Here is a 57,671-nt window from a genome sequence, read left to right as displayed (position 1 = left end):
ATTGACACGGAAGTCGCGCGAAGCCTTATCCCAACTGTCAGCAGCAGTCAATGCCGGATTGAAGAAGTTCGGGCCTTTGAGCACGTCGTTGTTGTCAGATGACAAGGTCACATTATTATTGACTTCATATTCTGGACTGAGAGACGATATGGCATTATACGACATGCTTCCAGTAGCGGTCAGACCTGTCCATTCTGCAGTTTTCTCATATCCATTATTGCACCAAAGCACAGAGTTGTGCATCTCCGATTTGCCTTGCTTATCTGAAAATTTTATCTCACCGCCATTGAGGGCAAAAGTGCAGTTTACCACCTTGGTATCTGTGGCGATGAGCGGACTACCCGTATTGCTATGGAATACGGAGTTATATATCAGAGCCTCACCTCCACCCTCGCCTATCGTTACTGCCGGCACTTCTGATGTAGAGCCATTGACACGGAAGTCGCAGCGGTTCATCGTCAGCTTATAGAGAGGATTGTCAGTTTTTGTGCCGCTGATTGGATATTGAGTATATTCAATACCTTTATTGCCGACTTTCTCTCCATCATTCGTAACGTATGATTTGCCAACAAGCGTGGTATTATCCTCTTTCTTCTGATCCTTATAGAACACAGCGGCTCCGCCTGGGCAACTTTTTCCGGCAATATCTTTATGCGGTGCCGACTTAATATTACAGAAGGTCAATCCGTCGAGATATACAGGCACGACATAATCCTTCACTTCTGTAGTAACATTTTTGCCAGTTTCACTCATGGCTGAACCCGATGATTCCCTCTGTCTTACATCACCTATCACGAACACATGTCCGAGCAGATTGCCATCCACACCTGAGCGTTCTGAAGCAAAAAGATATACTGGATAGTCGTGGATGTTCTCCAATCCCTGCACATCCTTACTATAGCCTCCACGTATAGTAAGGGAGTTCACACCCTTGGATGTCGAGCCATTCCAATCGGGCGGCACTACCCCCGTGGAGATGTCGGTAGTGATAGTGAAACCGAGATTGCCGTTGATGGTATATACGGGTTGGTATCGTCCTTCGAGCATACGGATTTCCTTGTCGTGTCCGTTGCGCGATGCGAGCAAGGTCTCAATAGCTCGCTGCACGTCGCTCGTCGCCGTCTCCCATGTCTTACCGTCAGCCACCGAGGCGCTGGTTCTCTCCTGTTGCGTCACCCATAACACGTCGATATGTCCGTCCTCCACCGACGGGTCGAGCTTCACGTGCTGGTATTCATACACGCCGAGATCAATGTAAGTCTGGTGGTGAGTAGGGTTGGGGTCAGTGGAAATACGCAGCATCGCCTTGCCCGTACCATCGGCGTATGTCATATACTTGTCACTGCCTATAGGCACAGCCGTCTCACCCGTGTTGACATTGTCATAGTCGTAAGCAGTGCGGCGGTAGATACCGGCACCCGCCGCCTTTGCCCCTGAGGTGCTCTGACTAACGGTATTTCCCTCATCGTCAATATAGACAAACTTAGGGTCATCACCCTTCAGGTCTTGCTGAAGGAAAGTCCATCCATTATCCACGAGGTTGTTGATACGTCCTATCATCCAGTCGGCAGATGTGTAATATCCAGCCTTTCCTGCCTTTGATGACGGGTTGATGAAGTTCGGTCCGTTGATGGCGTCGTTGTCAGAGTCGATGATGATGTTGCAGGTAACGGGGTTAAGACCTGTCCCTGAATCCTTGTCGGGATTATCTTCTGTTGACTCTTTGATAGTTGTGTTGTCCGCATCGAGATAGTTATATTTGCCAGTCCACAGCGAAGGTATGAAAGTTCCGAATCCCGTATAATCCTGAAGTCGGTAATCTATGTTTTTATTGGAGTTTACAGGGGCGTTGCCCTTACCTGCCTCGTAAGCGCAGAACCACAGCATCTCGGCGTTCTTGGTACTACTATTTAAGTCCTGGGCAAAGTTGGCAACCTTGTCCATCCCGCTGTCACCCGTCACCTCATTGCCCCAGAATATGGTGTTGACAATCTTATGCGGATTGTTTTTCACGAGGTCGGGGTTCGTAGAGTCTCCGCCCTTGTTTGCTGAATAACAATAAACGGCAGGATAACCGTAAGCAAGGTTGCGAACCACGTCACAGTTTATCATGTGTAGCGAGGCATACTCTCCGAGCAGCACAGCACCTCCCAAACCTGTCAGGTCGCCTCCGTCATTTGGATAGTTTGTGTCAGCCTCGTTGTTTGCAAACAGCGAGTTTACTATCACGGTGTTGTAGCTGGCGTTGATGGCTCCGCCACGTCCTGCGTATGTCACGTTGGTGCCGTTGACTTTGTCAGTTTCCACCTTGGCATAGTTCTGAACGAAGTTGCAGGCAAACACCTTCAGTTCGCTGTCGGTGAAGATGGCACCTCCAAGGCATCCGCCATTATTGCGGAAGTTGCAGTTGCGCACCTCAAGAGGTATGCTTCTATATCCTACAGGCCTCTCGATAGCATTGCCGCTGCCATCCGTATATGTTCTTAAGACATCACCTGTAGTCCAGTTGCCTTCGACACAGATGGCACCCCCCTTATAGTATGTTGATTTACTGTTCACGGCTTTCTCGTCATATCCCATAGCCATGCCGTCCTCGATCTCCACACCATCAATGATTACAGGCACACCAAGCTCGTATGGAACAGTGCCTTTGCCGGCATTTGAGTCAGTTATAACCTTAGGTTCTGGCAGTCCTCCCACATGATTCTCGTCGGCAATACAAGCAATAACGTGATATACGTTTTCGTTGGAATTACCATTCACCACCTGTCCTGACAGAATGGTCTGCACTGCCATCTCCCACGGTTCAGCAATGTTGTTGTGGTTGATGTCGGAGAGCTTGCGTCCTTTTATGATACTCTTTATATCTGGATGGGAGATAACGACAGTTGAATTGCCATGAGTAAATGTTGTCGATGCAACATTGCTTTCTGGAAGATTTCCAACAGAAGCGATATTTCCATAATACGACTCTCCATCGCTTGTGCTTGTCTGCTTCACTTCCACACCTCCCACGATGGTCACGCCTTCAGGCACGAGATATGTACGTCCGCGGCTGTTTACATATTCTCCCTTGATGTTTCGCATAGGATAATATGTACCGCCGCTGAGGATAATCTGAAACTCCTTGTCTGTGTTTGTATATTTGCCATTCGCATCTTTTATCTTGCGTGCCTCCCTCACATATTGCAGGGCATCATCGAGATAGCGCATAGGATAGGCGAACGACGAGCCTTCCTGCTTATAGTATGTGCTTTTGTCCTGGTTCTGCATCACCTCTACGGATGTTGTGGCTACGTCTTCCTCGTTCTTCACCACGAAGATTCGGGTCATGAGGTTATCTTCAGTTGCCTTGGGCAGCACCAGTTCGCCGATGGCTCTCGCTCCGATGTCAATGAAGTCGTTGCCCTCGAATGTGCGCGTTGTCTTTGCGAGGTCTTCGGTGGTAAGGGCGTATTTTGGGATAAGGTCATTGTAGTCCTTATACTCCATACCTCCACGCGCCAACAGACTGTATTTCTTTATCTTATAGAACTCATAACTATTATGCATTCTCTTGAAAGCCGTTCCCTTGCTGTCGGTATAGTCATGGTTGTACGTTTCTGTGGCGAAGCGCACACCCTTATCCAAATCGGTATGCACTGCGATGTTGTTGATACCCGGTTCACGAGTAGTCTCTGTGGCGCAGAAGGAGATGGGATAGTCATCGATGGTAAGGTTGGTGTTCCCTGCATCCGAGGGTGTCACCATTCCGTTGACGTTCGACTGCTCGCTACCCGTGTTCTGCCAGAACAGCACACTGTTTGCCCTGACATTCGGCGTGCCGTCGGTGGTGAACGAGATACCTCCTCCCGCTCCGCTTGCCGTGTTATATATGATGTCGGACGTGAAGATGCGGGCAGGGTTGGTTGCGGCGTTGACATTCTCAGAGGATGCCGATGCCGGTTCTTCCACGTATAGTCCTCCTCCGTCACCCTTGGTTACCTCGTTATATTGCACGATACTTCCGCTCACCAATGCGCCCTCTTCGAGATACAGTCCACCCCCGGCATCCGTAGCCTTGTTGTTCTGCACCACGCAGTTGCGTATATGTGCATATCCCGTGACGATGGCAGCCCCACCCACACGAGTGTCTGTTCTTTGTCCCGTAGATTGCTTCTCGCCGTCGGCATTACCGTCTTCTATGAATAGTCCGTCGAGCACGGCACGGGGTGATATGTTTGTAAGAGCATCTGTTGTCTTGAGTGTTCCCTCTTCGGTATATGTATCATTGGTGAACGTCACCACATTATATACGTTTACATCCTGGTCGTCAGCCTGATATACACCGCTGAGAGTGGTGCGGTTTTTCAGTACATCACGATTGTCGGTATAGTTGCCCTCAGAGACCTTGGTATAGAATCCGTTTTTGTCAGCACTTTCGTAGTCGTCGCTATATCCTCCCCATACCTCCACTCCATGAGGCACGATGATAGTATAGTCGCGAGTGTTCACCTCCTGTCCCGAAGCCGTCACCTTGTTGGAGCGGCGAGGGCGATATACAAAGCCAGAATACTGATTAGAAACTTTATCCGGTGCATCTCCCGCCAATTTCACAATCACCTTTCTCGTTGTCGAAGGATTATCCTCCAAATATCTTCCCGCAGCATCCAGTACCTTCTGCAACTTAGTCCAGCAAGCCGCATTTTCGGGATTGGCTGCCGAGCCTGTGCCTCGTCCGTTCTGCGTGACATAGAACACCGCCTTGTCCGCGCTTGTCGATACATCGGGAGTGATGCTGTAAGCACCATTAAACTCGTATGCTCCGATATCCACGGTACAGTCTTGGATACGGTCGGCATATTGGGCATCGTATGAAGGAAGCACAATGTCAGCGGTTTCCTCCATATTCTTTCCTAACTGGTCCGTTCCCATGTTAATGGCAATAGCCCCTTCTTTCAGACTATAGTCACCATTGACCGGATCGTTGAAGAGGTCTGAGACTGACATATTCTTGTCATCCATATAAACAAATGAAGAAGCATCAACATTAGTATAGGAATTGTCAAAAGTCTTATGAGCATTGCTATTCTTAAACAGACAGTTTTTCAGAGTTATATTACCTGCACCTGTAGTACAATCAAATTCTTTACTACCGTTTGTTGTATTATTATAAATAATGGAGTTATACACATCTATTCGACCATTTGAGAACCACTTACCAGAATAAAGTGTCAATGGTCCTTCATTAGCCGTAATTGTATTATTATAGAATCTACCATTCTCAAAGAACACGCCAGTACCTTGCGTTGTTCCGTTACCTGTAATCTTATTATGAATGACAGAAGTGTTGAATACAGTACCAGTTCTTTGATAAAGTCCTCCACCAAAGACATTATTGTCAGAACCGCCTTCACCATTTAATATATTACCATCAATCTCACAGTTTTCAATTATTCCACCATTTTGGAATATGCCACCTCCACGAGTATTTGATTTTGACGACAGAATATTATTTGTTATCACACAGTTAGCCAAACGTCCATTGATACGCAAAGCCACTCCAGCTCCACCGTCACGCTGATGTGTAATCTTGGTTCTTCCGTTGCGGATAACAAAACCATCCCAACTGGTAATGACACAGAATGGATTAATTGGGTCGTTATCAAACTCCAGGTTATTTCCTTGAGTGCTACCATTGATATTTCCTTTTCCTTTAAAATAAGGATAGGGCTGGGTCAACACGCGTTGTGTCTTGTATGCCATCTGATATGCATTGAGATCGTATGTATACCCACCGGAAACACCTTTATCAAATATTCCGTTGTTTCCAAACTGTATATCTTTGGGGTCAAAAAATTTTCCGTCACCATATACAGAATTTACTGTTAGTTTGATATATCTGGCACTAATTGTGGAACCAAAGTCTGTAAGGCTCTCTAATTCATTATCAACTGTTAATCCTGATATAGTATTCCAAGAAGAATAATCTGATGAATAATCAATCGTTATTGAATTTGGTTTATAGTTTCTACTTATTAATTTCATTTGACTTATGGAATACTCCTGTCTCATATCAATAGTGATGTATTGTGGTAAAATAGGCAAAGATGCATCCTTCCAAGCTGTATGCCAAAAAGTATTTTCATTACCGTCAATTGCATCTGCAGCCCTTCCTGTAGCACCCTCACCATTAGTTTCTTCAGTGGAAAACTCCTCTACAGTCCACTGAGTTCTATCTAAAGGGGAAAAATCAGAAGAAGATGTACCTGTTCCCAAATATATTTCCTTCAAATCGGTATAGCTGTTGGAATAAGTATTTATGATATTGATTCTGACATAACGAGCTGTAGCAGCCTCTCCCATAAAACAATAGCATGGATTCTCGTTTGACATAGTATAAGAGAATTGTTTTTTGTTATCCGTCCACAAGTCATAATCAGTGACTGGGGAATGATCACAATACTCTATCAAAATATTCTTAATCTTATAATTTCTCGCATATAATTTCACCGCATTAAAACTTTGCGATGACGACAAATCCAATGTTATGTGCTGTTGATTGGTTCCTTTTTTTATTGTATGCCAATAAGTAGATGTACTATTATCAATAGCCTGTTCTACCCTACCATTCGAGCCTTCTCCATTGACCTCTTCTGAAGAAAAACTCTTTATTCTCCAGTTTGTCCTATCAACAGGTTCAAAATTTGATATTTGATTCTTATAAAGACCTAAATTGTTTTTATAGTCATCCACCTGAGGCCCCCATGCTCCTGTACCAATAACACCTGTCTCAGTCACCTCGTCATCTGTCAATGTCTCAAGGATAGAGGTCTTGGGTACACGCTCTTTCATACCAGGGGATTGAGGGTCGCCTCCCTTGCCGGGAAAACCGCCATATACATCCACTGCATCACGCATGAAGAAGCCTTCGCGACGGATGTATTCACCCTCGCCTATCCAGACTTGAACGCGCTTGCTCTTGTCAACAGTTGAGACATCTATAGTTGTACGGTTAGGATTGACTGTGCTTTGACTTCCGGGATTGAAGTGCGTCACATCTGGAATCTCTGTGTATTTGATAATATTATCATCATTTCTCTCCAACGAGCGGGCAAAAGCCTCGTCCACTGCCCACTGGAGACCTGTGAGCTGATAACCTTCCTCATACAACTCGGCATCCACTCCGCCGAAGCTATGGTTGTTCTTGTATTTGTCTATTTCGAGATTTCCGTTGATGGCGTTCTGCCATGATGAGCCGTCACCGTCTCTTGTCGTGTCTATCGTTCCGTCGGGATTACGGTAGTCTCTCACAAAAATCACCTTGCCGTATGGGGGCATATAGCCTCCTTCCACGTCTTCGTTGGAAGTGTCGCCTTCTGCCACTTCATTATGGTTTTCCACTGCACCAATGTCGGCTGCACCGCCATAGTTGCGGTAGATATTTGTTGTTATGTCCTTGCCAAAGCCGGGGTCGGTGGCTGAGGAGCCTGTCTCGTTGGCGGCATTCACCATGGGATTGGTGTTCGTAGGCATCCAGTTCGGGTCGCCTCCGTACATCGTCACGTCGCCCTCCTTGTTCACTCCTATGTTGCTCGTGGGGTTGACGAACTTGGGATAGGTGGAGGTATAGGAAGAGTGATAGGAGAACTTGGAGGTGGCGACATCGCTAAAAGAAGTTACTCCCAGGTCCATCATATTGTTGGCATTGGTTGCTCCTTCTGCCAATCTTATACTTCCGTTTGATGTCGTATAGAAAGTGACAACCTTGGAATCGGGAGTAGAGGCATCAGCCTTCAAATCCGTTATCTTGGGATTGTTGCTTGAGGTATATGAGCCATAGCCGATATTGGCATGCAGGGCTGTGTTCTTCACCTTGATATTGGCATTGTATGTAGCCATCACTCCATATCCCACATTGCCACGTATGAGGCAGTGATTGAGGGTGAGCGTGGTGTTGCTGCCTGTAGCCTCAACGGTGGCTGCCTGCTCACGGGTGACGGCATTGTTATGGAAGATACAGTTCTCCACATCCACCTGCATCACTGCTCCTGGAGTGTTGCGCAGGAAAAGGGCAGAGCCTTGCGAGGCAGTGCAGTTGGCTACCACACAGTTGCGTATCTTGATGCCCGTCATCTGCTGGTCGGCATTACTGTTGATGACGGCGATGCCCGCTCCTCCCTCCAAAGCGAGGGTGGGCAGCACACTGCTCGTCTGGGCATTGGCGAAGTAGAGCTGCAATCCATCCACAATGACATCGGTCGCTCCATGGCGCACGGTGATGATATGACAACCATTTTCGGCATAGTCGCTGCCCGTTATATTGGCAGTGATGCGGGTGGGATAAGCCTTGGGATTTCGCTTGGAGACACCAGTGCCGGTGAGCGACGAGGCGAAACCGCCATACAGCCGCACATGGCTCGGCAGGTCGATATACGACGAGCGGATATGGGGCAGATAGGAATTTCCAGCCGTTGTGGCAGTGCCCTGCTTGACAAGAATCTGCACGGGGCCGTCTGCCGTTAGATTAAGAGTTTTCACATAATCCAGGGCATCGTTGATATTGCTGAAAGCATTCTCCCAAGAGCTTCCCAACGTCGCATCATTAGCAAGCGACACTACGGCATCTGTGGTGGGGTCGATAAATATTGTTTTTATCTGAGTGGTATTGTCCTCAATACTTGCCACCAGGGCACTTGCACCATTAAAGCTATTTGCCACAAAGGCGCCAAGCACGCAACGGGGGGCAAACTGACTGCCTAAGATGTCATCAGTGATATGTGCACCAATGATGTCATTGCCATTGGTGTCATAATCGCCAGATGTGGGATAGTCGTTGAGCTGCATACCCTGATGACGCAGATATGACGAGGCGCGGGGATTCCATCGCCCCGTGGCAGTAGTATTGTCAATCACACCAGCAGAGCCGGGAACGTCGGTGAAGTCAGGATAATATCCCGGAGTAGAGGTATTGCTGTTTTCCTCATTCAAGGAATACACTCCGTTGGTGCGCTTCACCGTACCGCTCCAATCGACGTAGTTGTATTTGGAGAGAGCCACGAAGTCGAGCTTCACCTTTGGTGTAGAGGCATGCTCACGGTATGTGGCATACTGCACATTGTTGTTGGCAGCCACCTCGTTGCCCCATATCACGGAATTGGTAACCATACCGCCTCCATCCACATAGAGTCCGCCACTGCGTCCGTAGCGCCGGTTGTTATACACCACTCCCGCTCCCACACATTTGTTGCATGTGATGGTGAGGTGGTTGAGCAGACCGCCATTCTTCATAAACACTCCTCCTGCCTCTGCCGATGATGTGTTGTTGTTCACCACGCATCCCGTTGCGAATGAAGCATATCGCGCATTGTCGTTGGCAGGCTGCGAGGAGAAAGCTATGGAGAGTCCGCCGCCACATCTTGCGGCATTGTTCTCGATAAGGCAATGGCGCACTATGCCGCCATCGTCGCAAGCCACTCCGCCTCCATAACCGTCGGTAACACCCACTCCACCCGACTGGTTCTGGGTGACATAGCATTGCTCCATCAGTCCTCCGCCGTCCATATACACACCGCCGCCACGCAGCGACGATGAGTTCTGGCGGATGATACAGTTGCGCAGCACGGTATTGCCCACCATATACACTCCGCCGCCATAACTGTTGTGATAAGCATGAGAGCCGTCAGTTTGCTCGGGCACGGTGCGGTTGGAGGCATTGCCGTCGCGTATGGTAAAGCCGTCGAGACCGGCGGTATGGGCAAGAGCCACGCCACGTTTTTTGGTGTCGAGACCGGAGGAATGGATTGAGGTGTTGGTGGCAAACCATACCACATGATATGAGTTGCCCGTAAACGACTCGTCGTATTCGTTCTTTGCCGAGTTCCACTTCATCGGGTCGGTGGAAGAAGAGCTATGATTGCCGCTAAGGATGGTGATGTTCTTCATTCGCCACTTCAATCCTTTGGCTTCAGAGATTGTCCTTTCTTTCGTTCCGTCGGCATCAAGGACGATACGTTTTTCGGGGTTTGCTTCGGGATTATCGGCACTAAATCCCCCATAAACCGTTATGCCATCATAGATAAGAAAAGAAGTGTATAGCACACCGTCGCCACCGGGGGTAGAAGTGGTGGGTCGGTAAGTTCCCTTCGCCACATACACTCGTCCCTCCGTGATGCCGTTTCGGGTCATATAGTCGTGAAGCGACTCTATGGCATCCTGCAGGTTGTTCTTAGCTGCCGTCCACGACGTTCCGTCGTTGGCATAGTTGCCCGACATTCTGACATATCGTACAGGACCGCTGAATGTTGTCTGCGCCATGGTTGTGGTGCAGAGGGTCAGCATAGCTGCTATAATGGTGTATATCCTTCTAATACTCAACATATTTTCTTGCATTTCAAATCAATTCATTGTCGGCTCTTCTGTGATTTTCATCACGTTCTGCGCCTTTTGCGATGTATCAACATTTATGAACACCCTTATCCATGGGGTGAATATCTTGTCGCCCGTAGGCTTTTCTATTCTGATGTATGTGTTATATCCCTTGGTGGCATGGTCCTCGTTGTATATGCTCGAACCGTCCGGGGTGGATGTGGTGTAGTTGTTGCACAGGAGGCGCATCTTGATGAAGTTGTCTGCAACCGGTTCGGTGCCTGCTGTCGTATTATATACCTTGGGCGTGACGTATGCCACTACCCTGCCATGGTATTTCATACCGTAGTCCTTCTCGTCAAGATGATAATAATAGGTGTTGTAGCCTCCTGATGCCACGTATGCACCCGTAGGACTTGAAGGCGTATTGTCATGAGCGGGAACTGAGCCGGATTTAACATTTCCGTTCTCATCTTTCACGGTATATTGCGGAGTGGTCTCCGACCCTATAAGACGGATTTTGTATGAACTGAGAGAACTGCTGTATCCCGTCTCCAACGGACGGAAGAGGAAACAACCGTATTTGGGCAGGTCGCGAAGCTCTACAAGCGAGAAGAAGAGCTTGTCCTTCTCGCTCTTGCTGTTCACCATTGTCTCACATTCGTATTTTGTCCAAAACTTATGGGCGGGGAGATAGGTGCCGCCTGAGGTGGCGGCATCCCATGAATCCAAAGGGGCGCCGGGGCTTTTACTCTTCTCCGTAGGCACAGCCCAGTCTGCCGTTCCCTGATAATCCTCGTCAATGCTCCATTGCACGTCCACTTTTGTCGCCACGTGATAGAGCACTATGTTGATGTTCGGCACATTGGAGGCATAGTCTGTTATTGTGCCGTAATAATCACCGTTGTCATCCGTCTTGTTATATGGTGTGGAATATACATCCTGCATATTGTTGCGCAGGGTGATATTGGAGAAGATAATGTTCTTCACGGCATCCTCCGTGCCGTAAGTGTCATCAGTATATGTCTTTGATTCGTTGATATACTCTCGCGGATTTGAGCCGCCGAATTTGCTTGGGCTGGCACAATTAAAGGAGAGATGATTGCTTTTCCCGTCTTCCGGCATAGAAGAAGAGGCATTAGTGGTATGCAGCGGTTTATATGAGGCGGCGGCATAAATTTTGCCCTTGCTCCTGTTGAGCGGCAGATTGATGCTGACATTGCCTTTATAGGTGTATATGCTGTCGGTGCCCGAGACGGTCTTTTCCCATGATGAGGTGAGTTCGTTGTCTGGGATTTCTATCTTCTGATATATGACGGACTTTGTGCCGTTGGTGCTCTCGTTGCATAGGAAGAGGTAGATATATTGGGGGAGATGGAATTGCTCGTATGTGCCGGGGTCGCCAAAGGCTCGTGTAGTGGCTGACGCCGGGGTCACAGCCTCATCGCCTATGCCCACATCAGTGGGATTGACGAAGCCTTCGGCTGGGATAGAGATGGATATAGGCATCTCCACGGTTTCGAGACCGCGGGAGGCAAGGCTGTCGTCATCCGAACAAGAGGTGACGAAGGCAGCCGCCATTATCATCATTATAGTCCATAATATGTTTTTCAAATCAGTAATCATCATAAATAAATATTTAACTCAGCCTTGAGACATATTATCTCCCCTCTCTCTTGGAGAGGGGCCGGGGGTGAGGCTTCCAACTTTAATTCTTTAATTTTTTAATTCTTTAATTTCTGACTTAGTCAGACTATATCTCTGGCTCATAAGTCCCCCCTTGCTTCCAGTCCAGCGTCACGCTTACTCCCACGTCGTGACTCTCGGGAGTGAGGGAGCCGTCCTGCTTCATCTTCATCTTTATTATCTTGAGATAACCGGCGAGGAGGGGTTGCTCCACAGAGATGATGTTCTCAGTGACAGAGCCGTCGGGGAGGGTTATGTATGCCTTTATGCGGAAGAGGGTCTCTGCCTGGGAATCTGCCCTTGCCGGGGCTTGACTGACGGCGGAAGCGGTGGCTACGGTGTTGTTCCTCGACGGGAAGCTCACGGCATAATGGCAGGTGCGGTGCTGACCGGGGAGAGGTATCTCAGTTGAGCGCACCACGGGATTGGCTGTGAAGGCGTAGGTGCTGTCAGCCACGGCGAAGGAGGTGGCTAAGTCCTGGGTGAACACCTTCATGCCGCGTATATCCACACCCGTGGTATCCACCACAAGGGCGGCGCAGCTGTTAGCCATATACAGATCAACGTAATATGTCTCGGTGCAGCCGCACACCTCTATCACCTGTCTTGCGGTGAAGAGACCGGTGGTGTGGCTGTTGAGGGTGTCGGTGAGGTTGTCATACTGCAACTTCATGTCATCGGGATGGGTGTCATCGAGGGGGCGGATATTTTCAGCGTCGGCTATATTTGCCACAACGAGATTACGGTAGTCACGTTCTGGCAGATACACCACGTATTCGGCTTGCGACGCATCCATCGTATGCTTTTCCGTTTTATACAGTTTGTCGTCGGTGTCATAGAATGAGAGAGAGATGTCGTGTGCCCAGTCAGTGAATATACCGCTGAGTGAGGAGCTGAGTGCTTGTGCCACGGGGCGTTCCTCCTCCGTGCCGAGCTGTGTTTCGAGTTCGGTTTGGATGTTTGTTCTGAGTTTCAGGCGATATACGATTTTGTTGTCCAATCCGCAGTCGGAGTTGTCCTCGTCGATGATAGAGCACGACGAGAGCAGCAGCATTGCGGCGAGCAATATTAGCAGACAAGACTTACTTCTCATTACCTTATTATATATATGATATTGTTGTTGTTAATACCGTTATAATGGCATCACGACAATAGATGTCGTGACGCCATTATAACAGAGTATTTATTGTATTACTCAATAGTAACATCGTATGTCAAACCTGTCTTCCACTCAAGGTCAACTGAAAGACCGAGCTGGAGCTTAGAGGCGCGGAGGTCAGGAATTGTGACGTATGCGTTCTTCAAGCTATTGATAGTGAATTTAGCTACTGTTGTATAATCCTGAATGAATACACGCAATGTATTTGCTTCTACAGGATAGCGATTCTCATAAGACTTATAAAGGTATCCTTCCGTATGATTATTCTCATCTGTATCATAGCTTACGGGCCAACCACTTAATGTCTTATTTTCTATTTCAAGTCTACCCACAAGATAAAATTTCTGACCATCAGCAACAATTCCATCTTGACCTTTGAAATCAACACCTGTATTGTTAACAAGCTCAATTGCAATGCTAACAGGTTCCTGATTAATAGCTGAAACATAGTTATCAAAAACTAATGTATAGTTTACAGTTGGTTGTGTAGAACCATCACTAATAATAGCAGCTTGCATGCCAGATACAACGTTCTTGTCATAGATGATGCCCTCATTTTGAGTTGCTGTAGTAACATAATTCCATTTAACTGATTCTGGCTGTCCACCGATAATAATACCAGTAACAGGAAAAACATTACTATTAGTTACATTGATAGCAACATCAGCATTGTCAAGCAATGTAGATTCCTTACAAATAACACTCGTCTGCAAAGATGCAACGCCATAGTTGATGTTATTACGCAAAGCTATCATACTTGTTGTTGACTTGACCACATTGTCTGAGAAACCAGACCAGTTATTGTTAGCATCCCATGTCGTTGTCATTACTGGCCAATTGAATGAACTGTTTGAGTCAGAGGATCTCAACGGAGTATTGGCATAATATGCAACAGGAGCGGGATAGCACAACTTTGAAACATTCATATTGTTCTGACTGGGTGTAGCTGACTGTGTCTCTGCAACATATGAAGGTACGGCAGGGGTAGCTGCTGACCAAGTCAATACCATAGAACCATCTGGGAAGTTCTGATAAGTCGGGAATTCCTTTACAGTATTAGAAACACCACTTTTCCATTCTAATTTTGAATGTGTCTCAGATCCCGTGGGCTCAGTATATGAAACTCCGCAATCTTCAGTTCCTTGAATAGCAGTAATAATAGCTTGCGCTAACTTTTGATAATCACCAGAACCTTTAAATATTGGATAACAAACATCATATAAACGATGAACTGTCTCAAGGATAGCAGCTGCTGAACCTGCTTTCAAAGAAGTAAAGTTTGAGTATGCTTGTTTAAGTGTTACTTCATCACCTGCGGTTGTTCCCTGCAAACTTGCCCAATTAGTTTCAACTGACTCTGAACCAACTACAGCCTTTGCAGCGGCAATACTTTTCAGCCAAGAACTAAGAGTTGTCTTTGGTGCATTCAAACCACTTCTTGATATTTTCTCAAGGTCAAAATGAATATTATCGACAGTTGTTGCTGAGGTGAGGTTGTTAGTAATAACACCTTGGTTAAATTTGGTATCAGGAGTTGTTCCCATTGGAGATGTACCATAGAACAAGAAATTGTCTGTACCTACGGGAACGTTTACATCACTATACACCGTCGAACTTTGAGATGAAGAAAGAGCGTCGCTATTTTCTATCGAACTTGTATTTGAAACACCATCCAATGGTATTGCCTTACTAATATAAGAACTTGTAGTAGGTACACCAGTAATAGGGAGCAGATAAATATTCTTCATACCAAGGAACTGACTACCTGAAGCCTGAGTATTCTCAGCACTCATTCTTGTCTTGCCATTAGAGGGCGTAGCGATATTAATCGCAAACTGGGTCTTCACGCTCTTGCCGTCATAGGTGGGATTGACGGGAGCATCGGTTACGTCGTCGGAGGACGAGCAGGCTACTAAGCCTGCGGTTGACAACAGTGCTATCGCACCGTTGAGAACATAATGATTAATTCTCTTCATAACTACTAAAAAATTTATTTATACTAATTTATTTACCTATTCTATTGGTGTTTTTGCGGAAGATACACCTGTCTCCAAAATAGCTACTCCAACTGCCCGATGTTGCGGCGGGCATCCTCGTTGCCTGAGGCTGCGGCACGGCGGAAACGGCGTAGGGCTTCTTGCTTGTTGCCCGTCATGTAAAGAGCCACACCAAGGGCATTCTGCGCACGCTCGTCTGACTCTACAGTGCGGAGCATCGTAAGTGCCTCTGTATAGCGCTGCTCACGCAATAGCTCGGAGGCACGGTTGATAACCGCGGCGGCTGAATCGGGCACATAGTCGTAATATATGCGGATGTATCCTGAATTGCGCTGGTCGCTCAGCACGTTGTCCTTAAGGTATTTATATGTCTTTCCGCCATTGAGTCGCTTCATCTTGCGCTCACGCTCGTCGGGGTTCTTCTCGGTGTCGATTATGTTGAGTAGTTGGTCGCGTCCCTCTATGTTGCTGTCGGCAATCTGGTCGCGCAGCTCTGTCCATGCCTCACCGCCGTTGCATAGCTCAAACATGGCATTGCCTGTCTTTACCCTCTGCTTGATATAGTCGCGCAGGGCGGCAGCACGGTTCTGACCCAAAAGATTGTTGCGCTTCACGCTACCCTCGGGCGAGGCAAGACCGATAATCTGTATGAGCTTTACGCTCGACGTGGAGTCAGCCATAATCTGGCGAGTGATGCTCACGATGGTGTCGAGAGTGGCGGCATTGTCGCGGAAGTCGTGCAGCAGTGTCCACTTGGCCAAGGGGAAGAAGACATACAAGGCTCCCTCCTCCTTGCGCAGTATGCGGCTGCTGTCGTAAGGACGATACTGGGATATATGCTGAAGCACGGGATTGTTGCGCTGTAGCTCGCCCGCCTTGCCGGTGTTGTCCTCAACCTGGGAGAACACGGGATGGAAGGGACGCTCGCAGAGGAAACTTTCGCAGCAAAGGACTACGGCAGGACTTACCTCGCAGCAACCCTCCCCCTCTACTGACGTGCAGAGCTGAAGTGTGGAGCCTACTACCCAGGGATAGCGGTCGGTGGGCAGATAGGCGGTGCGAGTGATGACTGAGTCGATACCCGAAGGCACATACGAGGGTACAGTGGCATTGCGGTCGCCAAGCACCACGCGGCGGCGCAGCTTCTTGGCATTGAGCTTGCCGCGCACAGTGACTGACTCCTCAAAGATGGTGTCGGTGCCGCAGGTGAAGAACGGAGTCACCAGATAGGAATAGTCGGAGCCGGCTGAGGCAGGGTGAAGGAATAGCGGACACAGTAGCCATTGCCCTCGCGCTCCACACCGTCAACACGCAGTGACATCTGCGGTGACGTCTGCGATATGGCATCTATACATGCCATAACCGTGAGAGTGATAATCAGAAAAAATCTTTTCATAAATATATCCTTTCCTTACCTTTATTTTATTATATACACTATGTTCAACGCCAACTTGGGCAGAACAAGAAACTTGTTGTCGGAACCACGGTAGGTGCCGCACTTAGGGTAGTCGTACCTGTCAGACCAGGTATAGCCGAGGTCGAGACCCGCCTCAGCCTCAAGACTCCAATGGGGAGAGATTATCCACGAGTAACCGTAGGATGCACCTATGGCGGCAAGGTCGCCCTGTCGGCGCTCACCGTCAACACCACCATAAAGTCCAAAGGGAAACTTGATGTCGCTTACGTTATAATGCACATAAGCTATGTTTGCTCCGAAGTAATGTCCTGAGAATGATTCGCACAACCAGTAGCGAAGTTGTGGGGCAACAAGCAGATGCTTGAGTTTCTTGTTGTCGGGAAAAGTCCAGGGATTAAGAGCGATATTCATCCCTGCTGTCCATTTGTTAGACAGCCTTAGCTCTATTCCCAAATTGGGAGTGGTGGTGGCATCGTAAAGGATATTGTTCTTAATGGCAATATTCTGCGCTTTGGAAGGAATAATGTCACCCGTCAACAATATCAATAATAGCATGAGGACTTTTCCACCTCTATTTTTTCCTTTCATTGTTATCCAAATTATATTAAAACCTTATCCCAACTATCGTTAAATTGATACCTATCATTTAAATCGGCATGCAAAAATACTAATTAAATTGGAACAGGCGAAATCTCCCCTCCCTCGATTAATATTTATTAAATTAGATTAACCGAATTTGCAAGTTCAACATAGAACTGCAATTTCTGGTAGATGAGAATAAATAATCTAATACCAGAAAACACCGAGGGGTGTAGTTTAACTATTTATGTTGACTACTTATCGTCTTATTCATAAAACATCATGCCGTCAAGACTAAGGTGCGGACGCTCGTTGTTGTAAAATACGACAGCAGCGTCCACGGCAGCCCTGACTTCTTCTATGATTCCAAAATCCCCAATTTTGAATATCTATAGTATTCCAAAATCCCCATTTTTTACCAATTATAGTGTAATATGTAACTTTGCATCACCAAAAAAATGGTAAATTCATAGGGGTGATGAGTAGTTACGGAGCAAGACGCAAGTTTTTCTCCCTTTTTCTTTGTCCTTTCAATTTTTATTTGTAATTTTGCGGCGAGATAATTTTTTAAGGAGTTACGATAATGAGAACATTGGTTATTGATCAGAATATTTATAATGGCGCCGAATCTTACGCTAAGACCCACAATATTAGCTTGAAAGATTTCGTTGAAAGCATTATTATGAAGACCCTGTCGTTAGAGAACACCTCTAAGAAAAGACAGAGTCATTCTTGGTATGATTACCCTTTGTCAGCCGAAGTAATGGAAATGACTTTTGATGAGCGTAAGGATTTGGGAGATAATTACAAAGAAGACTATGCCAAATACCAAATAAAAAAATCGCTATGAAAGTGTTTCTTGACACAAATGTAATCATCGATTTTTATGCACAAAGGGAGAGTTTCTTTAGGCCTGCAGCCATAATTGTCGATTTGGCCATGAGGGGAAACATTGAGTTATGTGTTTCTTCATTATCATTTGTAAATGCATTCTATGTTCTGCGCAAGACATATCAGGTTGAAGAATTATATGATAAATTGTCGAGATTTTCAGAATTGTGTACTATTACATCTATTGGAGATACAGACATTAGGTATAGTTTGAACAACAGAAGTTCGGATTTTGAGGATACGGTTCAGTACATATCCGCCAAGTCTATCCAACCAGATGTTATTGTAACACGAAACATTCGGCATTTTAAGGGTATAGACATGATGATCCAAACCCCAACAGAGTTTCTTGATGATTATTTTAACTAATAATATAGGGAGCAAGACTTAATTTTTTCTCCCTTTTTCTTTGTCCTTTCGATTTCTATTTGTAATTTTGCGACTGAATAATACTTTAAGGAGTTACGAGAGTGAACCAAGGTACCTGACCCTATGACCCTATTCTTTTCATTCTTCTAATGCATTTAACCAAAGGGCGCACTGTCACCTTACGACAGACGTCTGTCATAACTACGACAGTCGGCTGTCATAACTGTGACAGTCTTGGCTAAGACATTAGGCTTGCAGTTGCCATAAGACATCTCGTTTCGTGTTGTATAAGCCAGCTCCGCAAACACCCTACACCCTACATTATTTCGTAGCAGCATCCTGATAATCAGATGGTTAATGAATGTAGGGTGCCTCTCAACCCTACATTAACCCTACATCATCCGTACATTAATTTTTTCATGGTCTCGTTAATCGTCTCCGCGATGACCGATTTTTTCATTTCGATAGCCCGATCAATTCATTGGCGTTTCAATTTGTGTAAGGTGAATGTAGGGTGAATGTAGGGTTGAGAGGCACCCTACATTCTGTAAATATCTGAATGTCAGGCTTTTAGTATGAAATAATGTAGGGTGTAGGGGAAAAGATTTACGCTAACTCAAGGTCCATGATTTCCCGCAGTTTTTCCACTGCGGGATTTTCTTTGCTCATCTCCTCAAACTGCTCGCGCCTCGACAATATCCTCACAGCCTCCTCGTGCTTGGTAAGCACGAGTTCGAGTGTGATGGAGGTGTTGCTGAGATACAATTTCAGAGTGTTGAGAATGCTCTTCTGTATCTGCTGCATCTGTTCGAGTATCACCTGGTTGTCCACCATGACCTTCACATTCGGAAATTCACCTATTTTCGGGTTCATGTTCTTCATTCTGGTGGCTATGGCACTCAGTTTCTGCGGCATTCTGTTGCACATCGACATCCATTGCAGTTCAAGGTCCTCCTGCGAGAACTGGTTGTTTTCGGTGATGGGCTTTGAGTTAGGGTCGTTGGGAGCCAGCATGCCCGGCACGATTTGTATCTTGCTTCTCTTCGACATCTCGCGCACCTTGTTCCAAGAAAAGCCAACGTTGCTGCCGGCCTTGAGCACTGGGCGGTTCACGGTGCTGTAGTTTGCCCGTTGCTGTTTCCCATTCTGCTCTTGCACCACCATTGTTTCCTCCTTTGCATCTTGCTTTTTGTCAGCCACACCACCAGCCGCGGCCACCTGTACTGCCGCTTTTCCCTGCCGTTGCTGTCTGACAATATTCTGAAACAGGCATTTTAGTTGTCTGGGCCTACGCCCACTGCCCACAGAGTCGTCGGGTTGTGTTATCTGTGCTATTTCAATAAGCGTGAGTTCCACGAGCAGACGCTTGTTGGAGCTTTGACGATAATTCACGTCGCAGTCGTTCATCAGCCTAAGCGCCTGGTAGAGAAATCTTGTGTCGGCCTTCTGGGCCTGGAGCTTGTATTTCTCCTTCTGCTGTTCGCTTGCCTCAAGCAGCGACAATGTCTGGACGTCTTTAGCCATCAGCACGTTTCTCACGTGGCGAGCCAGTCCTGCTATGAGCTGTCCTCCGTCGAATCCTTTGTTTATCACGTCGTTCAGCAGCACCATCACCTCCGGCACCTTGTTTTCCAAACTAAGGTCGACGATGCGGAAATAGTTTTCGGCATCGAGCACGTTAAGGTCTTCTATCACCTTCTGATATGTGATGTTTCCCTGACAGAAGCTCGCAGCCTGGTCGAAGATGGACAATGCGTCGCGCATACCTCCGTCGGCCTTTTCGGCAATCACCTCCAGTGCCTCCTGCTCCGCCGTGATGCCTTCCTTCTCGGCCACCATTTTCAGGTGAGCCACGGTGTTTGCCACGGTCATTCGCTCGAAGTCGTATATTTGGCATCGCGACAGTATGGTGGGCAGTATCTTGTGTTTCTCGGTTGTAGCGAGTATGAATATCACGTGTGCCGGCGGTTCCTCAAGGGTTTTGAGGAAGGCGTTGAAGGCAGCCGTTGAGAGCATGTGGACCTCGTCGATGATGAACACCTTGTATCGTCCCACCTGCGGCGGAATCCTCGTCTGCTCCATGAGCGTCTTTATGTGCTCCACGGAGTTGTTGCTGGCAGCGTCTAGCTCGAAGATGTTGAACGACCGCTGCTCGTTGAAAGCCTTGCAGCTCTCACACTCATTGCATGCCTCGCCGTCTGAAGTGGGCGACATGCAGTTGATAGTCTTGGCGAAAATACGTGCACATGTGGTCTTGCCTACTCCACGTGGTCCGCAGAAGAGGTATGCATGAGCCAGTTTCCCGCTCTTCACCGCATTTTTCAGTGTAGTGGTCAAAGCGGCCTGCCCCACTACTGTGTCGAACGACAGCGGGCGGTATTTTCTTGCCGAAACGATATATTCACTCATATTATGTAACTTAAAAATTCGCTTTTCTCAACTATTGGTAACAGTTCAGCAAAGATTCTTTCACACCACCCCAATAATCTCCTGTACCGACTTGCATCCGTGCCTGTCTAACCAGTCGTTGATGCCATCGCGCACCTTTATGGTGACTGCAGGGTCGATAAAGTTTGCCGTGCCAATCTCTACGGCAGTGGCGCCCGCCATAAGGAATTCTATGGCATCCTCAGCTGTCATAATGCCTCCGAGTCCCACTACCGGAATGTTCACCGCCTTAGCCACCTGCCACACCATTCTCACGGCCACAGGCTTCACTGCCGGTCCGCTAAGTCCTCCAGTGCCGATGCTCAGTCTTGAACAGCGTTTCTCTATGTCTATTGACATTCCCATCAGTGTGTTGATGAGCGACACCGAGTCGGCTCCCTCTGCTTCTACTGCCCGGGCTATCTCGGCAATGTTTGTCACGTTTGGCGACAGCTTTACTATCAGCGTTTTTGAATATCGCTTTCTCACAGCTTTCACCACGCTTGCCGCTCCCTGACATGTGACTCCAAAGGCCATTCCGCCGTCTTTTACGTTTGGACACGAAATGTTGAGTTCTATGGCTGGTATCCGTTCCAGTGCATCCACTCGTGCCGCACACTCGGCATAGTCGTCGGGCGACGATCCGCTCACGTTCACAATCATGTTTGTGTCGATGTCTTTTATCTCTGGATAGATATGCTCGGCAAAGTAGTCAACGCCCTTGTTTTGAAGTCCCACACAGTTAAGCATGCCCTTTGCCGTTTCCACCATTCTCGGGTAGTCGTTTCCCTGTCGCGGATTAAGCGTTGTACCTTTTACTATTATGCCACCTATGCCTTCAAGCGGCACGAAGTCAGCAAACTCGACACCATATCCGAAAGTGCCCGATGCTGTCATCACCGGGTTTTTTAGAGATAAGTTATTTATTTTTACATTTAGAGATGCCATAATAATTTCTTAATATTTAACACTGGACCTTCCTTACACACGCATATATTGCCCTCTGTGGTCTTCTCTACACAGCAGAGGCACGCCCCGAGCCCACAAGCCATCATATTCTCTAACGAAGCCTCACATTCCACTCCGGCCTTGTAGGCATATCGTGCCACAGCCATCATCATCGGCTTCGGCCCGCATGTGGCTATCATGTCAAACGGTTCGCCCAGCACCGTATGGTTGGTCACAAAGCCACGCTCGCCACGGCTGCCGTCTTCGGTTGTTATACACACGCGTCCGTACCTTTCAAACAATTCTGTCTCCAGTAGGTCTCCTGCACTGCGTGCCCCGAGCAAAAACGTTGGCTCAATGCCTTTTTCTTTCATCTCCGCTCCCATGTAGAGAAGCGGAGCCACTCCTACACCGCCTCCCACAAGCAACACTCTCTGAGCCTTGTCCGTGGGCATGGTAAAGCCATTGCCTAACGGTAGCACGCAGTTGAGCGTGTCGCCTGGCTTCAATGCTGCTATGTGGCGTGTTCCGTCGCCTATGGCAGCCACCAGCAGCCATAGCTCGTTGTTCTCCCTGTCTACGAAATTGATAGAGATGGGTCTCCTGAGGAATGTGGATGGCGAATCGTCTACACGCACTTCCACAAACTGTCCCGGCAGCATCTCAGGCAGCTGATTGTCGTGGGTTAGCTTCAGCAGAGAATAGCGTCCTGCCATCTTCTCCACCGACTTGACTCTCAGGTCTAATATTTCTTTCTTCATTGCCGTAATATCCATTGATTATCTAATTCCCCGCAAAGGTAGCTATTTTTTTTCAGATATCATCATTTTTGGGGAAAAACTTCTTCTCTCTATCTCTTGTCGGGCACAAACGTCTCGAAAGTATAATCATCATAATACACTCTGATCTCTATCACCCGGCGTTTTACAATGTCAACACTTTTTACTTCATTTTCCTTATTTTCCAATCGTGTACGTTTTACACTATTGTTTGAGTTTACCGTCTGGTCTGCATTTTTCTCGCTTCTCGAGTGCTTCGCTTCGTCGTCGAAGTCAAACTCGAGCATCGGCTCGCTTGATGTTGGGGTAGGCGACTCCTGACTGGTGGCTGTTGCCTGATGGCTGGCATACATGTCACCAACTCCAAAGAGTAGCCATTCGACACTAATGTCGGGAATTTTTTTCTTTATCGCCTCAACAATGGTAAGGGTAGGTTTAGTCCTTCCGTTAAAGATGCTGCTGAGCGAGGCTGGCGACATCTCGATAAACTGAGCGAAGTCTTGCTGGCTCTTGTGGAGCGACTCCATAAGTTCTCTAATCCTTTCTTTCATACTTCAATCTTATGTATTATGAGGAAAATCCTCGGTTTTTCTTTCAGTTTACAAAGGTAAACATAAAATTTGGAATAACCAACAAAAGTGAGAATAATTTAGATTTTTAAACTTTTGATTTCTGATTTGATATTTAAAATATTAAAGTGGGATTTGTATAGTAGTATAGATTTACATTTACAAATCTAAAAATTCATCCCGAAATCATGTTAAAGTGTTTGTTTTAGCCATTGATTACAATTAATTGGCTTACATTCATATACTTATGTCAATATACAACTATTATGGGCCTCATTTGACACTATGAAATGAAACATATTGGAATTTCTTGCCTTTAAAATTTAATGAAAGCGTATAAATCGTTCATTTTAAATACTATATATCCAAAATCAAAACCTATGTATATTTATCGATTTAGAATTTTGTAGTTTTAATTTCTAAATTCAAACATGCTGATTTAGATATTTAAAACCTAATATTGATTTTCAATACCTAAATTACATTTATGAATTTTACGTATCTTGTATTTTGGTTTGTGTTTGTAAATTTACAAAAGAAAACGCAAATATAAGTTAACGCTAAATATCAGGCTTCTGAAAATGATGAAAAATCACGAATTTTGATTATTCCGAAGAAGGGCTCGAAAATTTCAGAATACGCGAGTTTTGAGAGGGCAAAAAATGAGTTAAGGCGCTGAAAAACATTGGTGTTAGCACAAAAAAAAGCACTCCTCTCAGAGTGCTCTTTTAGATAATTTTGGATGAAAAACGTGGCTTTTTTAATGCAAAATGAAGAAGAGAAGCTCTTTCATCAGCTCTCCTGGAGGCGTATTTGGGTTTCCTACACCCTTACTTTTGGCGTCAATCTCCCTTATCATATAAATTATCTGCATCACTTTTGTTGCAGAGAAATTTCTCATGCCTGTCATGTAGTCTTTTGCTGCCCACGGAGAACGCAGTTCCAGCCACTGCGCCAGCGACTCTGGACGGTCTTTTTGCGGACAATAATATGCCACCATCAGATTTTGGAAATAATTGAAGATCATTGGGAGAAAGCTGTAGATGCTGCCTGCCTTGGGATTGCTGTCAAAATAATTTATTATCTGATTTGCCTTGAAAACATTGCGGTTCACTATGGCGTCGCGCAGTTCGAAAGAGTTGAAGTCCTTACTCACGCCTATCTGTTTCTCCACCGTCTCTGGAGTCACTTGGCGGTTGTCGGCAGACAGACCAAGCTGCAGCTTATCCAGTTCGCCTGTCAGTCGGCTAAGGTCAGAACCTATGGAGTCGGCAATTATTTGCTGCGACTTATGGTCGATGCCTACTCCCCTCTCCCTAAGATATTTCTCGATAAACGAGGGCAGGTCGCGGTCTTTAAGTTTTTTGCTTTCAAACAACACCCCATGCTTCTCCACCATCGAGGCCAGCTTCTTCCTTCGGTCTATGGTGCCATTCTTGTGACACATCACGAGCACCGTGGTTTGGGCTGGCTTTGCAAGGTAGGCTGCTATATGGTCGGTGTTTTTCAGGTTCTGTACCTCTTTCACCACCACCACTTGTCTTTCTGCCATCATCGGGTATCGTCGTGCAGCATCTGCCACCTGACTTCCTGTCACGTCCGATCCGTACATCACCGTAAGATTGAAATCCTTGTCCTCCGGCTTAAGCGCGTTTTCGGTTATGAAGTCGGTCAACTTGTCGATGTAGTATGGCTCCTCACCCATAAGGTAATAGACAGGAGCATATTTACCGGCCCTCAAATCGCGCATTATTCCGTCGAAAGTAACATTTTTATTGTCTGCCATTTCGCTATTTGCGGTTATTTTATTAATTTTGCTGCAAATTTAGAAAAAAAAAACGAGAAAGCCATCCTGTGGCCGCATTTTGTTGACCGAAAGGGCGAAAAAACAGCCACAAAACGTGCTTACACCTTATTATATATATATAAGAAATGCAAGAATTGAATTTGCCAAGATACGAAATATCAGTAAAGCGCAACGGCGAACGCCTCACCATATTCGACTTTCTTCGCCGCCGACATGTTGCACTCACTCCCGAAGAATGGGTGAGACAACATTTTGTACACTTCCTCGTAGAACACAAGGGCTACCCGAAAGGACTTCTGGCCAACGAGGTGGAACTGTCTGTTGGCGAGAAAAACCTCAGGTGCGACAGCATTCTCTACGACCCAAGCCTTAAGCCACGCATGATTGTTGAATACAAGGCTCCTTCGGTGGTTGTCACACAGAAGGTGTTTCAGCAGATTGCCACATACAACCTCCTTCTCCACGTCGACTATCTCGTGGTGAGCAATGGTCTCACCCACTACTGCGTGAAGATGGATTATGACAATCAAAAATATTTATTTCTTGATGATATTCCGGATTATAAAAATCTCTAACAAAATATCGTCCTTAACACAAACCAAATCACAGGCACAGCCAAGGCTGGAAGAAGGTTCAGCGTCTTGCAGTCTTTTAGATTCAAAAGGGAAAGACCGCTTCCGGTTATCATCAGTCCGCCAACGATGAGCAGCTCAGCCATCAGCGCGTCGCTCACCGCCTGACTCGACAGCCTGGCCACAAGATAGAACATCCCTTGCCAGCAAAACAGGACCGGCGCGGCGAGCACCATGCCAAAGCCATAAGTGGAGGCAAACACTGCCGACGAAACAAAATCGAGCGTGGCGTTGGTGAAGAGAAAAGTGTTGTCACCCTTGAGTGCACTTATCACTGGGCCAAGCATCGACAACGGGCCGATGCAATATAGCAGCACTGCCGTCGACAACCCGTCGGCAAGGCTTCGCCCTCCCCTTTCGTCTCCATTGTTTCCCTCCCTCGTTTTCTTTCTGTCCACAAGCCTTCTGAAGCGCCCGTCGATGTCGAGTGCCGTTCCTATCACTCCGCCTATGGCTATGGCAACGATAAACAACACCGGATACTGGCTTTTGGGCAGGTTGGTGATCGTGGCGTTAAGTCCGATGGCAAGGCTGGCGAGTCCCAGTCCGTCATACAACACACGCTTGTATTTCTCCTTTATTCCCCTGTTGAGCAGTGTTCCAATCACCGTCCCTGCCACAATGGCACATGTATTTACTATTGTCCCAATCATACTTGTCACTATTTTGCAAATCTGCTGCAAAGGTAATATAAAAGATTGGATAACAGAAATACAAGACCCCAAAAAAACGCTTAATTCCAACCTATTAACCCGCTACGAGCAACTGAGTGGGCATCTTCAGTCCTCGGTCTATTGATGAAAAAGCGAAGTGACCGGGAGAAAAGAACGGAGATGAATACAAATAAATCTAAAAAAACATGGGGTTTCCTTTGAGGGAACACTATTTTCGATTACCTTTGCACGAAAAACCCAAAAGGTATATACCCAAAAGCATGATCGACAGAGCTACCATAGACAAGATAATGGACGCGACAAACATCGTGGATGTCGTGTCGGAATTTGTCACACTCAAGAAAACGGGCGTGAACTATAAGGGATTGTGCCCGTTTCACGACGACAAGACTCCGTCGTTCATCGTATCTCCGGCAAAAGGTATATGCCACTGCTTTGCATGCGGAAAGGGAGGAAATGCCGTGAACTTCCTGATGGAACACGAACAGATGGACTACCCGGGAGCTCTCAGATGGCTTGCCAACAAATATAACATCGAGATTAAAGAACGGGAACTGTCTGCCGAGGAACAACAAGCCATGAACGACCGCGAAAGCATGTTTGTCATCAATGCCTGGGCACGAGACTACTTCCAACATGTGCTTCACAACGATCCCGACGGACTGGCCGTGGGCATGCAATACTTCAGAAGCAGGGGATTCCGCGACGATATCATCAGCAAGTTCCAGTTAGGGTTCGCCTTGACAAGACGAGACTCCCTGGCTCAGAAAGCGAAGAAGGAAGGCTACAAAGAAGAATATCTCATAAAGACCGGACTGTGCTATAAAAAAGACAACGGCGAACTCGTAGACCGATTTGCCGGACGAGTCATCTTCCCGTGGATTAGCATCAGCGGCAAAGTGAACGCCTTTGGCGGACGACTGCTCGACTCGCGTACAAAGGGAGTACAGCAGAAGTATGTTAACTCGCCTGAGTCTGACATCTACCACAAAGACCATGAGCTCTACGGACTGTTCCAAGCCAAAAGGGCTATTGCTAAGGAAGACAAAGTGTATATGGTGGAAGGATATACCGACGTCATATCCATGCACCAAAACGGTATCGAAAACGTGGTGGCCAACTCCGGAACGGCTCTCAGCGTGCATCAGGTGAACCTCCTGCGACGCTTCACACAGAACATCACCCTACTCTACGACGGCGACGAGGCTGGAATACACGCCGCCTTGCGTGGCACCGACATGATGCTGCAAGGAGGCATGAACGTCAAGGTGCTGCTGCTGCCCGACGGCGACGACCCTGACAGCTTTTCAAGAAAGCACTCCACGGAGGACTTCATGAAATACGTGGAAGACCATCAGGTGGACTTCATCATCTTCAAGTCGAAACTGCTGCTCGAAGGCGTCACCGACCCGATAAAGCGTTCGGAGGCCATCAGCAGCATCATCAGAAGCGTGTCGGTGATACCCGACCCGATAAAGCGCGACACTTACATACGAGAATGCTCGCGCAACTTCCAGATGAACGAACAAACGCTCATCAACACCATGAACCGCTTCATTGGAGGCGACATTGAAAACCTGCAGAAGGAAGCCGAACGACAGCTGAGAAGGGAGGAAACGGCAAGACAGCAGACTCCACAACCCGCTGCCGGCAACACCCAAAGCGCCACAGCCCCAGCAAGAAGCTCCGAGGTGGAAAAGATGCTCATACAACTCATCATACAGCATGGAGAGGAAATAGTCTTCCGCGACGTGGAAACAGAAGACGGACAGCTGATAAACCTTACCGTAGCCCAATACATCGACTACGACTTCGCGCAAGACGACCTCCACTTCACCCTTCCTCTCTTCGACCGTATACTACACGAGGCTGCCGTACACAGCACCGATGAGTCGTTTAAGGCAGACACTTACTTCACACATCATCCCGACATAGAAGTAAACCAACTGGCATCCACACTTGCCATCGACCACTACCAGCTGAGCAAAAGCCTTCAAATGAGAGTCGACTCTACATCAATACTGCAAAAGGCAAACCATCTCATCGTCGACTTTAGAATAGACATAAAATCACGGCTCATTGCCGACATCCGAAGGAAACTCGCCGAAGCGGCAAAGGCTGCCGACAACGAAAGCGTGAAGGAACTCATGAAGGAACTCATTGACGCACAAAGACTGAGAGATACCATTGCAGCACAGGTGGGAAGGAGTTTCATAAGGTAAAAACGAGGCTTTCGGAGTTAAGGAGTTGAGCACATGAGAAACTTATACTAATTATTAAATCTTTATACTATGGACATCAACTCAAGATTCAGCCAGGCTGCCGTAATTGCAGCTGGCATCGCATTCCTCGGAATGTGCATCAAGTCGGGCATCGACGACTTCGTTAACAAAGACCGCGTAGTGACGGTAAAGGGACTGTCGGAAAAAGAAGTGGAAGCCGACAAGGTGACATGGCCTATTCCTACAAAGGAACTCGGCAACGACCTCACACAACTCTACCACAACATCAACGTGACTACCAATAAGGTGAAGACATTCCTGAAACAAAACGGAGTAAAGGACGACGAAATAAGCGTCAACGCACCTGTGGTGATTGACCTCAACGCCGACCAGTACAGCACCAACAAAGGCTATCGATACAACATCACCTCCACCATCACAGTGACATCACGCAACGTGAAACTCATAAGAAGCATCATGGCTCGACAGGGCGAACTGCTGAAACAGGGCGTGGCTGTGGTGGAAGGCAACTGGGACAACAGAACAACATACGAATATGTGTCGTTCCAGAAGATGAAACCGGAAATGATGCAGGAAGCTATCAAAAACGCAGAGACTACCGCCGAACAGTTTGCGAAAAACAGCAGCAGCAGACTCGACAAAATCACTCGTGCCGACCAAGGACAATTTTCTATCGAAGACCGCGACTCCAACACTCCTTATATAAAGAAAGTGAGAGTAGTCACCACCGTCACCTATTCGCTGAAAGATTGACGTTGGCGGTTAAAAAATCTAAAAAATACCGCACTTGTTGCACATAAACGATAAAAAATACCTATCTTTGCACTTTGAAAACAATGTATTTACATATTTCAACGTGAAGATTAAGGAAGTTATCGACGCCCTTGAAAGATTCGCGCCTCTGCCATTGCAGGAAGACTGGGACAATGCCGGCCTGCAAATCGGACTGACAGAGACGGAAGCATCAGGGGCTTTATTGTGCCTTGACGTCAACGAACATGTGGTTGACGAGGCTGTAAGAAAAGGATTTAACGTGGTCGTTGCACACCACCCGTTGCTGTTTCGCGGACTGAAACAAATATCAGATGCCGACGACGTACAGCGCACCGTGACGAAAGCCGTGAAAAACGATATCGCCATCGTTGCCATGCACACTAACATGGACAATGCCCGTGGAGGTGTGAACTTCAAAATAGCCGAAAAGCTCCAACTCGAAAATGTCGACTTCTTCGCACGAAAGAAAGTGGGCGACATAGAGGCTGGAAGCGGAGTGACTGGCTTCTTGCCTTCACCCATGCCGGCTAACGCTTTTATTAATATGGTGAAGGATACATTCGGCATTCACACTGCCCTGTGCAACCAACCGCTTCAACGCGACATCAGCAAGGTGGCCATTTGCGGCGGAGCTGGCGACTTCCTTCTGCAACAGGCAATAGCCGAGGGAGCCGACGCATTCATCACCGGCGAGATGCACTACCATCTTTATGCCGGACATGAACAGCAACTGCAAATATGCGTCATCGGTCACTACCAAAGCGAACAGTTCACTGCTGAACTCTTCCGCGACATTATCGCAAAGGATTGTCCCGGATTGAAGACTGAACTGGCCGAAACGGCACGCAACCCGATTTATTATCTTTAGGAAGTTAAGGACACTTCTGAGAGTTAAACACATGAGAAACTTAAATTATTTAAAATAGATATGGCAAGAAGAGAAAATGCAGAACTGTCGGTAGAAGAAAAGCTGAAGACTTTGTTTCAGCTACAGACATCATTGTCGGCTATCGACGAAAACAAGTCACTCAGAGGTGAACTGCCTCTGGAAGTACAAGACCTTGAAGACGAAATAGAAGGCTTGAAAATCCGTATCGAAAAGATACAAAACGAAATCGACGAGTTCCAAAAGGCTGTCAGCGACAGAAAGGCTGACATTCTCGAAGCTCAGACAAGCGTGATGCGCTACAAAAACCAGCTTGACGATGTTAAGAACAATCGCGAATATGACACTCTTAGCAAGGAAATTGAGTTCCAGACACTCGAAATCGAACTCTGCAACAAGAAAATTCGCGAGGCTCAGCAGAAAATAAAAGAGAAGATGCTGGAGAAGGAAAAAAACGTGAATGATCTCGAAGACCATGAGAACGAACTTGACCTGAAGCGCAGCGAACTCGACGACATCATTGAGGAAACCCGTGCCGAAGAAGACCGTCTGAAGATAAAGGTGAAGGAACTCGAAACCAAAATCGACCCGCGTCTACTTGCTTCCTTCAAACGTATACGCAAGAATGCGCGTAACGGACTTGGCATCGTATACGTGCAGCGCGATGCCTGCGGCGGTTGCTTCAACAAGATTCCACCACAGAGACAGCTCGACATCAAGATGCACAAAAAGGTTATCGTTTGCGAATACTGCGGCCGTATTCTCATCGATCCGGAACTTGCAGGAATAAAGACCGACAAGCCTGGAGAGGAGAAGAAAAAGACACGCAAGCGCTCTATACGCAGAAAGAAAGACGAAGAATAAATGAAGAGTGAAGAATGTTTTTAAATGAAGAGTGAAGAATGAAGAATGAAGAATGAGATAAACGCGGATAGTGCGCAGCTATTCTTCATTCTTCATTCTTCACTCTTCATTTTTTTTTCTTCATTTTTACGGCAGCTTAGGATATTTCCCGAAGTCGGGCTTTCGTTTTTCAAGGAAGGCATGACCGCCTTCTTGGGCTTCGTCGAGAAAATAGTAGAGCATGGTGCAGTCGCCTGCCAACTGCTGTATGCCAGCCTGTCCGTCGAGTTCGGCATTCAGTCCAGCCTTGATCATTCGCAATGCCAACGGGCTGCGTTCCATCATTGTCTCCGCCCATTCCACACACTCGTCCTCAAGTCTGTCGAATGGCACAACCTTGTTCACCATTCCCATGCGCTCAGCCTCCTCTGCCGAATATTGGCGGCACAAGAACCATATCTCCCTCGCTTTCTTCTGTCCAACGATGCGTGCAAGGTAGCTTGCTCCGAAACCAGCGTCAAACGAACCCACCTTTGGTCCTGTCTGACCGAAGATAGCATTGTCGGAAGCTATTGTCAGGTCGCACACCAAATGCAGCACATGGCCACCCCCGATGGCATATCCGTTCACCATCGCTATTACAGGTTTAGGCAGTCGGCGTATCTGCATCTGCACGTCAAGCACACTCAGTCGTGGCACACCGTCCTCGTCCACATATCCTCCACGTCCTTTCACATTCATATCTCCGCCAGCGCAAAACGCCTTGTCGCCAGCACCAGTAAGCAGCACGACACTTATCTGTTGCGCTTCGCGGCACCAAGCGAAAGCCTGGCTCATCTCCAATGTAGTCTTCGGTGTGAAGGCGTTGCGATAGCGTGGTCTGTTAATGGTAATCTTCGCTATTCCATTAAACTCTTCAAGAAGGATTTCTTCAAAATCCCTCACCTTTTTCCATTCTCTTTTTTCTGACATAATTATTATATAATTCTTTTTAAGTTTCCCATCTGCTCAACTCCTCAACTACCAACGTTTCCCCTTCCTTGCAATAGTCGCCTCTTTAATCTTTAAGGTTCACCTTTTAATCTTTAATTTTTAATTCTTTAATCTTTAAGGTTTACCTTTTAATCTTTAATTTTTAATTCTTTAATTTTTTAATTTTCTCCCCCTTCCACTTCCAGCACCATTGGCCTCGTCGTTTCCTCCGTCATTAGCCTTACAATGCCGAGATGCATCTCGTCTACTGTCTTTGCTGACAGATATCCAACATCGTTTTGGGTTGTTATACCACGTGCGTCGGTATTATGGACGCCTGCCACATAACGGCTGTCGCAGTTTTCAAGTCCCGACACATTGCTGAAGATGCCGCCACGATGGTCGTTAAGGATTATTATGCGCAGATTACTGCCAAGATTCTGGTTCCAAAGCGCATTCTGGTCGTAGAAGAAGCTCAAGTCGCCTGTGATGCAGAACACCATGGCGTCTGTGGCTGCCGCATGTCCCACCGCCGTCGACACACAGCCGTCGATGCCGTTCACTCCACGGTTGCAGCACACCCTGTGTCCTCTCGCATGTCGGCATGCCAATCGTATGGCGGTACTGTTAGCATAGTGTGTTTCATAGCTGTAATACATGTCTTCAAGCTGACTTTCGAAATAAGCCACTGTTGATTCTGCCGTAAGTGAATACTCGTCCACCCCTTCTTCTATGCGTTGTTTCTCTTCGTTGAAAGCATTGTCCCACCATGTCAGATAGTCGGACGCTGGTGTTGTCTTGCGTTGTGCAAGCTTGTCGGCGAGCTGGTCCAGAAGTTCGTTCGCCTTACATGCCAACACCTTGTCTACATGTCGGAAAGGACAAGAGAAATCGCCGTCGGCATTCACCCGCCACAGTTCCAGATTGTCCACCGACGCAAGCCGGTTGTTGATACTGCGGCAAACGAGCGAGTCGCCCATATACAGCACGAAGTCGGGCAAGTATTCGGTCGGCATGGTGCTTATGAATCCGTTGAAAGGCCAACATGATGGGTCGGAAAGAGGTTCAGACACTACGGGCACAACACGTCGCAAGTCCGCCATCTTGTTTATTGGCATCTGTTGCGAGGTCTGTCCTATCACTATCATCGGCTTTCTCTTCGTGTCCAGCAGTATGTCCGTCAGTTCTTCTATCACTCCATCTGGTATTACCGTTGGCCTTATTATTTCCACCTTTTTTTCAGGCAGGATGTCTATATGACTTACTTGGGGGCATTCGGAGACATTAGGCAGCGGTACGTTGATGTGTACAGGTCCCCCTTCTCCATAGGTAGCAGCCGACAAGGCCTCACAGATGAGTCGTCGGTGATATGTCATATTGTCGCCAAGGGCGTCGTTAAGTGTTACCGATTTGCGCACATAGTTGTCCATCGCCCCAGCCTGTCTCATGGTCTGCCCCACGTTTTGTCCGATGTCTTCCTGTGGTCTGTCAGCCGAAATCACCACGAGAGGCCTATGCTGGTAGTATGCCTCCACCACTGCCGGTGCCGTGTCGAGCAGTGCCGATCCTGATGTTACCACTATGGCAGTAGGTCCTTTCTCTATGCTCACTCCCAGCGCGAAGAATGCGGCGGAGCGCTCGTCGGTCACTGGATAGCACTTAAAGCTTCCGTCAGAAGCTATATTATTGACTATCATGGCATTGCGGCTTCCAGGACACAACACCACATCTGATATATTATAAGCCTTTAGAAGGGCAATAAGCAAGTTTACTTTATCGTTGTCGTAAAACATAAATCAGTTTCTTCATTGTCTTCATTTTCTCTTCCGTCTCTTCCCATTCCTGCTGTTCCACACTTTCAGTCAGTATGCCTCCTCCGGCATATAGGCGGAAGGCCTGGGGAGTGATTTTCATGCAGCGGAGCGACACATAGAGGTGTGTAAATCCGTTTATGGCCAACGGCCCCATGAATCCACTGTAGTAGCTGCGCGGATAGTGCTCGTTAGCCACTATGAAGTCGTGGGTCTCACGCTTTGGTATGCCACACACTGCCGGAGTGGGATGAAGGGCTGTCACAAGATGTCCGAGAAGGCCTGCCTTAGAGGTGGTGAAACGGAAGTCGGTGCGAAGGTGGACAAGTTGTCCGGCACGCACGGAATAAGGGCCTTCTACTGTGAAGTCTGACGTAAACTGCTCTATACATTCTGTAATATAGGAAGTGACATAAGCCTGTTCACACACATTCTTCTCTGTCCATCGCAGGTTGCCAAGCGTCATGGTGCCTGCCAGTGCCATAGTGTGCCATTGGGTTCCGTCGCCCTCAAGCAGTATCTCTGGCGTGGCCACGAGCCACGTTCCGCACACTGGTGTCGACACAAGTGCCACAAACACGCGGGGATATTCATTGCAGGCCTTGAAAAACAGGTTCTTCAGGTCTACCTCACCCTTGCGCGGCAGTTCCGTTGATCGTGCGAGCACAATTTTCTGGAAGTCGCCACACTCCAGGCGTGAATGATAGTTTGAGAAGTCGATGGCATAATCCTTGCGTTCTCTTTCTTTCACATTTGCGTCTATGTCAAGACAGCAGTCCTCTCCCGGCTCTCCTTCCGCATGAGGCACGTCGGCTGTTGTCACCTTGTCGGGACGAATAAGAATCAATGGTTCGGTGTCTGAATAAGAAAATGGCGCCACCACAAAACCGCTATGCCCGTCAAGCTCCAACGGCGACTGTAATGTCTCGGGCTGTCCGTCAAGCTGTTCTATTTCCACATACGTCTCCGCGTATGGCATTCTGTAAAAAACGAAACTCTTCATGGTACAGGAATGACTACCCTTTGTCTTTTTTTATAATATAGTTGGTGACCACGGCTTCCGACACCAAGTCACCCTCATTATCGGTTATCGCAACGTTCCATACGTGGAGCGTACGGCCTTTCTGTACTATTGTTGCCTTTGCCGTCACTGATTCCCCTATCTTGACAGCCTTTATGTGATGCCCGCTGACGTTTATCCCCACAGCCACCTCTTCTGGACAGATAGCGGCCGACCCTACTCCAGCAAGAGTCTCGGCGAGGGCGAGCGATGCGCCCCCGCTGAGATAACCGTATGGTTGGCAATTCTGTTCGCCGACGGTCATCATTGCCATACAACTGTCTGGCTCCGGTGTCGACACGAATGTCATGCCGAGACTGTCGGCGAGATTAGGCTTTTGTTCTAAAGTCTTTTTTACTCTGTCGATGTTCATTACTTGAAAAGCGAATATTCTTCCACCTCCCATGCCAAGGCACTGGCACCGAGCACATCGCGCTCACGTGAATCAAACGCCGACACTATCAACTTCACCTTTCCACGCATATTTCCAAACAGATGCTCGTTAAACGACTCAAGGGTCGGTTCCAAAAGCCATTTTCCGGCTTTGGATATTCCTCCGGTGATTATGATGGCCTGTGGGTCTACAAGCGAGGCTATCACCGACAGGCCTATACCCAAGGTATGACCGGTGCGGCGGTAGGTCTCGATGGCAAGGCGGTCGCCCTTGTTGCAGCATTCGGCAATGTTCTTTGGGGTCAGCTTGTCGTAAACGGTCATAAGGCTCGACTCAGAGCTGTTTTCTTCCAACAGCTCTCGTGCGGTCCTTACGATTCCCTTTTCTGCACAGTATGCCTCAAGACATCCCTTCAGTCCGCATCCGCACTCGCGTCCGTCATTCACAGCACATGAATGTCCGAACTCGCCTCCATAGCCATGGGCTCCTAAGGTGACCTTGTTGCGTGAGAACACGGCTGTACCAAGGCCGTGCCCAAGTGTGACTAGCACAAAGTCACGCATTCCGTGAGCACTTCCGTATACATGCTCTCCAAGGGCCATCACATGGCTGTCGTTGCCTAATGCCACGGCTATGCCGAGTCGGTCGCGCAACATGGCTGCCATTGGTATCACGCCCTTCCACGGCATGTTCGGCGAGTTTTCTATACATCCTGTCTTGAAGTTGCCGCTTGGCGCACTGATGCCCACCGAGCGTATCTGCATGAATCCGCCATTTTCCTCTGCCAACATCACTATTCGCTCTGCCAGCGTGGATATATAATTGCTTATGTTTGGGTATTCCTCCGTAGGAAACGAAGTCTTGGCAATAATGTTGCCACGAATGTCAACCACTGCCAATGTTGTCTGTTCTAGACTGATGTCTACACCGACTACCCTATCTTTCATTGTTTCTAATTCCATGTTTCGATTTCGTTTTATTTGGTAGCAAGTACAAAAGTAGTAAAAATATGATAAACATCCAACAAAAATGGCTATCTATATGCCAAGTTTAGCAGTTTTTAACCATTTTAGGACCATTTGCACAACGAAAAACGAGAAATAAATGAAAAAATGAGGCTCTTTTCGAATTTATTTTGTAAATTTGCAGCACAAAATGGAATAGTATATATATATACAGTTATTTAATATGAACGTTTTAGAACTTAGCGAACAGGAAATTGGCAGACGCCAGAGTCTGCAGGAACTGCGAGAAATGGGCATCGACCCATACCCAGCCGCCGAATACCCTACAAACGCGTTTTCGGCTGACATTAAGGAAAACTTCAACGATGACGACGAGCCGAGACAGGTTTGTATCGCTGGAAGAATGATGAGCCGACGCGTCATGGGTAAAGCTAGCTTTGTCGAGCTGCAAGACTCAAAGGGACGCATTCAGGTATACATCACGCGCGACGATATCTGCCCCGACGATGACAAGGACTTATATAATAAGGTGTTCAAACGACTGCTTGACATCGGAGACTTCATTGGTATAAAGGGATTTGTCTTCCGTACTCAAACCGGTGAGGTGTCGGTTCATGCCCAAGAGCTGTCTCTGCTCTCGAAAAGCCTCAAGCCGCTGCCTATCGTGAAATACAAGGACGGAGTGGCTTACGACAAGTTTGAGGATCCGGAACTCCGATACAGACAGAGATATGTTGACCTCGTGGTAAACGATGGCGTGAAAGATACATTCCTGCAGCGTGCAACCGTGCTGCGCACCATTCGCCGAGTGCTCGACGAAGCTGGCTATACTGAAGTGGAGACCCCTACCCTTCAGAGCATTGCCGGTGGCGCTTCGGCACGACCGTTCATCACTCATTTCAATGCACTCAATGTCGACATGTACATGCGCATAGCCACTGAGCTTTATCTCAAACGTCTCATCGTGGGTGGCTTTGAGGGTGTATACGAAATTGGTAAGAACTTCCGTAATGAGGGTATGGACCGCAACCACAACCCGGAGTTCACATGTATGGAGCTCTACGTGCAATATAAGGACTACAACTGGATGATGGCATTCACCGAAAAGCTGCTTGAGACGGTTTGTATTGCTGTCAACGGCAAGCCTGAGCGTGAAATCGACGGACAGGTCATCAGCTTCAAGGCTCCTTACCGTCGTCTGCCGATACTCGACGCCATCAAGGAAAAGACGGGATTCGACTGCAACGGAAAGAGCGAAGACGAGATTCGCGCGTTCTGTAAGGAAAAGGGAATGGACATCGACGACACTATGGGCAAGGGAAAACTCATCGACGAACTCTTCGGCGAGTTCTGCGAGGGCACATTCATTCAGCCTACCTTCATCACCGACTATCCCGTGGAAATGTCGCCGCTAACAAAGATGCACCGCTCTAAGCCAGGTCTCACCGAGCGCTTCGAACTCATGGTTAATGGTAAGGAACTTGCCAACGCCTACTCTGAGCTCAACGACCCCATCGACCAGGAAGAGCGTTTCATCGACCAGATGAAACTTGCCGACAAGGGCGACGACGAGGCTATGATCATCGACCAAGACTTCCTGCGTGCCCTTCAGTATGGCATGCCTCCTACCAGTGGCATCGGCATCGGCATCGACCGTCTCGTAATGCTCATGACCGGCAAGACCTATATCCAGGAAGTGCTTTTCTTCCCGCAGATGAAACCTGAGAAGAAGGCTCCAAGAAGCTCTGTTGCCGAATGGGGTGAGATTGGTGTGGAAGAAAAATGGGTTCCTGTGTTCAACAAGGCGGGATATTATCTCGTCAGCGACATTCGCGATGTGAAGGCACAGAAACTGCAACAAGACGTTTGCGGAGTAAACAAGAAGTTCAAACTCGGATACGACAATCCGAAAGTGGAAGAGTTTGCGGCTTGGATTGAGGAAGCGAATAAATAAGGTAAAAAATGTTCGATTGCGGCAAAATAGCTATCATCGGAGGAGGAAGCTGGGCTACGGCCATTGCGAAAATTGTGGTGGGACATACTCACCACATAGGCTGGTATATGCGAAGGGACGACCGCATCGAGGAATTCAGGAGACTGAGCCACAACCCTGCCTACCTCACCAGCGTTCACTTCAATGTAGACGAGATCGCTTTCTCAAGCGATATCAACTACATCGTGGAACAATACGACACATTGGTTTTCGTCACTCCTTCGCCTTACATCAAAAACCACCTGAAAAAACTCAAGACGCGCATAAAGGACAAGTTTGTCATCACTGCCATAAAGGGTATTGTGCCCGACGAAAACCTCGTGTGCTCGGAGTTCTTCCATCAGGTGTACGACGTGCCTTACGAGAATCTTGCATGCCTCGGTGGTCCGTCGCATGCTGAGGAGGTGGCTCTCGAACGTCTCTCATACCTCACCGTGGGATGCTCCGACCGTGAGAAGGCGCAGGCTTTTGCCGATGTGCTCAACAGCGAGTATATAAAGACGAAAACCAGCAGCGACGTCATCGGCATCGAGTATGCCTCGGTGCTCAAAAACGTTTATGCCATTGCTGCTGGCATCTGCAGCGGACTGAAGTTCGGCGACAACTTCCAGGCGGTGCTCATGTCAAACGCCGTGCAGGAAATGTCTCGTTTCCTCACTGCCATCAACCCCATCGAGCGTAGTGTATACGACTCGGTGTATCTCGGCGACTTGCTCGTAACAGGATACAGCAACTTTTCACGCAACCGTACATTCGGATCCATGATTGGAAAAGGATACTCGGTGAAGAGTGCACAAATCGAGATGGAGATGATTGCCGAAGGTTTTTTCGGCACTAAGTGCATGAAGGAGATCAATCGTCACCTACATGTCAACATGCCCATCCTCGACGCCGTATACAACATTCTCTACGAACGGATTAGCCCGCAGATCGAAATAAAACTGCTGACGGACTCGTTCAGATAGAAGGAAGAAGTAGAGTCCTTAACTCCTTAACTCCTTTTAAAAAAAAACGGTTTAATTAATTCAATGGAATTATGAAAAATATAACACTTGACATCACAAAGGCTGCTCAGTTTCTTGAAGCTGGAGCAGTAGAGGCATACGAGCCTCAGGTAAAGGCCGCTCAGGAGGCCCTTGAAAACGGCACATGCCCAGGTAACGATTTTCTTGGCTGGCTGCATCTGCCTTCATCTATTTCCGCTGATTTCATCAAGCAACTGAAAGACTGCGCTGAAGTGCTACGCCAAAACTGCGACGTTGTGGTTGTTGCGGGCATCGGAGGTAGCTATCTCGGTGCTCGTGCCGTCATTGAGGCTCTCGGCAACTCGTTCGCTTGGCTCATTGGCGACAAGACTAACCCTACTATCCTCTTTGCAGGCAACAATATCGGCGAGGACTATCTCGCTGAGATGACAGAATACCTGAAAGACAAGCGTTTCGGCGTTATCAATATCTCTAAGTCTGGTACCACCACCGAGACTGCTCTCACCTTCCGCCTGCTCAAAAAGCAGTGCGAGGCTCAGCGTGGAAAGGAAGAGGCTAAGAAGGTGATCGTGGCTATCACAGACGCAAAGAAGGGTGCTGCACGCACTTGCGCCGACAAGGAAGGATACACCTCTTTCATCATTCCCGACAACGTGGGTGGACGCTTCTCTGTGCTCACTCCAGTAGGACTGCTGCCTATAGCTTGCGCTGGTTTCGACATCGAGAAACTCGTGGCTGGTGCACAAGACATGGAGAAGGCTTGCGGAGTGGATGTGCCTTTCGCTGAAAATATTGCAGCCCAGTATGCTGCCGTTCGTAACGGACTATACGCACAGGCTGGAAAGAAAATCGAAATCATGGTCAACTACCAGCCTAAACTCCACTTCATGAGCGAATGGTGGAAGCAGCTCTACGGCGAAAGCGAGGGTAAGGACGGAAAGGGTATCTTCCCTGCTTCTTGCGACTTCACTACCGACCTACACTCCATGGGACAGTGGATTCAGGAAGGCGAACGCACCATCTTCGAGACTGTCATCAGCATCGAACAGCCTAACAAGAAAATGCTCTTCCCTGAAGATGAGGAAAACCTCGACGGACTGAACTTCCTCGCTGGTAAGCGTGTCGACGATGTAAACAAAATGGCTGAACTCGGTACTCGACTGGCTCACGTCGACGGTGGTGTGCCTAACATCCGCATCAGCGTGCCTGAACTCAACGAGTACTACCTCGGACAACTCATCTACTTCTTCGAGATTGGATGCGGCATCAGCGGCAACGTGCTCGGTGTAAACCCATTCAACCAGCCTGGCGTAGAGGCATACAAGAAAAATATGTTCGCACTGCTCGACAAACCTGGCTACGAGGCTGAAAGCAAAGCCATTAAGGAGCGTCTGGCTGCAGAAAAATAATATGTATCACATAAATATTTATCAAAGAACATTCCATTTCCAGCATCCGGCTGGCACTTCGCGTGGCATCTACACCGAGCGAAAGTCATGGATGCTGGAAATGACTGACGACAACCTCCCCGGACAAAAGGGCATAGGCGAGTGTGCTCCTCTGCCTGATCTTAGTTGCGACGACCTGCCCGACTACGAAAAGACTCTAAGGGCCGTGTGCGACCGCTTCGAACAGGAGGGCTCTATCAATTATCCGATGATGCGCCCCTACCCTTCCATGCTCTTCGGACTCGAAACGGCATTGCTCAACCTACAGAACGGAAGCGACATCCTTTTCGACAACGACTTCAGCCGGGGACGAAAGGGAATCACCATCAACGGACTGATATGGATGGGCGACTACGACACTATGCTCAAACGAATAGAGGAAAAACTGCAACAGGGCTTCCACTGCATAAAACTGAAAATTGGGGCCATTGAGTTTGATAAGGAACTCGACATGGTGAAACGCATTCGCGAACGCTTCTCACGCTCGGAGGTGGAACTCAGAGTGGATGCCAACGGCGCCTTCTGCTTTGAGGAGGCTCTATATAAACTGGAACTGCTGTCGCAGTATGCCATCCACTCCATCGAACAACCCATCAAACAAAACCAATGGGGATATATGGCTGAGCTCTGCCGCGAATCGCCTCTGCCCATCGCACTCGACGAGGAACTCATAGGCATCAACATACCGGAAATGAAAGCCCACGTGCTCAACATCATCAAACCGGCTTATATCGTGCTCAAACCTTCTCTCCACGGCGGTATGAAAGGCGTGAGGGAATGGGTGGACATCGCAAGACAACAGGGCATACGCTCATGGATAACAAGCGCTCTGGAAAGCAACGTGGGGCTTAATGCCGTCGCTCAGCTCGCTGCCGACATCTACGGCTCTTCTGACATCATGCCACAGGGACTCGGCACCGGACAACTCTTCACCGACAATATTCCTATGCCTTTGGAAGTCAGAGGTGAACAATTATGGAGAAATGAACATTGAGGATTTCATAAACGACTGGAACTCGACATCGCCCACCATCGAGGTGAAAACAAGCGGATCAACGGGACTTCCCAAAACCATCCGTGTGGAGAAGTCGCGAATGATGGCTTCCGCACAAAACACTTGCCGTTTCCTCCATCTTCGAGAGGGAGACACGGCTCTCTTGTGCATGCCACTCGACTTCATTGCGGGTAAGATGATGGTGGTCAGGGCTCTGACCTGCGGGCTGAAGCTCATCAATGTGCCACCGTCAAGCCATCCCCTGAAAAACATCGACAAGGCTCCCGACTTCGCGGCAATGGTTCCACTACAGGTCTATAACTCGCTCTCCACAACCCACGAGACGGACATCCTCAAACATATCAGGCACCTCATCATCGGTGGAGGTGCCATCGACACATCGCTTGAAAACAAACTAAAAGAGTTTCCACATGCCGTATGGAGTACCTATGGCATGACGGAAACTCTCTCTCATATCGCGCTCAGGAGAATTAACGGCCCTGATGCCTCTTCTTGGTATACTCCGTTCGACAACGTTAGCATCTGTCTCAACCACGAGGGATGCCTCGTGATCGATGCACCAGAGGTGTGTCCACAGCGACTCACTACAAACGACATCGCTGTAATCGACTCCGACGGACGCAGGTTTCAAATCGTTGGCAGAAAAGACAACGTCGTATGCAGCGGTGGCCTGAAAATTCATATCGAAGAGGTGGAGGCTAAACTGAAAGACTTCGTCAGCGTGCCTTTCCTCATTACAAAAACTGCCGACAGACGGCTCGGACAGGCAGTCACTATGCTGTATGAGGGTGACAGCTCGACGGCTTCCTTACTGGAAGAGACTTGCCGAAAGACTCTGCCTCGACACTGGGTGCCTCGACACTTCCTCGCCGTAACCCGACTGCCATTCACAGCCACCGGAAAACCTGCAAGGGCTGAGGCGGAACAAATGGCAAACCAATTGACAAACAACAAAACATTACAACCTTATATGGAAATAAACACCATCTCGTCCGACAATTTGTCCGACAAACTACGACTGCCAGCCGAATGGGAAAGACAAAAGGCGGTGCAACTGACATGGCCTCATGCCGACACCGACTGGAAAGACACTCTCGACGACATCACAAAGACATACGTCGAGATGGCAGTGGAAATAGCAAAAAGAGAAAAACTCATCGTTGTCACTCCTCATCCAGACGAGGTGAGGGCTATCATCGAAGATGAGTTCAAGAAAAGGGAACTGGGCGAAAAGGCTTACGAAAACCTCAGGATTGTGAAGATTGACTCTGACGACACTTGGGCTCGAGACCACGGATTCATCTCTCTCACCGGTGACGGACAAACGGAACTGCTCGACTTCAAGTTCAACGGCTGGGGAGGGAAGTTTGAGGCGGAAAAAGACAACCTCATCAACAGGCAACTTCACAAAAAGGGTATTATACGGGGCAACTACCGTGACTGCAACGACTTCGTGCTTGAGGGCGGTTCGATAGAAAGCGACGGCGACGGAACCATATTCACTACATCGGGATGCCTGCTCGCACCTGGACGCAACCAGCCCATGACACAAGACGAGATAGAACAGACACTGCTACAACGACTGCATGCCAAACGAATACAATGGATTGACTACGGCAACCTCATTGGCGACGACACCGACGGACACATCGACACTCTCGTGCGTATAGCTCCAGCCGACACACTGCTATATGTGGGCTGCGACGACGAAAACGACCCGCAGTATGCGGAACTGAAGAAGATGGAGGAGCAGCTGCGCACCTTCACCACCAGGACTGGACGCTGCTACCGACTGCTACGTCTGCCCATGCCCCGACCCATCTATCGCGACGGCGAGCGTCTGCCTGCCACCTACGCCAACTTCCTAGTAATCAACGATGCCGTGCTCTACCCTACCTACGGACAGCCCGACCTCGACGACGAAGCCGCCCAAACCATCTCCGACGCCTTCCCCGACCGCGACATCATTGGCATCGACTGCCAAAGCGTCATCGTCCAGCACGGCTCCCTCCACTGCTGCACAATGCAATTTCCGAAGGAAATAAAAAAGACATAGACATTCTTCATTTAAAAACTCAAGTTTCGGAAGTAATTTTGAACCACAGAGTTTAAGAGATTAAGAGTATTTATATTAGGAAAGAGACTGAATGCCAAGGCATTTAGAGATCATAGAGGGCTGCGCATGATTTCATCTGCCCGAAGGCTCTGTGTTCTCCGTCGCTTGCGACCTACTCTATATAAACAAAAATCTCTTTTCCTCTTTATCTCTGTGGTTTAAATAAACCCCTTATACATTGGGAATTATCACTTCAGAAAGTTGAGTTAAAAACATTCTTCATTCTTCACTCTTCATTCTTCATTTAAAAACATTCTTCATTTAATATGAAAATCGGATTCCTTCAGCTACATAATACAGCTGATAAAAAAAGAAACATTCTAAGACTCGCGGAAGGTGTGGCTGACCTCGCTCGACGCGGGGCGGAACTAGTAGTACTGCAAGAACTGCACAACACACTGTACTTCTGCCAAGAAGAAAACACCGACAACTTCGACCTGGCGGAACCTATACCAGGACCGTCGACAAACATGTTCGGCGAAATAGCAAGACAGTGTGGAGTCGTAATCGTTATGTCGCTGTTCGAACGACGGGCGGCTGGTCTTTACCACAACACTGCCGTGGTGATAGAACGCGACGGTAGCATTGCGGGAAAATACCGGAAGATGCATATCCCCGACGACCCGGCATACTATGAGAAATTCTATTTCACTCCCGGCGACCTCGGTTTCCACACCATCAACACCAGCGTGGGACGACTCGGAGTGATGGTGTGCTGGGACCAGTGGTATCCCGAGGCTGCTCGTCTCATGGCTCTCGACGGTGCCGACCTGCTCATCTATCCCACTGCCATCGGCTACGAGACTTCAGACACTCCTGAGGAACAGCAGCGACAGCGAAGGGCATGGCAGACTGTACAGCGTGGACATGCAGTGGCTAACGGACTGCCTGTGGTGGCTGTTAACCGCGTAGGACACGAGCCAGACCCCTCCGGACGCACTCGAGGCATACAGTTCTGGGGCACTTCCTTCGTGGCTGGACCTCAAGGTGAAATTCTCTACGAGGCGTCAGACACCGAAGAGGAGAGCATCGTTATCGAGATCGACATCGCCCACAGCGAACAGGTAAGACGCTGGTGGCCGTTCCTGCGCGACCGCCGCATAGACGACTACGGAGAAATCACGAAGAGGTTCAGGAGGAATTAAAAACTTCAAACAACAAAAAAGAATATATGTCAGAAAACTTAAGATTCAGAGTCGTGGAAGAGGCTTTCAAAAAGAAAGCAGTGGAAGTGGCGGCACCGAAGGAAAGACCATCGGAATACTTCGCCAAATACGTCTTCACACGACAAAAAATGTACAAGTACCTGCCTGCCGACGTCTACGAGCGACTCATCGACGTCATCGACCATGGCACACGTCTCGACCGGTCCATTGCCGACGCAGTGGCTGAGGGCATGAAACAATGGGCAATGGAAATGGGAGTGACTCACTACACTCACTGGTTTCAGCCTCTCACCGAAGGCACTGCCGAAAAGCACGACGCATTCGTGGAACACGACGGCAAGGGGGGCATGGTGGAGAAATTCAGCGGCAAGCTGCTTGTCCAGCAGGAACCAGACGCTTCGTCGTTCCCTAACGGCGGTATAAGAAACACATTCGAGGCACGTGGATACTCGGCATGGGACCCTACGTCGCCTGTGTTCATCATCGACGACACACTATGTATTCCCACCATATTCATTGCATACACCGGCGAGGCTCTCGACTACAAGGCTCCGCTGCTGCGAGCACTGCATGCCGTGGACAAGGCGGCTACAAGCGTCTGCCAACTCTTCTATCCTGAAGTGAAAAAGGTGACTTGCAACCTCGGATGGGAACAGGAATACTTCCTCGTAGACGAGGGACTCTACTCTGCCCGACCTGACCTCATGCTCACTGGACGTACTCTCATGGGACACGAGAGCGCGAAAAACCAACAGATGGACGACCACTACTTCGGTACCATTCCCGACCGCGTACAGGCCTTCATGAAAGACCTCGAGATACAGGCTCTCGAACTGGGCATACCATGCAAGACCCGCCACAACGAGGTGGCTCCAAACCAGTTTGAGCTGGCTCCTATCTACGAGGAGTGTAACCTCGCTGTCGACCATAACATGCTGCTCATGTCGCTCATGAAAAAGGTGGCAAGGAAACATGGGTTCCGCGTGCTGCTGCACGAAAAGCCTTTCGACGGCATCAATGGTTCGGGAAAACACAACAACTGGAGCCTGCTTGCCGACAACGGCACTCTGCTACACGCCCCCGGAAAGTCACCGGAGGAAAACCTGCGCTTCGTGACCTTCATCGTGGAGACTCTCATGGCAGTATACCGCCACAACGGACTGCTCAAGGCTTCTATCATGAGTGCCACCAACGCCCACCGTCTCGGCGGCAACGAGGCTCCTCCTGCCATCATCTCGTCATTCCTGGGCAAGCAGCTCAGCGAACTGCTCGACCATATTGAGAAGGCCGACAAAGACGAGCTGTTCAACCTTAAGGGTAAACAGGGCATGGAACTTGACATTCCGCAGATTCCGGAACTCATAATCGACAACACCGACCGCAACCGCACCTCTCCTTTCGCCTTCACCGGCAACCGCTTCGAGTTCCGCGCCATTGGTTCCGAGGCTAACAGTGCCTCTGCCATGATCTCGCTCAACGCTGCCGTGGCTGAAGCCCTCAACAGTTTCCGCCAGCGTGTAGACAGGCTGTGCGAAAAGGGAGAAGACAAGATGAGCGCAATCATCGACGTGCTGCGCGACGACATCAAGACTTGCAAGCCTATACGCTTCGACGGCAATGGCTACAGCGAGGAATGGGTGGAGGAAGCAAGCCGAAGAGGTCTCGACACCGAGTCGTCGTGCCCTGTGGTGTTTGAGCGGTATCTCGACAGCCAGAGCATAGACATGTTTGAGTCTACTAAGGTGATGAACAGAAAGGAACTGGAGGCTCGCAACGAGGTGAAATGGGAGACTTACGTGAAGAAGGTGCAGATAGAGGCACGAGTGCTCGGCGACCTTTCCATGAACCATATCATACCTGTGTCTACCCACTACCAAAGCCAGCTCATACGCAACGTGCAGTCGATGAAGGCCATCTTCGACCCTGTCAAGGCCGACCGCCTCAGTGCCCGAAACCTGAAGCTCATCGAGGAGATAGCCGAGCGCACCGAACGCATAGAGGCTCTCGTGGAGGATCTCACCTCTGCACGACGCATCGCCAACCGCATCGACGACATCCACTCCCGTGCCATCAGCTATCACGACACCGTGGAACCGAAGATGGAGTCCATACGCCACGAGATAGACAGTCTCGAAATGATTGTAGAAGACGGCTTATGGACACTCCCGAAATATCGTGAACTACTATTCATCAGGTAAGTTTTCTACCCTCCACCCTCAAAAAAAATTGCTGCGCCATATCTCTATAGCGCAGCAATTTTTTTTTCAATATTCAATATTCAATATTCAATTTTCAATACCATTCTATTTTTTCGTCCTGTACCCACTTTCCGAAGTCAGGATATTGTGTTTCTATATCTACTCTCTCGTCACACCAATTGTAAGTTGGCTTCACACCAATCTTGCTTGGCACTCGTCCACGCTTAGCCTCAAGATCCAGCCATGAGCCGTTCTTCTGTACGCGCACCGGTATGGCGTTGGCATTCGAATATTGTATGTCGAGCACGAATTTCACAGGATTTCTTTCCACGCTATTGTTTTTCGTGTTCACCATTACGTTAGTGTCCACTCCAAACTCATGGTGTACTTCTTGTCCACCAACTGTCAGCGGCAGAGTACCTCCGGCTGCCTGCAGAATGATGGTGGTCTTGCCCTCTGGATGGTTCAGAATCACGTCGAACACAACGTCGTTGAAGTCGAAGTCACCCTTCTCGTCCACTGTCAAGTCTTCTGCGATAACTCGGATATTTGGTTCAGGAGTTGGGTCAGGAGTCTCACCTGTGAATCCCGGATTACATTCACTGCTTTCAATGCTAAATGAAGGCAATTTACCGTTTGTATATATATTGTTTTCAGAACATCCTCCTTTGAAGTCGATGTAAGGATAGTCACCAGAATAACCTTGAGAAAAATGTGTATCAGCCACTATATACAGATTGTTGCCGTATGTTACTTCGTAACCCTGATTGTCTTTGCCTTTTACAATATCCTTAGCCTGGAACACAGCATATCCAGACGTTGGACCATATATTCCGTAGTTAGCTTTTGCTGCATCAAGTGTAGCAGTTCCCTCCACTTTGAAGAGAGCATTTGCACCCATATAGATATAGAAAGGTCCTTCAGCTTTAAACGAGCCAACAACACAACTTGCATTACCATCCATACGGAAACAGTTTTGACCAGCATTGTCGCCGAGGTTGAAGTAGAACTCACCAGTAACCGTCATACTACAGTTGTTTACCACCTCGCTGCTTCCTGCCTGATAAGTGTAAGTCGCAGTGGTATATTTTCCATTGTTAACCCAAATATTATCATTGCTGTTAACAGTAGTCTTGCCACTAATTGTTGCAGTACCATTGTTTTGGAACTTAGAAGAGCCCGCTGTATATAGTTCTGAAGCTGATAAATCTCCATCATTAACAAGTTTTGTATCTGCATTGTTGAGAGTAACTTTACCTGTTTTGATTGTACCACGGTTGTATATCAAGCTATTTCCATTGGGAAGGACATTTGCAGCCTCAATTGTTCCATGGTTATAGATGTTGCAACTATTAGGTATAAAATCACCATCAGTCACAATCTTTGCACCTTCAGCAATATAGAAATTGCAACCATTTTGGAAATTTTTAGCATCATCTGCCTTCAGCTTCAATGTCGCACCTTTAACTAAATAGATGGTTGTGTTTGCTGCTACATAAAAATAACCATTGGTCAAATCAACATTTCCTTTAATGTAAACAGTTCCAGGTTCTGTATGGTCATCAACCCATGTACCCTGAATTTGGATACTCTGACCAGAGAAACTCTCGTCAATATAGCTAAATAATTTTCCATACACATACTTTTCTACCCCCTCTGGCACATCATCAAGGAACTTGTCACTGCTTGCGTCACTTGGGAATGTGTAGGACGATGTAATGGCTCTTGTTGAGAAGCCAAAGGATTTCGTGTCAACAGTGCCAAAACCCCATGTCTGTGTAGGCGAGGGCTCTCCGAAACGCTTTACAAAGGCATATTCATAATTTGCCTGATCTATCTGAGCCTCCGTCCATGTCTCCATTTGGTGGCTACAGCTGGTCATGCCGGCTATTATTGCTGCGGCTGCCAATCCTTGGGTGATAATTTTGTTCATATCTCTTTATGTATTATTTATTTTTGATTTTTATTTGCATGTTTATTATTTCTGCAAAAATACGAAAAATATCGTAACCTGCTTACTATCAGCCCCTATTTTTAAAATAAATTAATACTTTTAACACAATATCCATCTATTCTGCATATCTTTTTATCTTCAAAACAGAAACGCCCCTCCCACATTCATCTACAATTCGGGCCGTATATGGCATTTACAGCACATATACGGCCCAAACTATTTTTTACCTATATTATATTATTTCCACCAATTAGTAGGTGTGGTATTCTGTACCCACTGAGCAAAGCTTGGATACTTGGTCGCGATATCCTGACGCTCTGAACACCAGTTGTAGTCAACACCAACACAAATCTTACTTGCCACCTTGCCCTTAAGAGCTTCGAGCTCTATCCAATTGCCATCTTTCTGAACCATAACCTTAATCTTGTTAGGATCCTTGTCGAATGTGCCATTAAGCTCAAAAGGCACAGGATCCTTTGTTACACCACCGGTATTAACCATTGTAGTCACTGGAACACCAAACTTTTCATGGACTTCCACACCACCTACTTGAAGTGGAAGTGTACCGCCGGCAGCCCGCAGGATGATGGTAGTCTTGCCTGCTGGATAGTCAAACTTAATGTCAAACACAACATCGTTGAAGTCGAAGTCGTTGCCCTCGTCACTTACAGTAAGGTCCTCGGCAATCACTCTCACGTCAGCTTCAGGAGTTGGGTCAGGAGTCTCACCTGTGAATCCCGGATTACATTCACTGCTTTCAATGCTAAATGAAGGCAATTTACCGTTTGTATATATATTGTTTTCAGAACATCCTCCTTTGAAGTCGATGTAAGGATAGTCACCAGAATAACCTTGAGAAAAATGTGTATCAGCCACTATATACAGATTGTTGCCGTATGTTACTTCGTAACCCTGATTGTCTTTGCCTTTTACAATATCCTTAGCCTGGAACACAGCATATCCAGACGTTGGACCATATATTCCGTAGTTAGCTTTTGCTGCATCAAGTGTAGCAGTTCCCTCCACTTTGAAGAGAGCATTTGCACCCATATAGATATAGAAAGGTCCTTCAGCTTTAAACGAGCCAACAACACAACTTGCATTACCATCCATACGGAAACAGTTTTGACCAGCATTGTCGCCGAGGTTGAAGTAGAACTCACCAGTAACCGTCATACTACAGTTGTTTACCACCTCGCTGCTTCCTGCCTGATAAGTGTAAGTCGCAGTGGTATATTTTCCATTGTTAACCCAAATATTATCATTGCTGTTAACAGTAGTCTTGCCACTAATTGTTGCAGTACCATTGTTTTGGAACTTAGAAGAGCCCGCTGTATATAGTTCTGAAGCTGATAAATCTCCATCATTAACAAGTTTTGTATCTGCATTGTTGAGAGTAACTTTACCTGTTTTGATTGTACCACGGTTGTATATCAAGCTATTTCCATTGGGAAGGACATTTGCAGCCTCAATTGTTCCATGGTTATAGATGTTGCAACTATTAGGTATAAAATCACCATCAGTCACAATCTTTGCACCTTCAGCAATATAGAAATTGCAACCATTTTGGAAATTTTTAGCATCATCTGCCTTCAGCTTCAATGTCGCACCTTTAACTAAATAGATGGTTGTGTTTGCTGCTACATAAAAATAACCATTGGTCAAATCAACATTTCCTTTAATGTAAACAGTTCCAGGTTCTGTATGGTCATCAACCCATGTACCCTGAATTTGGATACTCTGACCAGAGAAACTCTCGTCAATATAGCTAAATAATTTTCCATACACATACTTTTCTACCCCCTCTGGCACATCATCAAGGAACTTGTCACTGCTTGCGTCACTTGGGAATGTGTAGGACGATGAAATGGCTCTTGTTGAGAAGCCAAAGGATTTCGTGTCAACAGTGCCAAAGCCCCATGTCTGATCCTTTGCAGGCTGACCGAAACGGGCGATGAATGCTTTCTCGTACTTTGCCAGAGCTAAATCGCTGGCCGACATAGGTTCAATCTCATTGCTCGAACATGAGCTAATGGTCATTGCGGCACCTGCTACTATCGTCAGCATTGTGCCAAGTTTGAAAAATGGGTTCATTGTATTTTTAATTGTTTAATATTTTGTATATGGATTGCTAACTGTTTAAACTTAACAATATTTCCTACGCGGCAAATATACACATTTTTATAATACCAAGTTCAAAATAATGAAGAAATATTTAAAAAATGGCAAAATAATACCAGTATTTCCCTATTGAAGGATAAAATATGCAAAGTCAACATAAAGATAAGTTGGAAATCGAATCCCGCACAATTCTTCATCGAACTATGCGGGATATAATAAATTATCCAAAAACTATATGCTTTAAAGAAACAAATGTATTTCTTTGTGTAGTAACAAGACGGGGAGTTATTAGTCCTCGCTGTTCTCTGGACGCAACTTGCGAACGGTCTCTGCGGCACGCCACATCTCCATGTTGCGCATAGCCTCGAGCTCCTTGTTCAGTCCGTCGCGATAGTCGGGCTTTGAGTTGCTGTCGATAGATATCTGTGCCTCGTTGCCGGTCTTCACTGAGTAGTAAAGCCACTGCATCACTGGCTTGATGGCCTCGCGGAAACGGGGAGCCCAGTCGAGTGCACCACGCTGTGCTGTGGTTGAGCAGTTGGCGTACATCCAGTCCATACCCTTCTGTGCAAACAGAGGCATAAGGCTCTGTGTCAGCTCCTCAACAGTCTCGTTGAATGCCTCAGAAGGAGAGTGTCCGTTTTCGCGGAGCACCTCATACTGTGCTTCGAGCAGACCCTCGATGGCACCCATCAGCGAACCGCGCTCGCCGGTGAGGTCTGAAGTGGCCTCGCGCTGGAATGTGGTCTTGAACAAATAACCGGCACCGATACCGATACCGAAGGCGATGGTCTTCTCCTCTGCCTTGCCGGAAGCGTCCTGGTAAACGGCATAAGAGCAGTTGAGTCCGCGGCCCTCGCAGAACATGGTGCGGAGGCTGGTGCCTGAACCCTTAGGAGCCACCATAATAACGTCGATGTCTGATGGAGGCACTACGCCGGTGCGGTCGCTCCAGTTGATGGCAAAACCGTGAGAGTAGTAAAGGGTCTTGCCCGGTGTGAGATATTTCTTGATTGTTGGCCAAGCCTGAATCTGACCTGCGTCTGAGAGGAGCATACAGATGATGGTACCCTTCTCAGCAGCCTCTTCAATAGAGAAAAGCGTCTTTCCAGGAACCCATCCGTCGGCCACGGCCTTGTCGTAGGTCTTTCCTGCACGCTGTCCTACGATTACATTGAATCCATTGTCGCGGAGGTTGCAAGCCTGGCCGGGACCCTGAATACCGTAACCGATAACGGCGATTGTTTCATTCTTCAATACTTCGTGAGCTTTCTCCAAAGAAAATTCCTTGCTGGTGACTACAGTTTCGATAACGCCACCAAAATTCATTTCTGCCATAATTGTTTTTATTATTTAAAGATGTTATTAATATCCCTATGAACCATGCCTGCCTTATCCAAAAGCGGTCGTCTTGTCGGTCCATTCATGTCCTTCCCGAGGCCACGACAAGGGGGTTAATTGTTTTTTGCGGCTGCAAAAGTATAAAATTAAAACGAAACTACCAAATTTACTTTCACTTTTTTACCTTTTTAACCAACGTTATGTTAATCTATATTAAATCAGTACAGCACAAGGTCTTCATTTAGGAATATATTAGTAATTTTGCACTGGATTTCTAAATCAATAGTGCTCGAATTTCGACTTTCATCTTTATTGATTCCCTGATGTGGTCGTCAGTAGCGCATTGTGGCAGGCGCGGTTCTGTCCGGACTCTATGTTCATTATTAGTATTTCCGAGGGAATATGAAAAAGATAACTGTAAAAGGATAAACAATAATGAACAATATTATTTCTATTTTTAATTCATGAACAAATTTATGGCTTATTTTGCTTCGGCTGTTTCACTGATAGCCGGAGTGGCTTTTTGTGTGCCTGTATGTGCACAAGAAAGGGCAGTACAGGCAATGACGCTCTCGACTCTTTTCGACCTTGCCGACCGGCAGAGCCAGAAGGTGAGGGTGAGCCTGACGGCACTGCAGGCTGCCGACGAAGGGGTGGAAGCCGCCAAATCGGCTTTACTGCCTTATGTGGGCTTGAGTCTTCAAGGCAGTTATACGGGCAACGCATTCATGCTCTCAAGGGGCTTTTCGGCTAATGGGACCACCGACTACATCGTGCCGGGAACGGGGGTTGTACCCGTGGCTAACGGCAAACAGGACACTCCACACTGGGGAAACAGCTTTACGGCCCAGGTGTCGCAGGTGTTGTATGCCGGAGGTGCCATTCGGTCGGGCATCAGAATGGCGGAACTGGGCAAGGAAATGGCGGAACTCGACGTGGAGAAGAATCGTCAAGAGATTCGCTTCCTCCTTACGGGATATTATCTTGACCTCTGTAAACTGAATAATCAGATTGAGGTGGTTAACCTGAATATCGCACTGACGCAGAAGGTAATAGAACAGATGAAAGCACGACGTGCGGAAGGGACGGTGCTGCAGAACGACATCACCCGCTATGAGTATCAGTTACAGAGTCTTGAACTCACACTGTCAAAGCTCACCGATGCTTTTACCATCATCAATCATCAGATGGTCACCACGCTTCACTTGCCGGAGCATACGGTTGTCGCTCCCGACAAAATGGAGCTGGACACTGAAATAAATGCTCTCTCGGCAATAGCCGCACAGCAGACATGGCAGCAGACTGCAGCCGACAACAACCTTGGCATACGGCAGGCTACAGTGGCCACAAACCTGGCTGAACAGAAAGTGAAGCTGGTCAAAGCTGAATCGTTGCCTTCGATAGCTGTCGTGGCGGAAAACCAGCTGTATGGACCATACACGCAAGACCTCATCCCGAAAGACTGTAATGTGAACGTGTGGTTTGTGGGCATAGGTGTAAAATTCAATCTTGGCAGTCTGTGGAAAAACAAACACAATATCCGAAAGGCACGTATCGACTACCGCCAGTCGCAGGAAACACTCGCCTTGGCACATGAGGAGGTGGAGAATGGGGTACAGGCTAACTACACCAACCTGTTGACTTCCTACACCGAGGTGAAGACTCAGCAGAAGCAAGTGGAACTTGCCAACCAGAATTACGCAGTGGTGCAAAACCGCTATCAAAACGAGCTGGCGCTCCTCACCGATATGGTAGATGCCTCAAATATGAAGCTGTCTGCCGAAATGGCTCTGGTCAACGCCCGCATCGCCATGCTTTATAATTTCTTTAAACTCAAATACGTAACAAGTACTTTATAAAAATGGAAAAAAACAAGATACACGTTTATTTATTTAATGCATTCATCATTATTTGTCTTTTGGGCGGAGCTGTATATGTGTTCTGCCAGTTCATGCACTTCGGCAGCGGGGAATACACCGACAATGCCCGTGTCCGCCAGAATGTAGTGCCACAGAACTGCCGTGTGCAAGGTTTTATACGCGAGGTGCGCTTTACCGATTTTCAGCAGGTAAAGAAGGGTGACACTCTCGTTGTCATCGAGGACGCTGAATTCCGTCTGCGACTGGCTCAGGCCGAGTCCGACCTCCTACGTGCCGAACAAGGCTCGAGGGGTACGGCAAGCAGCATCCAGACCACAAAGACTAGCATTACCGTTACAGAAGCGGGCATCGAATCGGCTCGTGTGCAGATGGAGAATGCCATGCGTGAGGACAGCCGTTTCAAAAACCTGCTCAGCCAGGATGCCGTCACGCCGCAACAGTACGACAAGGTCCATACGGCTTATCTAAGCGCCAAGGCTGCCTACGAGCAGGCGGTCCGTTCCCGCAAGATGCAGTCGGCTGTCGTAACCGAACAGGGACATCATCTTTCAGCTTCCGAACAAGGCATAGAACTGGCACGCCGGGCTGTCGACCTTGCCCGCCTGAACCTTTCTTATTGCTACATCATTGCCACTTGCGACGGCACCGTAGGCACTAAGGACATTCATGCAGGACAGCTTGTCAATCCGGGACAGACATTGGTAAGCATTGTCGACAAGAATGAACGGTGGATTGAGGCCAACTACAAGGAGAGCCAGCTGCCGCATATCAAGGTGGGCGACAAGGTGGAGATTACTGCCGATGCCGTGCCGGACGTGGAATATTCGGGAACGGTGGAACGTATCTCCAACGCCACAGGCAGTGCCTTCTCACTCATTCCCATCGACAATGCCACCGGCAATTTCGTGAAAGTGGAGCAGCGTGTTACTGTGCGCGTCAAGCTCGACGCAAGCGGTGATGTCGACAAGTTAAAGGGTGGTTATAATGTGGAATGTACCATAAAGGAGTAGAGGCAGATGGGACAACTTACAGAATTCTTTATGAAGAGCCCCGGCGGTCCGCCACCAAACAGCGGCTTCACCATGCCTATGATGAAAGGATGGGTGCCACGTCGCATCCAGCCCTGGATATACGTGCTGACCGCCCTTTGCTTTCAGTTCAGCGGAGGTGTTTATCTTGGCGCGTTGGACAGCATCCGCGGCACCACCAACCTCATGATTGAAGACGTGCTCTTCCTGCTTTATTCCACACTCGCAGGCATGGCTGTCTATTTCCCCATGCTCTTCCGCATGAAGTTCCGGTTCACCAATCAGCAGTTGCTTTGCTGTTCAGCCGGCATTCTATGCGTGTGCAACCTGTTGACTATGTATTGTCAGTCGATGCCAATACTCGCAGTGGCATGTTTCATAGCCGGAATGGCAAAGATACAAGGCACGTTCGAGTGTATGAGCAATATCCAGCTGTGGATTACCCCCCGACGTGATTTTGCGGTATTCTTCCCCGTGCTCCACATCATCCTGCTCACGGCCATTGAAGGCAGCGGATGGCTTGCCGCCTGGTTCGCCCATCATTTCAGCTGGCAGATGATGCACGTCTTTACCATAGCCACCATGTCGTTTGTGCTGCTCACGCAAGTCGTCCTCTGCCGTCCGTTCTGTCCCATGCCCCACCGGCTGTCGCTAAAGGGAATGGACTTCCAGGGAGGCATTGTCGTCTGCGGGCTGACGCTGGTGTTGTCATACATCGTGGTGTATGGCGACTATCTCATGTGGTTAGACTCATTGCGCATACGCATCCTGACAGGTATTGCCATTATGCTTTTCGGCATCATGCTCTACCGTCTGCATACCTACCGTTACCCATACGTCGAACTCAGTCTGTTCACACGCCGCAATGTTGTACCCATTCTCATTGTAACTTTCTTCGCCGAACTAGCTTTCGGTGCTGAACACACGATGGAAGAGATACTCTACAGTGAAGTCATACGGTTGGAGGAGCTGACTAAGGAGTCTCAGTATATGTGGGTACTTCTCGGCATGTACGTCGGCATTCTGTTGGATCTCTATTGGCTGAAAGTCATGAAATGGAAGATATGGAAACTCTTCGGCATAGCTTTTATCAGCATTACGTTCTATGCGATGTTGATGTACTTCACGCTCGACATGAATGTCAATATCGAGCAATACCGGCTCGCCATATTCTTGCGTGGTTTTGCCTATGCCATCCTTTCCCCGGCATTGATGTGGGCCTTAAACGAGTCCGTACCCAGTCTTGAACAGTTTTTCATGGGATTGTTCGTGTTCAACATCCTGCACATGTATTTTGCGGGAGCGGCGGGTTATGGCATATACACCACCATCTTCTCTCATTTCATGAACGAGAACATGATGAGTTACGGTCATCATCTTACCCTCACCCGCCTGGACATTCCCCGCTTTGATATAGGCGGTTACATCGCCCACGACTACCTTCATTCCATGATGATGGTGACGATCAAGCAAGTGTACGGATATGTCATATGGTTTTCCCTGGCCCTAGCCGCCCTCTTCCTTCTATGCGACATCCCCGCCGTCCGCACAAACATCCGGAAAGTCCCCCGCTGGTCAGTCTACGCCATCGATTATCTAGCGAAGAAAAAGTAAAAAAAAGTGAACTTTAAAAAAGTAAAACTTTTAAAAAGTGAACTTTAAAAAGTAGACTTTAAAGATTAAAAGGTAAAACCTTAAAGAGACCGGACGAATAGAAGAACAAAAGGATTAAAGAATTAAAAAATTAAAGAATTAAAGACCCTATACCGGTGTGCTTGCAGTTTGCGCAGGCTCTTTAATTCTTTAATTTTTTAATCTTTAATTCTTTAATCTTTCAGACCTGTCCCCACCTGCACCTCACACTCAAAGACACAAAAAAAGGACGAGCCATCGACCCGTCCATTCTTCTCCGTCTTGTTCAAAAATAAAATGCTATGTGTCTTGCGCCACTTGAACCCCAATGGCATTGGCAATAGCAGCTTCAACAGCATTGTATATTTCAGTTTCCGATGTTTCAATAGATACAATCAGCGAATACTTGATGCGATTATCCACGTTATGCAATTTTCTAGGGTGTCCAGTTAACGGTTCCAAATTCAGATAGTTTTTCTGAATATTTTGGTTCGTTCTGTAACCCAGTTTGTGGACATGTTCTTGGCAGCCCAAGTATCAATGTCCTTAAGTTTAACATTCACT

The 57,671-nt window shown here is 47.7% G+C and carries 40 protein-coding genes and 1 pseudogene (1 of these 41 running past the window's edge); 18 read left to right on the top strand and 23 right to left on the bottom strand.

Annotated features, from left to right (window positions below; all coding sequences use genetic code 11):
* The 7 genes from CIK98_RS00830 to CIK98_RS00805 all read right to left on the bottom strand — a co-directional run.
* A protein-coding gene (locus CIK98_RS00830; RefSeq protein WP_172409760.1) for a discoidin domain-containing protein crosses the window boundary here: on the bottom strand, positions 1-10,359 show its 5' portion. Its footprint begins 2,985 nt before the window's first position; only the first 10,359 of its 13,344 coding nucleotides appear in the window; the start codon lies at positions 10,357-10,359; its stop codon lies beyond the left edge, outside the window.
* An 18-nt stretch (positions 10,360-10,377) separates the two neighbouring features.
* Positions 10,378-11,961 carry a hypothetical protein gene (locus CIK98_RS00825; protein WP_141210345.1) on the bottom strand — a complete coding sequence of 528 codons (1,584 nt, stop codon included), beginning with the start codon at positions 11,959-11,961 and terminating at the stop codon, positions 10,378-10,380.
* 139 nt (positions 11,962-12,100) lie between these two features.
* Positions 12,101-13,126, bottom strand: coding sequence for a FimB/Mfa2 family fimbrial subunit (locus tag CIK98_RS00820; protein WP_141210344.1), 1,026 nt, complete (start codon positions 13,124-13,126; stop codon positions 12,101-12,103).
* Between the two features lie 98 nt (positions 13,127-13,224).
* A complete protein-coding gene (locus tag CIK98_RS00815; RefSeq protein WP_094382403.1) occupies positions 13,225-15,168 on the bottom strand; it encodes a hypothetical protein in 1,944 nt (647 codons plus the stop codon).
* 83 nt (positions 15,169-15,251) lie between these two features.
* Positions 15,252-16,412, bottom strand: a complete 1,161-nt coding sequence (locus CIK98_RS00810; RefSeq protein ID WP_094382402.1) for a hypothetical protein — start codon at positions 16,410-16,412, stop codon at positions 15,252-15,254.
* Entirely contained in the window at positions 16,409-16,585 is a 177-nt protein-coding gene (locus tag CIK98_RS17835) for a hypothetical protein (RefSeq protein WP_172409759.1), read from the bottom strand. The genes CIK98_RS00810 and CIK98_RS17835 overlap by 4 nt, the downstream gene beginning before the upstream one ends.
* 21 nt (positions 16,586-16,606) lie before the next feature.
* Positions 16,607-17,194 carry a DUF3575 domain-containing protein gene (locus CIK98_RS00805; RefSeq protein WP_094382401.1) on the bottom strand — a complete coding sequence of 196 codons (588 nt, stop codon included), beginning with the start codon at positions 17,192-17,194 and terminating at the stop codon, positions 16,607-16,609.
* 574 nt (positions 17,195-17,768) lie between these two features.
* Between CIK98_RS00805 and CIK98_RS00800 the strand changes: the two genes are divergently transcribed.
* Positions 17,769-18,035 (top strand): hypothetical protein, encoded by a 267-nt coding sequence (locus CIK98_RS00800; protein WP_094382400.1) that lies wholly within the window; start codon positions 17,769-17,771, stop codon positions 18,033-18,035.
* Positions 18,032-18,445, top strand: coding sequence for a PIN domain-containing protein (locus CIK98_RS00795; RefSeq protein WP_094382399.1), 414 nt, complete (start codon positions 18,032-18,034; stop codon positions 18,443-18,445). The genes CIK98_RS00800 and CIK98_RS00795 overlap by 4 nt, the downstream gene beginning before the upstream one ends.
* Positions 18,446-18,624: 179 nt before the next feature.
* On the opposite strand, the gene CIK98_RS17830 is transcribed toward CIK98_RS00795, so the two are convergent.
* The 6 genes from CIK98_RS17830 to holA form a co-directional block, all read right to left on the bottom strand.
* Positions 18,625-18,783, bottom strand: a complete 159-nt coding sequence (locus tag CIK98_RS17830) for a hypothetical protein (protein WP_172409758.1) — start codon at positions 18,781-18,783, stop codon at positions 18,625-18,627.
* Between the two features lie 268 nt (positions 18,784-19,051).
* On the bottom strand, positions 19,052-20,854 hold the full coding sequence (locus CIK98_RS00790) for a DNA polymerase III subunit gamma/tau (protein ID WP_094382398.1): 1,803 nt from the start codon (positions 20,852-20,854) through the stop codon (positions 19,052-19,054).
* Positions 20,855-20,914: 60 nt separating this feature from the next.
* Positions 20,915-21,820 carry a dihydroorotate dehydrogenase gene (locus CIK98_RS00785; protein ID WP_094382397.1) on the bottom strand — a complete coding sequence of 302 codons (906 nt, stop codon included), beginning with the start codon at positions 21,818-21,820 and terminating at the stop codon, positions 20,915-20,917.
* Positions 21,808-22,581 (bottom strand): dihydroorotate dehydrogenase electron transfer subunit, encoded by a 774-nt coding sequence (locus CIK98_RS00780; protein WP_094382410.1) that lies wholly within the window; start codon positions 22,579-22,581, stop codon positions 21,808-21,810. Before CIK98_RS00780 ends, CIK98_RS00785 begins: the two co-directional genes overlap by 13 nt.
* An 89-nt stretch (positions 22,582-22,670) precedes the next feature.
* Positions 22,671-23,150 (bottom strand): helix-turn-helix transcriptional regulator, encoded by a 480-nt coding sequence (locus CIK98_RS00775; RefSeq protein WP_094382396.1) that lies wholly within the window; start codon positions 23,148-23,150, stop codon positions 22,671-22,673.
* Positions 23,151-23,928: 778 nt separating this feature from the next.
* The gene (gene holA, locus CIK98_RS00770) at positions 23,929-24,954 is read right to left on the bottom strand and encodes a DNA polymerase III subunit delta (protein WP_094382395.1); all 1,026 of its coding nucleotides are present in this window, start codon (positions 24,952-24,954) and stop codon (positions 23,929-23,931) included.
* 146 nt (positions 24,955-25,100) lie between these two features.
* Here holA and CIK98_RS00765 point away from each other — a divergent pair, with 146 nt between their 5' ends.
* On the top strand, positions 25,101-25,550 hold the full coding sequence (locus tag CIK98_RS00765; protein WP_094382394.1) for a type I restriction enzyme HsdR N-terminal domain-containing protein: 450 nt from the start codon (positions 25,101-25,103) through the stop codon (positions 25,548-25,550).
* Here CIK98_RS00765 and CIK98_RS00760 read toward each other — a convergent pair.
* Positions 25,547-26,260: a DUF554 domain-containing protein gene (locus CIK98_RS00760; RefSeq protein WP_094382393.1), complete on the bottom strand. Its 714-nt coding sequence runs from the start codon at positions 26,258-26,260 to the stop codon at positions 25,547-25,549. The genes CIK98_RS00765 and CIK98_RS00760 overlap by 4 nt on opposite strands.
* A gap of 281 nt (positions 26,261-26,541) precedes the next feature.
* Here CIK98_RS00760 and dnaG point away from each other — a divergent pair, with 281 nt between their 5' ends.
* The 4 genes from dnaG (at position 26,542) to CIK98_RS00740 (ending at position 31,048) form a co-directional block, all read left to right on the top strand.
* Complete coding sequence (dnaG, locus tag CIK98_RS00755) at positions 26,542-28,503, top strand: DNA primase (protein ID WP_094382392.1); 1,962 nt, start codon at positions 26,542-26,544, stop codon at positions 28,501-28,503.
* A 75-nt stretch (positions 28,504-28,578) separates the two neighbouring features.
* Entirely contained in the window at positions 28,579-29,277 is a 699-nt protein-coding gene (locus CIK98_RS00750; RefSeq protein ID WP_371683231.1) for an SIMPL domain-containing protein, read from the top strand.
* A gap of 103 nt (positions 29,278-29,380) precedes the next feature.
* The gene (locus tag CIK98_RS00745) at positions 29,381-30,166 is read left to right on the top strand and encodes a Nif3-like dinuclear metal center hexameric protein (RefSeq protein WP_094382409.1); all 786 of its coding nucleotides are present in this window, start codon (positions 29,381-29,383) and stop codon (positions 30,164-30,166) included.
* 60 nt (positions 30,167-30,226) lie between these two features.
* Positions 30,227-31,048: a zinc ribbon domain-containing protein gene (locus tag CIK98_RS00740; RefSeq protein WP_094382390.1), complete on the top strand. Its 822-nt coding sequence runs from the start codon at positions 30,227-30,229 to the stop codon at positions 31,046-31,048.
* Between the two features lie 126 nt (positions 31,049-31,174).
* Here the strand turns inward: CIK98_RS00740 and menB are convergent, their stop codons facing one another.
* From menB to CIK98_RS00715, 5 genes are all read right to left on the bottom strand, one after another.
* Positions 31,175-31,999, bottom strand: a complete 825-nt coding sequence (menB, locus tag CIK98_RS00735; protein WP_094382389.1) for a 1,4-dihydroxy-2-naphthoyl-CoA synthase — start codon at positions 31,997-31,999, stop codon at positions 31,175-31,177.
* Positions 32,000-32,178: 179 nt separating this feature from the next.
* Positions 32,179-33,792, bottom strand: a complete 1,614-nt coding sequence (menD, locus tag CIK98_RS00730) for a 2-succinyl-5-enolpyruvyl-6-hydroxy-3-cyclohexene-1-carboxylic-acid synthase (protein WP_094382388.1) — start codon at positions 33,790-33,792, stop codon at positions 32,179-32,181.
* Complete coding sequence (locus tag CIK98_RS00725; protein ID WP_094382387.1) at positions 33,773-34,813, bottom strand: chorismate-binding protein; 1,041 nt, start codon at positions 34,811-34,813, stop codon at positions 33,773-33,775. The genes menD and CIK98_RS00725 overlap by 20 nt, the downstream gene beginning before the upstream one ends.
* A 13-nt stretch (positions 34,814-34,826) precedes the next feature.
* Positions 34,827-35,243 carry a PaaI family thioesterase gene (locus CIK98_RS00720; protein ID WP_094382386.1) on the bottom strand — a complete coding sequence of 139 codons (417 nt, stop codon included), beginning with the start codon at positions 35,241-35,243 and terminating at the stop codon, positions 34,827-34,829.
* The gene (locus CIK98_RS00715) at positions 35,243-36,226 is read right to left on the bottom strand and encodes an ROK family protein (protein WP_094382385.1); all 984 of its coding nucleotides are present in this window, start codon (positions 36,224-36,226) and stop codon (positions 35,243-35,245) included. Before CIK98_RS00715 ends, CIK98_RS00720 begins: the two co-directional genes overlap by 1 nt.
* A 226-nt stretch (positions 36,227-36,452) precedes the next feature.
* On the opposite strand from CIK98_RS00715, the gene lysS reads away from it, so the two are divergent.
* The 8 genes and pseudogenes from lysS (at position 36,453) to CIK98_RS00680 (ending at position 47,151) form a co-directional block, all read left to right on the top strand.
* On the top strand, positions 36,453-38,183 hold the full coding sequence (gene lysS, locus CIK98_RS00710; RefSeq protein ID WP_094382384.1) for a lysine--tRNA ligase: 1,731 nt from the start codon (positions 36,453-36,455) through the stop codon (positions 38,181-38,183).
* Positions 38,184-38,191: 8 nt separating this feature from the next.
* Entirely contained in the window at positions 38,192-39,187 is a 996-nt protein-coding gene (locus tag CIK98_RS00705; RefSeq protein ID WP_094382383.1) for an NAD(P)H-dependent glycerol-3-phosphate dehydrogenase, read from the top strand.
* Between the two features lie 71 nt (positions 39,188-39,258).
* Positions 39,259-40,617: a glucose-6-phosphate isomerase gene (locus CIK98_RS00700; protein WP_094382382.1), complete on the top strand. Its 1,359-nt coding sequence runs from the start codon at positions 39,259-39,261 to the stop codon at positions 40,615-40,617.
* Position 40,618: 1 nt separating this feature from the next.
* Entirely contained in the window at positions 40,619-41,650 is a 1,032-nt protein-coding gene (gene menC / locus CIK98_RS00695; protein ID WP_094382381.1) for an o-succinylbenzoate synthase, read from the top strand.
* Positions 41,640-42,095: pseudogene (locus tag CIK98_RS18585) on the top strand (AMP-binding protein); the annotation flags it as partial. The gene menC and the pseudogene CIK98_RS18585, both read left to right, overlap by 11 nt.
* Before the next feature lie 546 nt (positions 42,096-42,641).
* Positions 42,642-43,727 carry an agmatine deiminase family protein gene (locus CIK98_RS17825; RefSeq protein WP_253249597.1) on the top strand — a complete coding sequence of 362 codons (1,086 nt, stop codon included), beginning with the start codon at positions 42,642-42,644 and terminating at the stop codon, positions 43,725-43,727.
* A gap of 326 nt (positions 43,728-44,053) precedes the next feature.
* Positions 44,054-44,932: a carbon-nitrogen hydrolase gene (locus CIK98_RS00685; protein ID WP_094382379.1), complete on the top strand. Its 879-nt coding sequence runs from the start codon at positions 44,054-44,056 to the stop codon at positions 44,930-44,932.
* Between the two features lie 26 nt (positions 44,933-44,958).
* Complete coding sequence (locus tag CIK98_RS00680; RefSeq protein ID WP_094382378.1) at positions 44,959-47,151, top strand: glutamine synthetase III; 2,193 nt, start codon at positions 44,959-44,961, stop codon at positions 47,149-47,151.
* Positions 47,152-47,245: 94 nt separating this feature from the next.
* Here the strand turns inward: CIK98_RS00680 and CIK98_RS00675 are convergent, their stop codons facing one another.
* The 3 genes from CIK98_RS00675 to ilvC form a co-directional block, all read right to left on the bottom strand.
* On the bottom strand, positions 47,246-49,084 hold the full coding sequence (locus CIK98_RS00675) for a hypothetical protein (RefSeq protein WP_094382377.1): 1,839 nt from the start codon (positions 49,082-49,084) through the stop codon (positions 47,246-47,248).
* Positions 49,085-49,342: 258 nt separating this feature from the next.
* Positions 49,343-51,199: a hypothetical protein gene (locus CIK98_RS00670; RefSeq protein WP_094382376.1), complete on the bottom strand. Its 1,857-nt coding sequence runs from the start codon at positions 51,197-51,199 to the stop codon at positions 49,343-49,345.
* 315 nt (positions 51,200-51,514) lie between these two features.
* A complete protein-coding gene (gene ilvC / locus CIK98_RS00665) occupies positions 51,515-52,564 on the bottom strand; it encodes a ketol-acid reductoisomerase (protein ID WP_094382375.1) in 1,050 nt (349 codons plus the stop codon).
* 479 nt (positions 52,565-53,043) lie between these two features.
* Between ilvC and CIK98_RS00660 the strand changes: the two genes are divergently transcribed.
* Genes CIK98_RS00660 through CIK98_RS00650 form a run of 3 tightly spaced genes read left to right on the top strand, consistent with a single transcriptional unit; the run spans position 53,044 to position 57,089 of the window.
* Positions 53,044-54,426 (top strand): TolC family protein, encoded by a 1,383-nt coding sequence (locus CIK98_RS00660; protein ID WP_253249596.1) that lies wholly within the window; start codon positions 53,044-53,046, stop codon positions 54,424-54,426.
* 2 nt (positions 54,427-54,428) lie between these two features.
* Complete coding sequence (locus CIK98_RS00655) at positions 54,429-55,457, top strand: HlyD family secretion protein (RefSeq protein WP_094382373.1); 1,029 nt, start codon at positions 54,429-54,431, stop codon at positions 55,455-55,457.
* A 6-nt stretch (positions 55,458-55,463) separates the two neighbouring features.
* Entirely contained in the window at positions 55,464-57,089 is a 1,626-nt protein-coding gene (locus tag CIK98_RS00650) for a hypothetical protein (protein ID WP_094382372.1), read from the top strand.
* A 318-nt stretch (positions 57,090-57,407) separates the two neighbouring features.
* Here the strand turns inward: CIK98_RS00650 and CIK98_RS18855 are convergent, their stop codons facing one another.
* Positions 57,408-57,530 carry a hypothetical protein gene (locus CIK98_RS18855; RefSeq protein WP_256387746.1) on the bottom strand — a complete coding sequence of 41 codons (123 nt, stop codon included), beginning with the start codon at positions 57,528-57,530 and terminating at the stop codon, positions 57,408-57,410.
* Positions 57,531-57,671 lie beyond the last annotated feature (141 nt).

This window comes from Prevotella sp. P2-180 (assembly GCF_002251435.1).
In the GTDB taxonomy this organism is placed as follows: domain Bacteria; phylum Bacteroidota; class Bacteroidia; order Bacteroidales; family Bacteroidaceae; genus Prevotella.
This window is presented reverse-complemented; position numbering and strand designations above follow the sequence as displayed.

Excerpts from the sequence above, each read along its gene's own strand:
- CIK98_RS00660 (WP_253249596.1), top strand. The coding sequence starts at position 53,044 with ATGGCTTATTTTGCTTCGGCTGTTTCACTGATAGCCGGAGTGGCTTTT.
- CIK98_RS00765 (WP_094382394.1), top strand. The coding sequence starts at position 25,101 with ATGCAAGAATTGAATTTGCCAAGATACGAAATATCAGTAAAGCGCAAC.
- dnaG (WP_094382392.1), top strand. The coding sequence starts at position 26,542 with ATGATCGACAGAGCTACCATAGACAAGATAATGGACGCGACAAACATC.
- menC (WP_094382381.1), top strand. The coding sequence starts at position 40,619 with ATGTATCACATAAATATTTATCAAAGAACATTCCATTTCCAGCATCCG.
- CIK98_RS00785 (WP_094382397.1), bottom strand. The coding sequence starts at position 21,820 with ATGGCATCTCTAAATGTAAAAATAAATAACTTATCTCTAAAAAACCCG.
- CIK98_RS00685 (WP_094382379.1), top strand. The coding sequence starts at position 44,054 with ATGAAAATCGGATTCCTTCAGCTACATAATACAGCTGATAAAAAAAGA.
- CIK98_RS00700 (WP_094382382.1), top strand. The coding sequence starts at position 39,259 with ATGAAAAATATAACACTTGACATCACAAAGGCTGCTCAGTTTCTTGAA.
- CIK98_RS00815 (WP_094382403.1), bottom strand. The coding sequence starts at position 15,168 with ATGAAGAGAATTAATCATTATGTTCTCAACGGTGCGATAGCACTGTTG.
- lysS (WP_094382384.1), top strand. The coding sequence starts at position 36,453 with ATGAACGTTTTAGAACTTAGCGAACAGGAAATTGGCAGACGCCAGAGT.
- ilvC (WP_094382375.1), bottom strand. The coding sequence starts at position 52,564 with ATGGCAGAAATGAATTTTGGTGGCGTTATCGAAACTGTAGTCACCAGC.
- CIK98_RS00720 (WP_094382386.1), bottom strand. The coding sequence starts at position 35,243 with ATGAACATCGACAGAGTAAAAAAGACTTTAGAACAAAAGCCTAATCTC.
- CIK98_RS00820 (WP_141210344.1), bottom strand. The coding sequence starts at position 13,126 with ATGAGAAGTAAGTCTTGTCTGCTAATATTGCTCGCCGCAATGCTGCTG.
- CIK98_RS00790 (WP_094382398.1), bottom strand. The coding sequence starts at position 20,854 with ATGAGTGAATATATCGTTTCGGCAAGAAAATACCGCCCGCTGTCGTTC.
- CIK98_RS17825 (WP_253249597.1), top strand. The coding sequence starts at position 42,642 with ATGGAAATAAACACCATCTCGTCCGACAATTTGTCCGACAAACTACGA.
- CIK98_RS00715 (WP_094382385.1), bottom strand. The coding sequence starts at position 36,226 with ATGGAATTAGAAACAATGAAAGATAGGGTAGTCGGTGTAGACATCAGT.
- CIK98_RS00670 (WP_094382376.1), bottom strand. The coding sequence starts at position 51,199 with ATGAACCCATTTTTCAAACTTGGCACAATGCTGACGATAGTAGCAGGT.
- CIK98_RS17830 (WP_172409758.1), bottom strand. The coding sequence starts at position 18,783 with ATGCTGCTACGAAATAATGTAGGGTGTAGGGTGTTTGCGGAGCTGGCT.
- CIK98_RS00675 (WP_094382377.1), bottom strand. The coding sequence starts at position 49,084 with ATGAACAAAATTATCACCCAAGGATTGGCAGCCGCAGCAATAATAGCC.
- menD (WP_094382388.1), bottom strand. The coding sequence starts at position 33,792 with ATGTTTTACGACAACGATAAAGTAAACTTGCTTATTGCCCTTCTAAAG.
- CIK98_RS00705 (WP_094382383.1), top strand. The coding sequence starts at position 38,192 with ATGTTCGATTGCGGCAAAATAGCTATCATCGGAGGAGGAAGCTGGGCT.
- CIK98_RS00725 (WP_094382387.1), bottom strand. The coding sequence starts at position 34,813 with ATGAAGAGTTTCGTTTTTTACAGAATGCCATACGCGGAGACGTATGTG.
- CIK98_RS00680 (WP_094382378.1), top strand. The coding sequence starts at position 44,959 with ATGTCAGAAAACTTAAGATTCAGAGTCGTGGAAGAGGCTTTCAAAAAG.
- CIK98_RS00775 (WP_094382396.1), bottom strand. The coding sequence starts at position 23,150 with ATGAAAGAAAGGATTAGAGAACTTATGGAGTCGCTCCACAAGAGCCAG.
- CIK98_RS00760 (WP_094382393.1), bottom strand. The coding sequence starts at position 26,260 with ATGATTGGGACAATAGTAAATACATGTGCCATTGTGGCAGGGACGGTG.
- CIK98_RS00655 (WP_094382373.1), top strand. The coding sequence starts at position 54,429 with ATGGAAAAAAACAAGATACACGTTTATTTATTTAATGCATTCATCATT.
- CIK98_RS00650 (WP_094382372.1), top strand. The coding sequence starts at position 55,464 with ATGGGACAACTTACAGAATTCTTTATGAAGAGCCCCGGCGGTCCGCCA.
- CIK98_RS00805 (WP_094382401.1), bottom strand. The coding sequence starts at position 17,194 with ATGAAAGGAAAAAATAGAGGTGGAAAAGTCCTCATGCTATTATTGATA.
- holA (WP_094382395.1), bottom strand. The coding sequence starts at position 24,954 with ATGGCAGACAATAAAAATGTTACTTTCGACGGAATAATGCGCGATTTG.
- CIK98_RS00740 (WP_094382390.1), top strand. The coding sequence starts at position 30,227 with ATGGCAAGAAGAGAAAATGCAGAACTGTCGGTAGAAGAAAAGCTGAAG.
- CIK98_RS00800 (WP_094382400.1), top strand. The coding sequence starts at position 17,769 with ATGAGAACATTGGTTATTGATCAGAATATTTATAATGGCGCCGAATCT.
- menB (WP_094382389.1), bottom strand. The coding sequence starts at position 31,999 with ATGTCAGAAAAAAGAGAATGGAAAAAGGTGAGGGATTTTGAAGAAATC.
- CIK98_RS17835 (WP_172409759.1), bottom strand. The coding sequence starts at position 16,585 with ATGAAAAGATTTTTTCTGATTATCACTCTCACGGTTATGGCATGTATA.
- CIK98_RS00795 (WP_094382399.1), top strand. The coding sequence starts at position 18,032 with ATGAAAGTGTTTCTTGACACAAATGTAATCATCGATTTTTATGCACAA.
- CIK98_RS00780 (WP_094382410.1), bottom strand. The coding sequence starts at position 22,581 with ATGAAGAAAGAAATATTAGACCTGAGAGTCAAGTCGGTGGAGAAGATG.